General features: G+C 74.1%; 41 protein-coding genes and 2 pseudogenes (1 of these 43 running past the window's edge). 20 read left to right on the top strand and 23 right to left on the bottom strand.

What is annotated here, in order from left to right; genetic code table 11:
* The 5 genes and pseudogenes from OO54_RS04780 to OO54_RS41370 form a co-directional block, all read right to left on the bottom strand.
* A protein-coding gene (locus OO54_RS04780; protein ID WP_033201602.1) for a pectate lyase family protein crosses the window boundary here: on the bottom strand, positions 1 to 693 show its 5' portion. It extends 879 nt beyond the left edge of the window; the window shows 693 of its 1,572 coding nt (coding positions 1-693); it begins with the start codon at positions 691 to 693; the stop codon falls past the left edge of the window.
* A 205-nt stretch (positions 694 to 898) separates the two neighbouring features.
* The gene (locus OO54_RS04775; protein ID WP_033201601.1) at positions 899 to 2,335 is read right to left on the bottom strand and encodes a DEAD/DEAH box helicase; all 1,437 of its coding nucleotides are present in this window, start codon (positions 2,333 to 2,335) and stop codon (positions 899 to 901) included.
* A 213-nt stretch (positions 2,336 to 2,548) separates the two neighbouring features.
* Complete coding sequence (locus OO54_RS04770; protein WP_033201600.1) at positions 2,549 to 2,752, bottom strand: cold-shock protein; 204 nt, start codon at positions 2,750 to 2,752, stop codon at positions 2,549 to 2,551.
* A gap of 226 nt (positions 2,753 to 2,978) precedes the next feature.
* Positions 2,979 to 3,734 carry a DUF817 domain-containing protein gene (locus OO54_RS04765; RefSeq protein WP_051786709.1) on the bottom strand — a complete coding sequence of 252 codons (756 nt, stop codon included), beginning with the start codon at positions 3,732 to 3,734 and terminating at the stop codon, positions 2,979 to 2,981.
* Positions 3,735 to 3,801: 67 nt separating this feature from the next.
* Positions 3,802 to 5,158: pseudogene (locus OO54_RS41370) on the bottom strand (glyceraldehyde-3-phosphate dehydrogenase).
* A 135-nt stretch (positions 5,159 to 5,293) separates the two neighbouring features.
* Between OO54_RS41370 and OO54_RS04755 the strand changes: the two are divergent.
* Positions 5,294 to 8,224 carry an AfsR/SARP family transcriptional regulator gene (locus OO54_RS04755; RefSeq protein ID WP_033201599.1) on the top strand — a complete coding sequence of 977 codons (2,931 nt, stop codon included), beginning with the start codon at positions 5,294 to 5,296 and terminating at the stop codon, positions 8,222 to 8,224.
* 76 nt (positions 8,225 to 8,300) lie between these two features.
* On the opposite strand, the gene OO54_RS04750 is transcribed toward OO54_RS04755, so the two are convergent.
* The 3 genes from OO54_RS04750 to OO54_RS04740 form a co-directional block, all read right to left on the bottom strand.
* On the bottom strand, positions 8,301 to 8,957 hold the full coding sequence (locus tag OO54_RS04750; RefSeq protein WP_033201598.1) for a GNAT family N-acetyltransferase: 657 nt from the start codon (positions 8,955 to 8,957) through the stop codon (positions 8,301 to 8,303).
* Between the two features lie 106 nt (positions 8,958 to 9,063).
* A complete protein-coding gene (locus tag OO54_RS04745; protein ID WP_033201597.1) occupies positions 9,064 to 10,095 on the bottom strand; it encodes a serine hydrolase domain-containing protein in 1,032 nt (343 codons plus the stop codon).
* A 170-nt stretch (positions 10,096 to 10,265) separates the two neighbouring features.
* Positions 10,266 to 12,017, bottom strand: a complete 1,752-nt coding sequence (locus OO54_RS04740) for a VanW family protein (protein WP_078905042.1) — start codon at positions 12,015 to 12,017, stop codon at positions 10,266 to 10,268.
* Between the two features lie 363 nt (positions 12,018 to 12,380).
* Between OO54_RS04740 and OO54_RS04735 the strand changes: the two genes are divergently transcribed.
* The 5 genes from OO54_RS04735 (at position 12,381) to OO54_RS04715 (ending at position 20,078) form a co-directional block, all read left to right on the top strand.
* Positions 12,381 to 13,145 carry an IclR family transcriptional regulator gene (locus OO54_RS04735; protein ID WP_033201596.1) on the top strand — a complete coding sequence of 255 codons (765 nt, stop codon included), beginning with the start codon at positions 12,381 to 12,383 and terminating at the stop codon, positions 13,143 to 13,145.
* A 45-nt stretch (positions 13,146 to 13,190) separates the two neighbouring features.
* Positions 13,191 to 13,520 (top strand): putative quinol monooxygenase, encoded by a 330-nt coding sequence (locus OO54_RS04730; RefSeq protein WP_017242279.1) that lies wholly within the window; start codon positions 13,191 to 13,193, stop codon positions 13,518 to 13,520.
* Positions 13,521 to 13,625: 105 nt separating this feature from the next.
* A complete protein-coding gene (locus OO54_RS04725; RefSeq protein WP_033201595.1) occupies positions 13,626 to 14,660 on the top strand; it encodes a LacI family DNA-binding transcriptional regulator in 1,035 nt (344 codons plus the stop codon).
* 124 nt (positions 14,661 to 14,784) lie between these two features.
* Complete coding sequence (locus OO54_RS04720) at positions 14,785 to 19,296, top strand: aminotransferase class I/II-fold pyridoxal phosphate-dependent enzyme (RefSeq protein ID WP_234439234.1); 4,512 nt, start codon at positions 14,785 to 14,787, stop codon at positions 19,294 to 19,296.
* Positions 19,296 to 20,078: a class I SAM-dependent methyltransferase gene (locus OO54_RS04715; RefSeq protein ID WP_051786708.1), complete on the top strand. Its 783-nt coding sequence runs from the start codon at positions 19,296 to 19,298 to the stop codon at positions 20,076 to 20,078. The genes OO54_RS04720 and OO54_RS04715 overlap by 1 nt, the downstream gene beginning before the upstream one ends.
* Before the next feature lie 52 nt (positions 20,079 to 20,130).
* Here OO54_RS04715 and OO54_RS04710 read toward each other — a convergent pair whose 3' ends face one another.
* The 3 genes from OO54_RS04710 to OO54_RS04695 form a co-directional block, all read right to left on the bottom strand.
* A complete protein-coding gene (locus tag OO54_RS04710; protein WP_033201594.1) occupies positions 20,131 to 21,225 on the bottom strand; it encodes a glycosyltransferase family 4 protein in 1,095 nt (364 codons plus the stop codon).
* Entirely contained in the window at positions 21,225 to 23,270 is a 2,046-nt protein-coding gene (locus OO54_RS04705) for a glycosyltransferase family 4 protein (protein WP_033201593.1), read from the bottom strand. The genes OO54_RS04710 and OO54_RS04705 overlap by 1 nt, the downstream gene beginning before the upstream one ends.
* A gap of 571 nt (positions 23,271 to 23,841) precedes the next feature.
* Positions 23,842 to 24,564: a glycosyltransferase family 2 protein gene (locus OO54_RS04695; protein ID WP_033201859.1), complete on the bottom strand. Its 723-nt coding sequence runs from the start codon at positions 24,562 to 24,564 to the stop codon at positions 23,842 to 23,844.
* A 261-nt stretch (positions 24,565 to 24,825) separates the two neighbouring features.
* Here OO54_RS04695 and OO54_RS04690 point away from each other — a divergent pair, with 261 nt between their 5' ends.
* The 6 genes from OO54_RS04690 (at position 24,826) to OO54_RS04665 (ending at position 32,530) form a co-directional block, all read left to right on the top strand.
* Complete coding sequence (locus OO54_RS04690; protein WP_033201591.1) at positions 24,826 to 26,667, top strand: glycoside hydrolase family 15 protein; 1,842 nt, start codon at positions 24,826 to 24,828, stop codon at positions 26,665 to 26,667.
* 43 nt (positions 26,668 to 26,710) lie between these two features.
* Positions 26,711 to 27,001, top strand: a complete 291-nt coding sequence (locus tag OO54_RS04685) for a hypothetical protein (protein ID WP_033201590.1) — start codon at positions 26,711 to 26,713, stop codon at positions 26,999 to 27,001.
* A gap of 217 nt (positions 27,002 to 27,218) precedes the next feature.
* Positions 27,219 to 28,292 carry a phosphatase PAP2 family protein gene (locus OO54_RS04680; protein WP_033201589.1) on the top strand — a complete coding sequence of 358 codons (1,074 nt, stop codon included), beginning with the start codon at positions 27,219 to 27,221 and terminating at the stop codon, positions 28,290 to 28,292.
* 43 nt (positions 28,293 to 28,335) lie between these two features.
* Positions 28,336 to 30,561 (top strand): NADP-dependent isocitrate dehydrogenase, encoded by a 2,226-nt coding sequence (locus OO54_RS04675; RefSeq protein WP_033201588.1) that lies wholly within the window; start codon positions 28,336 to 28,338, stop codon positions 30,559 to 30,561.
* A gap of 119 nt (positions 30,562 to 30,680) precedes the next feature.
* Positions 30,681 to 30,974 carry a hypothetical protein gene (locus OO54_RS04670; RefSeq protein ID WP_033201587.1) on the top strand — a complete coding sequence of 98 codons (294 nt, stop codon included), beginning with the start codon at positions 30,681 to 30,683 and terminating at the stop codon, positions 30,972 to 30,974.
* A gap of 95 nt (positions 30,975 to 31,069) precedes the next feature.
* A complete protein-coding gene (locus OO54_RS04665) occupies positions 31,070 to 32,530 on the top strand; it encodes a sigma-70 family RNA polymerase sigma factor (protein WP_033201586.1) in 1,461 nt (486 codons plus the stop codon).
* A 16-nt stretch (positions 32,531 to 32,546) separates the two neighbouring features.
* Here OO54_RS04665 and OO54_RS04660 read toward each other — a convergent pair whose 3' ends face one another.
* From OO54_RS04660 to OO54_RS04645, 4 genes are all read right to left on the bottom strand, one after another.
* The gene (locus tag OO54_RS04660) at positions 32,547 to 33,158 is read right to left on the bottom strand and encodes a CAP domain-containing protein (protein ID WP_078905041.1); all 612 of its coding nucleotides are present in this window, start codon (positions 33,156 to 33,158) and stop codon (positions 32,547 to 32,549) included.
* Between the two features lie 137 nt (positions 33,159 to 33,295).
* A complete protein-coding gene (locus tag OO54_RS04655; protein ID WP_033201585.1) occupies positions 33,296 to 34,168 on the bottom strand; it encodes a universal stress protein in 873 nt (290 codons plus the stop codon).
* A 159-nt stretch (positions 34,169 to 34,327) separates the two neighbouring features.
* On the bottom strand, positions 34,328 to 35,764 hold the full coding sequence (locus OO54_RS04650; protein ID WP_033201584.1) for an acyl-CoA dehydrogenase family protein: 1,437 nt from the start codon (positions 35,762 to 35,764) through the stop codon (positions 34,328 to 34,330).
* Between the two features lie 158 nt (positions 35,765 to 35,922).
* Positions 35,923 to 36,378 (bottom strand): RrF2 family transcriptional regulator, encoded by a 456-nt coding sequence (locus OO54_RS04645; protein WP_017242296.1) that lies wholly within the window; start codon positions 36,376 to 36,378, stop codon positions 35,923 to 35,925.
* Positions 36,379 to 37,106: 728 nt separating this feature from the next.
* On the opposite strand from OO54_RS04645, the gene OO54_RS04640 reads away from it, so the two are divergent.
* The gene (locus OO54_RS04640) at positions 37,107 to 37,967 is read left to right on the top strand and encodes a glutathione S-transferase C-terminal domain-containing protein (protein ID WP_033201583.1); all 861 of its coding nucleotides are present in this window, start codon (positions 37,107 to 37,109) and stop codon (positions 37,965 to 37,967) included.
* Between the two features lie 131 nt (positions 37,968 to 38,098).
* On the opposite strand, the gene OO54_RS04635 is transcribed toward OO54_RS04640, so the two are convergent.
* Positions 38,099 to 39,136, bottom strand: a complete 1,038-nt coding sequence (locus tag OO54_RS04635) for an NAD-dependent epimerase/dehydratase family protein (protein WP_033201582.1) — start codon at positions 39,134 to 39,136, stop codon at positions 38,099 to 38,101.
* A gap of 144 nt (positions 39,137 to 39,280) precedes the next feature.
* Here OO54_RS04635 and OO54_RS04630 point away from each other — a divergent pair, with 144 nt between their 5' ends.
* On the top strand, positions 39,281 to 39,517 hold the full coding sequence (locus tag OO54_RS04630) for a DUF5133 domain-containing protein (protein WP_051786707.1): 237 nt from the start codon (positions 39,281 to 39,283) through the stop codon (positions 39,515 to 39,517).
* 376 nt (positions 39,518 to 39,893) lie between these two features.
* Positions 39,894 to 42,066, top strand: a pseudogene (locus OO54_RS41365) (ATP-binding cassette domain-containing protein).
* Positions 42,067 to 42,253: 187 nt separating this feature from the next.
* Here OO54_RS41365 and OO54_RS04620 read toward each other — a convergent pair.
* Complete coding sequence (locus tag OO54_RS04620) at positions 42,254 to 43,468, bottom strand: D-alanyl-D-alanine carboxypeptidase family protein (RefSeq protein WP_033201581.1); 1,215 nt, start codon at positions 43,466 to 43,468, stop codon at positions 42,254 to 42,256.
* Between the two features lie 333 nt (positions 43,469 to 43,801).
* Between OO54_RS04620 and OO54_RS04615 the strand changes: the two genes are divergently transcribed.
* Both OO54_RS04615 and OO54_RS04610 read left to right on the top strand, forming a co-directional pair.
* Positions 43,802 to 45,715: an NAD(P)-binding protein gene (locus tag OO54_RS04615; RefSeq protein ID WP_033201580.1), complete on the top strand. Its 1,914-nt coding sequence runs from the start codon at positions 43,802 to 43,804 to the stop codon at positions 45,713 to 45,715.
* Positions 45,716 to 45,775: 60 nt separating this feature from the next.
* Positions 45,776 to 47,026 carry a cytochrome P450 family protein gene (locus tag OO54_RS04610; RefSeq protein ID WP_234439297.1) on the top strand — a complete coding sequence of 417 codons (1,251 nt, stop codon included), beginning with the start codon at positions 45,776 to 45,778 and terminating at the stop codon, positions 47,024 to 47,026.
* A gap of 162 nt (positions 47,027 to 47,188) precedes the next feature.
* On the opposite strand, the gene OO54_RS04605 is transcribed toward OO54_RS04610, so the two are convergent.
* The 5 genes from OO54_RS04605 to OO54_RS04585 form a co-directional block, all read right to left on the bottom strand.
* On the bottom strand, positions 47,189 to 47,434 hold the full coding sequence (locus OO54_RS04605; protein WP_033201579.1) for a hypothetical protein: 246 nt from the start codon (positions 47,432 to 47,434) through the stop codon (positions 47,189 to 47,191).
* Positions 47,435 to 47,496: 62 nt separating this feature from the next.
* Positions 47,497 to 47,973 (bottom strand): NUDIX hydrolase, encoded by a 477-nt coding sequence (locus OO54_RS04600; RefSeq protein ID WP_033201578.1) that lies wholly within the window; start codon positions 47,971 to 47,973, stop codon positions 47,497 to 47,499.
* Between the two features lie 76 nt (positions 47,974 to 48,049).
* Positions 48,050 to 49,330, bottom strand: a complete 1,281-nt coding sequence (locus OO54_RS04595) for an FAD-dependent oxidoreductase (protein ID WP_033201577.1) — start codon at positions 49,328 to 49,330, stop codon at positions 48,050 to 48,052.
* Positions 49,327 to 50,745: an FAD-dependent oxidoreductase gene (locus tag OO54_RS04590; protein ID WP_033201576.1), complete on the bottom strand. Its 1,419-nt coding sequence runs from the start codon at positions 50,743 to 50,745 to the stop codon at positions 49,327 to 49,329. Before OO54_RS04590 ends, OO54_RS04595 begins: the two co-directional genes overlap by 4 nt.
* Complete coding sequence (locus OO54_RS04585; protein WP_033201575.1) at positions 50,745 to 52,208, bottom strand: FGGY family carbohydrate kinase; 1,464 nt, start codon at positions 52,206 to 52,208, stop codon at positions 50,745 to 50,747. Before OO54_RS04585 ends, OO54_RS04590 begins: the two co-directional genes overlap by 1 nt.
* Positions 52,209 to 52,509: 301 nt before the next feature.
* Here OO54_RS04585 and OO54_RS04580 point away from each other — a divergent pair, with 301 nt between their 5' ends.
* Together OO54_RS04580 and OO54_RS04575 are read left to right on the top strand one after the other, a co-directional pair.
* The gene (locus OO54_RS04580) at positions 52,510 to 53,484 is read left to right on the top strand and encodes a hypothetical protein (RefSeq protein WP_033201574.1); all 975 of its coding nucleotides are present in this window, start codon (positions 52,510 to 52,512) and stop codon (positions 53,482 to 53,484) included.
* Between the two features lie 83 nt (positions 53,485 to 53,567).
* Positions 53,568 to 55,100, top strand: a complete 1,533-nt coding sequence (locus tag OO54_RS04575) for an amino acid permease (protein ID WP_033201573.1) — start codon at positions 53,568 to 53,570, stop codon at positions 55,098 to 55,100.
* 91 nt (positions 55,101 to 55,191) lie between these two features.
* Here the strand turns inward: OO54_RS04575 and OO54_RS04570 are convergent, their stop codons facing one another.
* On the bottom strand, positions 55,192 to 55,953 hold the full coding sequence (locus OO54_RS04570; protein WP_033201855.1) for a GntR family transcriptional regulator: 762 nt from the start codon (positions 55,951 to 55,953) through the stop codon (positions 55,192 to 55,194).
* A gap of 183 nt (positions 55,954 to 56,136) precedes the next feature.
* Here OO54_RS04570 and OO54_RS04565 point away from each other — a divergent pair, with 183 nt between their 5' ends.
* Positions 56,137 to 57,480 (top strand): DUF2252 domain-containing protein, encoded by a 1,344-nt coding sequence (locus tag OO54_RS04565; RefSeq protein WP_033201572.1) that lies wholly within the window; start codon positions 56,137 to 56,139, stop codon positions 57,478 to 57,480.
* The last annotated feature ends 191 nt before the right edge of the window (positions 57,481 to 57,671 follow it).

The raw sequence follows: 57,671 nt of genomic DNA, 5'->3' as shown, positions 1-57,671 counted from the left end.
GGTGACGAAGCTGTTCGACAGGTCGGTCTCACTGGAACCGACGAGGCCTCCGCGGCCTGAATTACGCAGAATGCTGTAGGACAGGGTCACGTACTGGGTGTTGTCCTTCATGTCGAAGAGGCCGTCGAAGCCCTCGGACTCGCCGCCCGACGCCTCGAGGGTGGTGTGGTCGACCCAGACGTTGCGGACGGTGCTCTCCATGCCGATGGCGTCGCCGCCGTTGGACGTGGGCGAGCCCGACTTCTTGACGTTCCGGACGGTGACGTTCTGGATGATGATGTTGCTCGCGTCGCGCAGGTGGATGCCCAGCTGGTCGAAGACGGCGCCGCTGCCGACCCCGACGAGGGTGACGTTGCTGATCTGCTTGAGTTCGATCACGCCGGCGGCGGTGTTGCAGCTGTCGCCCGACACCTTGGCCGTGTTCGCGTGGTTGATCGTCCCTTCCACCTCGATGGTGATCGGCGTGCTGCTGCTGGCCCGGCCGCAGAGGGCCGCGTGGATCGCGGTTCCCGTGGTGGCCCGGACGGTCGTGCCGCCCGCGCCGCCCGTGGTGCCGCCGTTCTGGGTCGCGTAACCGGTGACGCCGCCGGTCGCCGCCGACGCCTCGGGCATCGTCAGCACCACGCCGGTCACGGCCGCCAGGGCCATCGTCGCCAGCGCCGCGTGGAGTCGCAGTGCGACTGGTCGTCTCATCCTCGCCTTCCTTCTCGCGTGCGCCTCCCTGATGGAGAAAGCGCTTTCTGTCGGCGACGATAAGGGTGCCCCTCATGGCTGGCAAGGCTCTGCACCGTGGCGGAATCGTGTCGAAGATCGACACGCCGCCACGGCAACGGGAGCCTCGGGCAAGGGTCTTGGGGGTCGGCGCCGGCCCGCCGGAGCGGGGCGACGCCGTGAGGGGTCAGCCGCCGCGGCGGATGCGGGCGGCCTGGCGGGCCTCGGCGGTCTTGCGGGCCTCGGCGGCGCGACGGGACTCGTTCTTGGCGCGGCCCGGGCGCCCGGGCACGGTGCCGATGCCGCGGAAGGCCGCGCCGCCGCGCTTGGGGCCCTCCTGGGTCGGCGCGGCGCCGTCGACGGGCACGCCCGAGGGGGTGCGGGCGCCGGTGATGCGGCTCAGCTCGGCCTCGCCCGAGCGGACCTGGGTGACCTGCGGACGGATCCCCGCGTCCGCCATGAGGCGGGCCACGTCCCGGCGTTGTTCCGGGGTGACCAGGGTGACGACGAGGCCGGACTCGCCGGCGCGCGCGGTGCGGCCGCCGCGGTGGAGGTAGTCCTTGTGGTCGGCGGGCGGATCGACGTTGACGACGAGGTCGAGCTCGTCGACGTGGATGCCGCGCGCCGCGACGTTGGTGGCGACCAGGACGGGCACCTCGCCGCTCTTGAAGCGCGCCAGGGTGCGGGTCCGCAGCGGCTGCGACTTGTCCCCGTGCAGCGCCGCCGCCCGTACGCCGCTGCCGAGCAGGTGGCGGGCGAAGCGGTCGACGGCGGCCTTGGTGTGCAGGAACATGATCACGCGCCCGTCGCGGGCGGCGATCTCCGTGGCCGTGGCGAACTTGTCGGCGCCGTGCACGTGCAGCACGTGGTGCTCCATGGTGGAGACGGTGGCGGCCGACGGGTCGACGGAGTGGACGACCGGGTCCGTGAGGTAGCGCTCCACGACGAGGTCGACGTTGCGGTCGAGCGTGGCCGAGAACAGCATCCGCTGGCCGTCGGCACCCACCCGGTCGAGGATCTCGGTGACCTGGGGCATGAACCCCATGTCGGCCATCTGGTCGGCCTCGTCCAGGACGGTGACGGTGACCCGCTCCAGGCGGCAGTCCTTGCGCTCCACCAGGTCCATCAGTCGCCCGGGCGTGGCGACCAGGACCTCGGCGCCGTCGCGCAGCGCGGTGGCCTGCCGGCCGATCGACATGCCGCCGACGACGGTGGCCATGCGGAGCTTCAGGGCGCGGGCGTACGGGTCGAGCGCGTCCGTGACCTGCTGGGCCAGCTCGCGGGTGGGGACCAGGACGAGGGCCAGCGGCTTGCGGGCCTCCGCCCGGCGCCCGGCCGTGCGCGTCAGCAGCGGCAGGCCGAACGCGAGCGTCTTGCCGGAGCCGGTCCGCCCGCGCCCGAGCACGTCGCGGCCCGCGAGGGCGTCGGGCAGGGTCGCGGCCTGGATCGGGAACGGCGTCGTGACGCCCTCGCGGGCCAGCACGTCCAGGACCGCGGCCGGCAGGCCGAGGTCGGTGAAGGCGGTGGCGCCGGGGAGCGCCGGGGTGACGGTCGACGGCGCCGTGAATTCGTCCTTCGGCGCGGGACCGCGGCGTGCCCGGTCCGTACGGGGGGTGCTGTTCATGGGGGACCTTCCTCGAAACGGTGCGCTTCGAGGAAATTCGCGACGGGCCATGGCCCGTGAATTACCAGAACGTACCGAACGCCAATTGCGTACGGATCCGGCCACGCCGACGTGGGGAAAGCGGCGTCCGGTCCGTGAGAATGCCGGAAAAGACAACGAGCCGAGGCCCTCACCACGACGGTGAGGGCCCCGGCTGCGTCGGACGTGTCAACGTCAGGCGGGGAGGATGTTCTCCGCCTGCGGGCCCTTCTGGCCCTGCGTGACGTCGAAGGTCACCTTCTGGCCTTCCTGGAGCTCACGGAAGCCGGAGGTGGCGATGTTGGAGTAGTGGGCGAACACGTCCGGGCCGCCACCCTCCTGCTCGATGAAGCCGAAGCCCTTTTCGCTGTTGAACCACTTCACGGTGCCAGTAGCCATGTCAAATCTCCTTCGGGGCGTAACCCGGGAAACCACACCGTGTGGCTCCCGGCGTCGCCGTGATGATTGCCCCGTCGGAAAACTGCACCGAAAACACATAAAGTGCCTGACGATGTATACACCGTCGAAGGCACTCATAAGTTCTTTGGGAACCACAACTGCAACTGCTGTCGACTGTAGCACGTCACCCGCCCCGGTGCACGAACGCCTCGGTGTGCGGAATTGCCTATTCGCGCACCGGGTCCGCGGGGAAGAGATTTCTCGCCCGGTGTGCCGTCAGGACGAAGGTGACCGTGATGAGGAGGGCCCACGCGCCGAACTTCGCGGGGGACACCGGCTGCCAGCCGTCGAGTTGGTCGGGGTAGCTCCACGCGCCGACGTAGGTGGCCGCGTTCTCCGCGACCCACAGGAAGAAGCCGATCAGGACGAAGGACAGGGCCAGCGGCATCCGGAGGTCGTCCGCGCCCACCCGGAACCGCACCCAGGTGCCGGCCGTCGCGGCGAGCAGCAGGGCGGCGAGGACCCATCGGGCGTCGGGCAGCCAGTGGTGGCTGAAGAAGTTCACGTACACGGCGCCGGCGAGGACCGCCGTCACCCGCGGCCGGTAGCCGGTGAGCCGCAGGTCGAACAGGCGCCAGGCCCGGCAGACGTAGCTGCCGAGGGCGGCGTAGAGGAACCCGCCGTACAGGGGGACGCCGCCGAACTTGGTCAGGGCGTCCTCCGGGTAGCTCCACGAGCCCATCCGTACCTTGACCAGCTCGAAGAGCAGGCCGATGGCGTGGCAGCCGGCGATCACGGCGATGTCCCGGCCGGTGTCCCAGCCGAGTCGCCACGCCAGCACGGTGAGCCCGATCCCGTAGAGGAGGAGCAGGTCGTAGCGGGCGACGGGCAGTGCGGGCAGCAGGGTGGAGGCGGCGATGCCCGCGACCAGCGCGACGGCGAAGGCGCAGCAGCGCACCTCCAGGGCCGCGAACCGCAGCAGCTGGCCCGCACCCCCCTGGGACGGGGGGTGCGGCGCGCCGCCGTGCTGGGGTGCCGTGGGGCGGGGATCAGACCGCCGGGACCGGGAAGGTCGGGTACTCCACGCCGGAGACGTGCTGGACGACCCGGATGACCTGGCACGAGTAGCCGAACTCGTTGTCGTGAGACGGCGTCGGGAGCCGTGGTGAAGTCGATCTGGCGCTTCAGCGGCGAGTGCAGCGAGACGTCGCGGAGGTACTCGAGGACCTCTTCGCGGGTGGTCTCGCGGCCCAGGCGCAGGCTCAGGATCGCGATCGAGACGTCCGGGACGGGGACGCGGATCGAGCTGCCGGTGATCGGGGCCTTGAGGTCCGGCAGGGCCTTCGCGACGGCCGAGGCGGCACCGGTCTCGGTGATCACCATGTTGAGCGGCGCGGAACGGCCGCGACGGTCGGCCTTGTGGTAGTTGTCCAGCAGGTTCTGGTCGTTCGTGAACGAGTGGACCGTCTCCACGTGGCCGCGCAGCACGCCGTACTCGTCGTCCATGGCCTTCAGCGGCGGGACGATCGCGTTGGTGGTGCAGGACGCGCAGGAGATGACCTGCTCGTCCGGCTTGATCGTGTCGTGGTTCACGCCGTGCACGATGTTCGGCACGTCGCCCTTGCCGGGCGCGGTGAGGACGACCTTGTCGATGCCGGGGCGCAGGTGCTTGGAGAGGCCCTCGCGGTCCCGCCACTTGCCGGTGTTGTCGATGAGGATGGCGTTCTCGATGCCGTACGCCGTGTAGTCGACCTCGGAGGGGTCGTTGGCGTAGATCACCTTGATCGTGTTGCCGTTGGCGACGATGGTGCTGTTCGCCTCGTCGACCGTGATCGTGCCCTGGAACTGGCCGTGGATGGAGTCGCGGCGCAGCAGCGAGGCGCGCTTCACGAGGTCCTGGTCGCCGCCGCCGCGCACGACGATCGCGCGCAGGCGCAGACCGTTGCCGGAGCCGGCCTTCTCGATGAGGAGGCGGGCGACGAGGCGGCCGATGCGGCCGAAGCCGTAGAGGACGACGTCGCGTCCGTCACGGCGCTCGATCTTGTTCTCGCCCGTGGCGCCGGCGACGGCCTCGGCGGTGAACTCGGCCACGGAGAGCCCGCGGTCGTCGGTCTTGTAGTCAGCGGCCAGCACGCCGATGTCGATCTGGCACGGGCCGAGGTCGAGGGTCGTGAGCGTCTGGAGGAACGGGAGCGTCTCGGTGACCGAGAGCTCCTCGCCGTCGATCTGCCGGGCGAAGCGGTGGGTCTTCAAGATGCTGACCACCGACTTGTTCACCAGGGAGCGGCTGTGGACCAGGACGGTGACGTCCTGCTCCCGGTGCAGCTTCCCGATGATCGGGATCATCGACTCCGCGATCTCCTCGCGGTTCTTCCAACTGGTGAACGAGTCGTCATTGACAGTCACAAGATTATCTTTCGAGCTAGGCGGCGCTCATATGGTAACCCCCGGCCGGTTTGATCAATCAAGGGGTGCCGAACCGTACGATGGGGCCGTCGGGATCCGCCGCTCGCAGGCGGCCCGCCTACCTGATGCGGGGGCATGGTGGTGGTGAAGTTCGGGCTGCTGGGACCGCTCGTCGTCCACGACGGGACGGAGCCACGACCGGTGAGCGGTCCGAAGGTCCGCGTCCTGCTCGCCGCCCTGTTACTCCAGGCGAACCGCACCGTCTCCAGGGACGCCCTCAAGGAGGCCCTCTGGGGCGCGTCCGTGCCCGCCAGCGCCGACGCCGCCCTCGCCAACCACCTCACCCGGCTCCGCAGGGTCCTCTCCGCCGCCGACGGCGGCACCGAGGAGCGCCTGCGGACCGTGGCCCCCGGCTACCGGCTGCTCGTCCACGACGGCGAACTGGACGCCGACGTCTTCGAGGAGCGGGTCGGAGCCGTGCGCGAGGCACACCGCCGCGAGGACTGGGAGGAGGTCCTGCGGCAGACCGCGCTCGCCCTGCCGCTGTGGCGCGGCACACCCCTGGCCGACCTCGCCCCCTTCTCCGAGACCGAGGCGGCCGCCCTCCGGATCCACCGGCTCGCGGAGGCGCGCCTCCAGGCCCTGGAATGGAACTTCGACGCCGAGCTCCACCTCGGCCGGCACGACGAAGCCGTCGGACCGCTCGCCACCCTGGCCGCCGAGCACCCCCTGCGCGAGGAGTTCCACGCGCTGCTCATACGGGCCCTGCACCGCTCCGGCCGCCAGGCGGAGGCCTTCTCCGCCTTCCAGCGCCTGCGCCGCAGCCTGGTCGACGAGCTCGGCACCGAACCCGGCGCCACCGTCCAGCAGGCCCACCGCGAGCTCCTCGCGGGCGAGCCCGCGCCCCGCCCGGCCCCCGCTCCCTCCCCGGCCGCCGCCGCGCCCCGGCCCCCCTTCCAGCTGCCCTACGAGGGCGACGCGTTCACCGGCCGGGAGGCCGAGGTGGCACTCGTACGCTCCCTGCTCGCCGAGGACGCCACGGACCACGGGGCGCCCGGGAGGTGCGGGATCAGACCCGTGGTGATCTCCGGGATGGGCGGCGTGGGCAAGACCGCGCTCGCCGTCCACGTCGCGTACGGGCTCCGCGAGGAGTTCCCGGACGGAGCGCTCTACGCCGACCTGCGCGGGTACTGCTCCCACGGCGCGCGCACGGCCCACGAACTGCTCGCCCGCTTCCTGTCCGACCTGGGCGTGCACCACGAGGCGCTGCCCGACGACACCGACGACCGGGCCCTGCTGCTCCAGGCGGCCCTCGCCGAGCGCCGCGTCCTCCTGGTCCTCGACAACGCGCGCGACGCCGCCCACGTGGCGCCCCTCCTCCCGGCGGGCGGACGGAGCGCCGCCCTGATCACCAGCCGGCAGCTCCTGGCCGACCTGCCGGGATCCGCCGGCGTCCCGCTGGCACCGCTGTCCCCGGCCGACCAGCACGCGCTGCTCGCCAGGCTCGCCGGAGCCGACCGCGTACGGAGCGAGCCCGAGGCCCTCGCCGACATCCTGGCCGCCTGCGGAGGCCTGCCGCTCGCCCTGCACATCGTCGGCGGCCGGCTGGCCTCCCGGCCCCACTGGCCCCTCGCACTCCTCGCCCGCCGGCTGACGCCCCACCAGGGCCGCCTGGAGACCCTCTCGATGGGCACCTTCGACGTCCAGCGGACCTTCGCCATGAGCTACGTGGCCATGCGCGACAGCCACCGTCCCCTGGAACGCGAGGCCGCCCGCGCCTTCCGGACCCTGGGCCGGGTGTGGTCGGCGCACCCGGTCACCCCGCAGTCCGCCGCGGCCCTGCTCGACCTCACCGAGGCCCGGGCCGCCGCCGTCCTCGACGTACTGGCCGACGCCCACCTCGTCCTCAACCCCGAACCCGACCGGTACGTGCTCCACGACCTCCTCGGCGAGTACGCGGCGCAGCGGGGCGACGAGGAGGACCCGGAGGAGCGGCACACCGCGGCGGCCCTGCGGATCGTCACCTGGTACGTCGCGGCCCTGTCGGAGGCGACGCGCACCGCCACCCGGGAGACGCAGTCCCCGCCGCCGCTCGACCCCGAGGCCGGAACGTCCCTGTCGCTGCCCGCGTTCGCCGACGACGACGAGGCGATCCGCTGGTCCGCCAAGGAACTCCCGGCCGTCCGCGACGCCCTCGAACGGGCCGGGGAGCTCGGCCGCTCCGACATGGCGTGGCGACTGGCCGTGGGGCTCTTCGGCTACGCCGGCACGCACTGGTGGACGGGGGAGTGGGACACCTGCCTCGCCCAGGCGATGGACATCGCCCGTGCCCACGACGACACGCTCGGCCAGGCCTGGCTGCACCGGCGGATGGCCGTCGCCCACGGCATGGCCTTCCGCAACGAGGCCTGCCTGGAGCACCTCCGCATCGCCCTGGAGCTCTTCACCGCGCGCGGCGACACGGCGGCCCGGGCCTCCATCCTCGGCAACCTGTCGGCGCTGTACATCCAGATCGGCGACGCCGAGGAGGCGCTCGTCCACGCCGAGGTCTCCCGCGACCTCCACCACAGCCTGGGGAACAGCCGCGGGGAGGCGCTGCTCCTCAGCCGGATCGCGGACATCCGCCACCTGCGCGGCGAACCCGACCTGGCGGCCGCCGACTACCGGCGGGTCGTCGACCTCCTGCGGGGCGCCGGCCAGGGGGTCTTCCTGGCCACCGCCCTGACGAACCAGGCGGACAACCTGCGCGTCCTCGGGCGCCGCGACGAGGCGTTCACCGCCCTCGCCGAGGCACTCGACATCCGGCACCGCATGAACGACCTCGGCGGTACGGCCGACTGCCTCGTCATCACCGCCCGGACCCACCACCACTTCGGCGAGTGGGCCGCCGCCCGCGACACCTGGGAGACCTGCCTGGAGCTCGCGCGCGAACACCGGCTGCCCACCCGGATCGAGGAGTGCCTGGAAGGCCTCGCCGCCCTCCCCGATCCCACCCCCGCCCTCCGCACCCCCGCCACATCGCCCCTGCCCTGCCCGTCCGGTTCTTGGGCTGGACGGCGCCGCTAAGGGTGTCCGACCCAGGGCCTGTCCGGCGCCGGGCGACGCGTGAGCCCGCCTCGCCCGGCACCCGGCACGCGGACGGTCAGGCCCGGCCGGGGGCGGTCGCGGCCGTGCGGCGTTCGTGGAGGGCGGCGAGGCGGTGTTCCAGGGCGGCGCGGCGGGCGGGCCATTCCTCGGTGATGATCGAGAAGACGGCGGAGTCGCGGAGGCGGCCGTCCTCGCCGGGGGCCCAGGAGCGGGCGGAGTTGCGCAGGACGCCCTCGAAGGTGGCGCCGACGCTCTCGATGGCGGCCCGGGAGCGGGAGTTGCGAGAGTCGGTCTTGAGGTCGACGCGGGCCACGCCCCAGGTCTCGAAGGCGTGGCGGAACAGCAGGTACTTGGCCTCGGTGTTGATGCCGGTGCCCTGGGCGGAGGCCGCGAGCCAGGTGAAGCCGACCTCGATCGCGCAGAGTCCCTCCCCGGACGGCCAGGGGCGCGGCTCCCAGAAGGAGGTGGCGCCGACGATCCGGCCGGTCGCCGCGTCCACCTGGACGTAGGGGGCGAGCCTGCCGTCCGCGGCGCGGCCCAGCTGCGTGTCGACGTACGCCGGGACCTCCTCCCGGCGCGGCACCCAGGTGAAGCCGTACGAGTCCCGTTCCTCCTCGGCCGCGTCGGCGAGGCCGGTGGCGTGGTGGTGCCCCAGCGGCTCCAGACGCACGAACGCGCCTTCCAGAACCGGCCCTTCCAGCGTGAAACCCATGAATCCGCACTCCGTACGCGTCGAACCCGGCGAAGATCGTCCGGCTGGTGTGCAGCGTGGCAGAGCCCGTACGAGGGAGCACCCGATTTCCTCGGGGAAGGAGCCGTCACGGAAAGGCGAGGGCCCGGAAGACGTCCCGGACCCGGGCCAGCGGGCCGGGGTCGCGGGTGAAGTAGAGCCGGTTGGTGAGCAGGACGGCCCAGCGGCCGCGCGTCGGCGAGACCCACAGGGCCGTGCCGGTGAAGCCGAAGTGCGCCCAGACGTCGTCCGGCGGCTCCGTGCCCGGCGCCGGATGCCAGAACAGTCCGCGCGGCGGGACGAGCGGGCCGGTGCGGACGCGGAGCGAGGCCGCCGTCCAGTCCGCGGAGAAGACGCCGGGCACCGGGGCGAGCAGATGGCGCAGGAACCGGCCGATGTCGGCGGTGGTGGTGAAGACCCCGGCGATCCCGCAGGCGCCGCCGAGGAGCCGGGCCGAGAAGTCGTGGACGGTGCCCCTCAGACGGGTGCCGCTCTCCTCGTCGTACTCGGTGGGCGCGCACCGCTCCCGTGTCGCGGCGTCCAGCGGCCCGTACCGGGTCTCCGTCATGGCGAGGGGGTCCCAGACGCGTTCCCCGGCGAGCCGGGGGAGGGGCTGCCGTGTGAGGTGCTCGGCGAGGTAGCCGAGGATCAGCGCGGCCCGGTCGGTGTACGCGACGGCCTCGCCCGGCCGGTGCCGCAGCGGTTCGGCGAGGACGCCGTCCCGGACGTCCTGCGGATCGGAGCCGTACAGATGGCGGAGGTTGGCGCGGAGCGGGAGGCCCGCGGTGTGCGTGAGCAGGTCGTGCGCGGTCGCTCCGGACAGCGGCCGCCCTGCCGCCTCCGGCCAGTACGAGCCGAGCGGAGCGGTCAGATCCAGTTTCCCGGCGTCGACGAGGGCGCCGGTGACGGCCCACACCGCGAGGATCTTCGTCAGGCTGGCGACGTCGAAGAGGGTGTCGGCGCGCACCGGTTCACCGGGGCGCGCCGGGTCGAGCAGCCCCGCCGCCCCGGACGACAGGGTGGTGCGGGCGTCGCCCACGGCCCAGGCCGCGCCGGGGGTGACGCCCGCGCACACGGCGTCGTCGAGGATCCGCTCGAAGGGGTCGCTGCGCTGTGCCAAGGCTGCCTCCGACGGGTCGCACGGGGCGGGTCCGTCGGAAGGGGCTGACGGGCCGCTCCGAAGTGATGCCCCGGCCGTACGGGAAGACACCCTTCCGGCGGCGCGGGTCCCGCCCGGACGGCGTCCCCGTCGCGGTGTCACCCGCGCGTGACCCGGGCGTCCCCGGGCCGTCAGTCCGCGGTCGTCTCGCAGGTGACCTCGTCGCGCGGGGTGTAGTGGGTCTTGAAGGTCTCCCGCTTCACCTCGGCGCCGCCGTTCTTGAAGACCCGGTCCACCGAGATGTCGAACCCTTCGAGGGGCGGCTGCGGCACGCAGGCCTCGCCGGTGCCCTCGCGCTTCGTGGGCTTCGTGAGGTCGGTGCGGGGTCCCTCGACCGCCTCCACGGAGTCGTACTTCTTCGTCCCGAGGAAGCTCACGGTCACCGAGGAGTCCGTCGCGGACGCCTTGATGTAGATCGGCTTGCCGGTGTCGTTGCGGAACTTCAGGTCCAGGCTGCCCCAGGCGACGGTGGCCTCGCGGCCGGCCGGGTAGCGCTCGATGTAGAAGGAGTGGGCGCCGTACTCGACGGGCTTCACGCCGGCGAAGAACATGGCGTTGAACACGGTCGTGGCCATGGCCGACACACCGCCGCCGGGGGCCGACCGGTACTGGCCGTCGAGGATCATCGTGCCGTCGACGAAGCCGTTGTCCGGAGTGCGCTCACCGACGGTCCTGTTGAAGCTCCAGACCTCGCCGGGCTGCACGAGCGAGCCGTTGATGAGCTCCGCCGCCCGGCCGATGTTCGTCGTCCGGTACGGGGCGGTGGGGAAGTCCACCGTGAACGTCGACATCTGCTCGGTGATCCCGAGGCGGGCCAGCGAGCCGGCGGTCAGCCGGGGCTGGGTGACCGTCGTGGCCACCGGAGCCGTACGGGCCGCCGCGCCGGTCTTCGTGAGCAGCGGGCGCACGGCGTCGCCGAGCGCCTTCGCGGTCACCTCGTGGCCCGGACGGCCCTCCGACTCGACCACGACCCTGCCGTCCCGCACGCCGAGGGAAGCCTCCACCGGCGCGCCGGTGAGCGCGGAGACCGGTCGCGCCACGTCGGGGTCGCGCAGCAGCGCCTCGGGGTCGAGGTCGGCCGTGAGCCGCCCGTCCTCGTTCTTCACGGTGAGGTGGTCGCCGAGCGTGGCGGGGGAGATGCGGAGCGGCTCGCTCCCCGTGGTGAGGGTCACAGGACCGGACACGGCGGGCTTCGCGTACGCGTCGAGGAAGCGCGACACCTCGGCGGCGGGCAGTTTCGGCTCGGTCACGGCGACGGGGAGGCGCACCGCGGAGGCGCCCGACGCGGCGGGGTAGGCCGCCCGCAGGGTCTCCACGGCACGGCCGGCGTCCAGCTTCTGGCCCGTGACCGGCTGGGTCGCCACGGCCTTGCCGTCGCGGAAGGCGACGGATCCCTCGCGGACCGCGCGGTCGTTCTCCTTGGCGAGTCCGGCCACGGCGGCCTTCGCCTTGCCCTCGTCGTACGCGAGCACCGGACGGATCTCCCGCTCGCCGGAGGAGAAGAGCCGGCCGATCACGGTGATCGGGTCGCGGGCCGGGTCGGCGGCCAGGTCGGCGGTCTTCGCCACGTCCACGGTCAGTCCCGCCTCGGCGGGGGCGACGGTGGTCGAGCGGTCGCCGACCTGGACGGGTATCGGCGCGGTCCACGAGGCGGGGGCCTCGGCCGCCAGCCTGGCCCGCGCCTCCGCGCGGCTCATCCCGCCGATGTCGATGCCGCCGACCCGGGTGCCGGCCGATATGTCGTCCCCGGCGGCCACGAGCCCCGCCACGTACAGGCCGCCCGCGGCGACGGCGACCACGCCCGTCGCGATCGCGGCCGTCCGGAGGCGCGGACTGCGCCCCTGGCGGGGCGTCGGGGCATGGTCGGTCCTGGAGCGGGGCACACGCTCTCCCGTGGCGTCGAGGATGGGGGATCCACACGACGGTACGCCGAAAGAGTGTCTTATGCACATAAGGACCTTTTGACCTGCGGTGATACGAAGCGCACCGAAACGGCGACGGAACGTGCCCGAAGGGCCCTCCGCGAGCATCGCCGCGAGGTCGTCGTGACCGTTCGGCGTCCTCCGCGCCGTGCCCCCGCCGTACGGTTCCGGCCGCCTCCGTGAAGTCGCCCCCGTGAAGCGCCCCCGTGAAGCGCCCCGTGAAGCGCCCCCGTGAAGTCGCCTCCGTGAGGTCATCCTTCACCGCCCCGACGGCATCCCGTCCGTTTCGCGAACCCGCAGAGGCCTTCCGCCTAAGCTGGAGCGATGTCCGTCACGCCGAGCTCCAGCCCCGGGCCCCAGTCCGTCGACCGGGCCCTCGCCGTCCTCGACGCGGTGGCGGACGCGGACCGGCCCGTGGCGGCGAAGGCGCTGGCGCGACGGCTGGGGTGCGCGCTGTCGACCGTCTACCACCTGACCGGGCCGCTGCTCGCGCGCGGCTACCTCGTGCGCACCGCCGAGGGGTACGCGCCCGGGCCCCGGGTCCCGGCCCTCCACCGCTCCCACCAGCGGCATCACGGCCTCGGCGCGGGGACCGGCGAGCTGCTCGGCCGGCTGCGGCGCGCCACGGGAGCGGAGGCGTACCACACGGCCTACCGCGACGGGCGGATCACGGTCGTCGACACCACCGCGCCGGTGACCGACGCGGCCCACCCCTTCGTGCCGGGCCCCGAGGACCGGGCGCACGCCACCGCCCACGGCAAGGCGCTGCTCGCCGCACTGCCGCGGCCGCTGCGCCGCCGCTACCTGGCGGAGCACGGCATGGCCCGCTTCACCGAGCGGACGATCACCAGCGCCGAACGCTTCGAGGCGGAGGCCGCCCGGGTCCGCGACCAGGGCTTCGCCGTGTCGGTGGGGGAGGCGGACCCGGCGTACACCTGTCTCGCCGTGGCGCTGCCGGAACGCGGCGACGGGATCGTGCACGCGCTGTCGGTCTCCCTGCCCACCGCCGACTTCGCCCGCCGGCAGGGCGACCTCAGGGTCGCGCTCGTGCGGGCCGTCCCCGACTTTCCGGCCCTGCCGGAATTCTGACCGGTCGGGGGCGCACCGACCGGCGGGCGGTCGCAGAGTGGACGCATGATCTTCATCGCCGTGCGATTCACCGCCCGCCCCGATCACGCCGACCGCTGGCTCGACCTGGTCGCCGACTTCACCCGCGCCACCCGCGAGGAGCCCGGCAACCTCTTCTTCGACTGGTCCCGCAGCGTCGACGACCCGAACGTCTTCGTCCTCCTGGAGGCCTTCGCCGACGCCGAGGCCGGCGCCGCCCACGTCGCCTCCGCGCACTTCACGGCCGGCCTCGCCGCCATGGCCGGAGCCATCGCCACCACCCCCGAGATCATCAACGTCGAGGTGCCGCAGCAGGGCTGGGGCGCCATGGCCGAGCTCGCGCCGACCGGCGCCTGAGGCGGGTCCGCGGCCCCGCCGCACACGCCCCCGGAGTACGCCGTCCCGCCTGATAGGTTCGCGTGAAACGCAGGCGGGGCGGCGGCCCGAGGGGAGAAGCGGCACATGGCGGCGAGCGGACGGCAGACCGGCAGGCCCACCCTCGAGGAGGTCGCGGCCAGGGCCGGCGTCGGCCGCGGAACGGTCTCCCGGGTCATCAACGGCTCTCCCAAGGTGAGCGAACAGGCCAAGGCCGCCGTCGAGCGGGCCGTCGCCGAACTCGGCTACGTCCCCAACCGGGCCGCCCGCGCACTCGCCGGCAGCCGGACCGACGCCGTCGCCCTCGTCATCCCCGAGACCGAGGCCCGGCTGTTCGCGGAGCCGTACTTCCTCGACATCATCCGCGGTGTCAGCAGCGAACTCGCCGACGCCGACAAGCAGTTGCTGCTCACCCTGATCCGCAGCGAACAGGAGCGGCAGCGCTTCGAGCAGTACCTCGCCGCGCAGCGCGTCGACGGCGTCCTCCTCGTCTCCGTGCACGGCGCCGACCCGCTGCCCGACCAGGTCAGGGCACTCGGCCTGCCCGCCGTCCTCAACGGGCGCCGGACCGAGGACGAGCGCGTCGCCTTCGTCGACTCCGACAACACCGGCGCGGGCCGGACCGCCGTCGCCCACCTCGCCGCCCGCGGCCGGCGCTCCATCGCCACCATCACCGGACCGCTCGACATGTACGTGGCCCGCTGCCGGCTCGACGGCTACCGCGAGGGCCTGGCCGAGGCGGGGCTCACCCCCGACACGGACCTCGTCGCCACCGGCGACTTCACCGAGGAGGGCGGACGCCGCGCCATGCGGCAACTCCTGGACCGCAGGCCCGATGTGGACGCCGTCTTCGCCGCCTCCGACGTGATGGCCGCCGGCGCGCGGGGCGTCCTGCGCGAGGCGGGCCGCCGCGTCCCCGAGGACGTCGCCCTCGTCGGCGTCGACGACTCCGCCGTCGCCCGGCACATGGACCCGCCCCTGACCAGCGTCCGCCAGCCCATCGAGGAGATGGGCCGCGCCATGGCCCGCGTACTCCTCCAGGAGATCGCCGACCCCAGCGACCCCGACGACCAGCCCCGCCGGATGCTCCCCACCGAACTCGTCGTCCGCGCGTCCTCCTGACGGACGCCCAACGGCGCCGAGATGCAGCCGTTCCGGCGGCCCCGGAGAATGGACACCGTACGGGGTCCGTATCCGCGACCAGGGCGCTCCCGACGCGTCCGACCCGACAAGGGGGCGGTCGAAGATGCCGCTGGGTCAGCCCGACCGGTCGCTCACCATGACCGGGGCACTGCGCAGATGGACCCTGCTGTACCTACTGGCCGTGACGCTCCTCACCGTCGCCTACCTGCTCTTCCCCGCCCGGCACACCGTCCTGTGGGCCCTCATCGGGCTGAGCGGCGTCGCGGCGATCCTCGTCGGGGTCCATCTGCACCGGCCCGTCCGGCGCTGGCCATGGCTGGTCCTCGCCGCCGCCAACCTGGCCTTCGTGGGCGGTGACACCACCTACAACGCCCTGGAGGCGTTCTTCGGCCAGACCAGACCCTTCCCGTCCATCGCCGACGCGCTGTACCTGGTCACCTACCCGCTTTTCGCCGTCGGCCTGTTCGGCTTCATCCGCTACCGGGCGGTCGGGCGCGACCTCGGCGTCGTCCTCGACGCGCTGATCCTCACCTCCGGCCTCGCACTGCTGTCCTGGGTCAACCTCATCACCCCGCTGGCCAGGAGCGAGGACATGAGCTGGACCGAGAAGGCGATCTCCATCGCCTATCCCCTCGGCGACGTGCTGATGCTCGCGATGCTCGCCCGGCTCCTCGTACCCGGCGGCCTGCGCTCCCGATCCGTACAGCTCCTCACCCTCGGCACCTGTGGCATCCTCGCCTCCGACGTCATCTACGGCACCCTCCAGCTCAAGGGCACCTGGCAGGTCGGCACCGCCTGGGACCTGGGCTGGGTCGTCTTCTTCACCGCCTGGGGCCTCGCCGCCCTCCACCCCTCGATGACCGGCCTCACCGAGCGCGCCCCGGAACCGGCCCCGAAGATGGCGGAGCGACGGCTCGCGCTGCTCGCCGGGGCCTCCCTCGTCGCCCCCGCCCTGCTCCTCCTCCAGTCGCTGCGCCACGACCGGGACCAGGACATCGCCGTCATCGCGATCTTCTCGGCGCTGATGTTCCTGCTGGTCCTCGCCCGGCTCTGGGGCATGATGAACGACCACGACCGGGCCGAGGCACGCGAACGCAGCCTCAGGACCGCAGCCGCGTCCCTCGTCGCCGCCCTGAGCCCCCGCGAGGTCGCCGGAGCCGTGGAGACGGCGTCCGCGACGCTCTTCGGCCAGGACGCCGACCACCGGGTCCTGCTCTTCACCCGGGACCGCGCGGGCGGCCTCAACGCCGTGGCCACCGTCAACCACCCCTGGAGCTGCCGGACCGAGGTGCTGACCCGGCACCCCGACACGCCCTGGCCGCAGATCGTCGCCGAAGGCGCCCGGCTCCTGCCCGTCCTGCGGCTCGACCCCGCCGTCGCCGCCGAGGTGGCGGGCGAGACCCACGCCCTGCTCTGCCCCCTGGAGCTCCAGACCCCCGCGGGGCGCGATTCGCTGCTCGGCGTGCTGCTGCTCGCCGGACCCGAGAAGAAACTCGCCGAGATCGCGGCCCCCGCCCAGTCCCTCGCCTCACAGGCCGCGCTCGCCCTCGAACGATTCGGGCTCAGCGAGGAGGTCAACCGCCGCACCAGCGAGGCCTACTTCCGCACCCTCGTGCACAACACCTCGGACGTCATCCTCATCGTCGACGACGACGACACCGTCCGGTACGCCAGCCCCTCCGCCGAGTCCATGTTCGGCCACTCGCTCCTCCCCGGCACCCCGCTCACCGACCTGATCGCCCCCGCCGACGCCGCCAGCGCCCTGCGCGTCCTCGCGGACGCCCGCGGCCGCGAGGCCGTCGACGCCCGCGACGACTGGAAACTCCTCCACGGCGACGCCTCCGACCTGGAGGTCGAGGTCCGGTGCAGCAACCTGCGCAACGAACGCACCGTGCACGGCCTCGTCCTCACCCTGCGGGACGTCACCGAGCAGCGGAAACTGGAACGGGAGCTGACCCACCGGGCGTTCCACGACTCCCTCACCGGCCTCCCCAACCGGGTCCTGCTCCTCGAACGGATCGAGCGCGCCCTGCTCCGCGGCCGCCGCGAGTCCACCCTGACCTGCATGCTCTTCGTCGACCTCGACGACTTCAAGGTCGTCAACGACACCATGGGACACTCCGTCGGCGACGAACTCCTCGTCGCCGTCGCCCGCCGCCTCACCGCCGTCCTGCGGCTGACCGACACCGCCGCCCGTCTCGGCGGCGACGAGTTCGCCGTCCTCATCGAGGGCGCCCGGGAACCCCGCGACGCCGAGGCCCTGGCGGCCGAGATCGTGCACACCCTGAGCCAGCCCTTCCACCTCACCGACGGAGCCGTCTCCGTCTCCACGAGCGTCGGCATCGCGACCGTCCTCGACAGCGCCCACGCCGAGGAGCTCCTCGGCCACGCCGACCTCGCCCTGTACGCGGCCAAGGCGGCCGGCAAGAAGCGCTGGCGGCTCTTCCACCCCGAGCTCCACTCCCGGCTCGTCGCCCGCCACGAGCTCCAGGCGGGCATGGACACCGCCATCGCCGACCACGCCTTCGCCCTGCGCTACCAGCCCATCGTCGAGGTGGACACGGGCGCCCCGGCCGGCCTCGAAGCACTCATCCGGTGGCCGCACGCCCGGCGCGGAATGGTGCCCCCCGACCAGTTCATCACCCTCGCGGAGGAGAGCGGCCACATCATGCCGCTGGGCGCCTGGGTCCTCGAACACGCGGCGCTCGACATCGCCCGCTGGCAGCGCGCCCACCCCCGCACCACCCCGCTGTACGCCAACGTCAACGTCTCCGCCCGCCAGTTCCGCGACCCGGGCCTCCTGGAAGAGGTACGGCGCACCCTCCACTCGTCGGGACTCGCACCCGGCTCCCTCGTCCTGGAACTCACCGAGACCGTCCTCATGCGACAGGACGCCCAGATCCGCACGACGATGTCCGCCCTCAAGGACATGGGCGTCTCCATCGCCATCGACGACTTCGGCACCGGGTTCTCCTCGCTCAGCTACCTCCGCGAGTTCCCCATCGACGTCCTGAAGGTCGACAAGTCCTTCATCGACGACATCACCACCGACCCGCAGCAGGTGGCGCTCGTCGAGGGCATCGTGCGCATCGCCGACGTCCTCGGCCTCCAGGTCGTCGCCGAGGGCATCGAGCACGAGGAACAACGGGCACTCCTCGCCGACATGGGCTGCCGGTTCGGGCAGGGCTACCTCTTCGCCCGCCCCATGACCGCGCACCAGGCGGAGTCGTACCTGCACCGCGCCCCGCACGCCGCGGACCGGCCGGCCGTCAAGCTCGCCGAGCGCCCCCTCCCCGGCCCGGCCGCCCGCATCGCCGGACACACCGCCGTCCACGACGTGACGTCCGCGACCGGACGGCCCCCGCGGCCGTCCCGCTGGCGGGACCTGGAACACCTCCAGCGGACCAGCCGCATGTGCGACGCCGTCATCGACGAGATCGACGGCCGACGCATCCGGGTCGGCGACGACTGGCTCGTCGACTTCGCCTCCTGCAACTACCTCGGCCTCGACCTCGACCCCACCGTCATCGAAGCGATCGAACCGCAGGTGAGACGGTGGGGCACGCACCCGAGCTGGTCCCGGCTCATCGGCAGCCCCCGGCTCTACCCCCGGATCGAGGAGCGGCTCACCGAACTCCTCGGCGCCTCGGACACCCTCCTCCTGCCCACCATCACCCTCATCCACCAGTCGGTCATCCCGCTGCTCGCCGGCACCGGCCAGGTCTTCGTCGAGGCGCAGGCGCACCGCACGGTGTACGACGGCTGCGTCGCCGCCCGCGGCCAGGGCGCCGAGATCCACCGCTTCCGCTCCGAACGGCCCGAGGAGCTGGAAACCCTGCTGCGCGGCGCGCCCGCCGACGCCGGCCGGCTCGTCTGCATGGACGGCGTCAACAGCATGACCGGCAACTTCCCCGACCTGCCCGCCCTGGCCAGGATCTGCCGGGAGAACGGCGCCCTGCTGTACGTCGACGACGCCCACGGCTTCGGCGTCATCGGGGAACGCGTCCCAGGCGAGAGCAGCCCGTACGGCTCGCGCGGCAACAGCATCGTCCGCCACCTCGGCGAGAGCTACGACGACCTCGTCCTCGTCGGCGGCTTCTCCAAGGCGTTCTCCTCGCTGCTCGCCTTCCTCGCCGTACCGAAGTGGCTCAAGGACCACCTCAAGGTCGCGGCGGCCCCCTACCTCTACTCGGGGCCCTCGCCGACGGCCTCGCTCGCCACCGCCCTCGCCGGACTCGACGTCAACGACGAGCGCGGGGACGAGATCCGCGCCGACCTGTACCGCAAGACGGCCCGCGTCCTCGCCCACGTCCGCGGCCTCGGGATCGCCACCCCCAACACCGACGGGCTGCCGATCATCGAGATCCCCCTCGGCGACGCCGGCGACCTCGACGCCGTCGCGCTCTTCCTCTGGGAACACGGCATCTACGTGACCCTCGCCTCCTACCCGCTCGTCCCGCGCGACCGGGTGGGCTTCCGCATCCAGGTCACCGCCGCCAACACCGACCAGGAGATCGACGAACTCTGCGCGGCCCTCACCGAACTCGCCGGCCGCTTCCCCCTCCAGCCCGCCGCCAACGGTCCCGTCGCGGCCCTCCGGCCGCCGGAGCAGTGATGGACCGGACCGGGCCGCGCCCGAGGGCGGAGCGCCGGGCGCGCCGCAACCGCGACGCCGACTGGAACGCCTGGCCCGTCGTCGACTACCTCGCCGAGAACTACCGCCGACTGCACCCGTGCGACGTCGGCGTCATCCACCACCACTCCGCCGTCTACCGGAGCTACGCCCCCGCCGCACTGGACCGCACGCTGGAACTGGGCGCCGGGCCCAACCTGTACCCGTTGATGCTGGCGGGCGCCGCCAGCCGCCGCGTCGACGCACTCGAACCCAGTGCCGCCAACGTCCGCTACCTCCGCCACCAGCTCGTCCACGGGGCCGACGAGAGCTGGCAGCCCTTCTACGCGCTCTGCCGCTCGCTCGACCCCGCCCTCCCGGAGAGCTGCGCCGACGCGCTCTCCCGGGTACGGGTCGTGCCCGGCACGGCGGACGATCTGACCCCGGGCCGCTACGACCTGGCGTCCATGAACTTCGTCGCCGAGAGCGTCACCGAGGACTTCGACGAGTTCACCGCCCTGTGCACGGCCTTCGTCCGGGCCGTCCGCCCCGGCGGCCGCCTCCTCGCCTCCTTCATGGAACGGATGCCGAGCTACCGCATCGGCACCGGACCGGTCTGGCCCGCCTGCCCGGTCGACGAGGAGGCCCTGCGGGGCGTGTTCGCGCCCCGCACCACCGGCCTGCGGATCGTCCGGCTGGCCAAGGACCGCACGCTGCCCGAGTACGGGGACACCGGCGTGCTCCTCCTGACGGCGGAGCGCCCCGAGGACCTGGCCGGAAAGTAGCGTCGTCCGCCCGGAGAGCCAGGCGTGACTCTCCGGACAGGACCCAGGACCCTCAGGACAGCAACTCCCGGTAGAGGGCCGCGTACCGGGCGGCGAACCGCTCGGGGCCGAAGTGGTCCTCGACCAGCGCCCGCCCCCGGTCGGCGAGCATGTCCCACGACCGCGGCTGGTCGAGCAGCCACGCCAACTGCTGGCCCGTGCGCCGCGCGTCACCGGCGGGGGCCCGCAGCACGGCGTGGCCGAAGTCGGCGAACTGGGGCAGGTCGCTGAGGACGGCCGGCCGGCCCGAGGCCAGGGCCTCCATCACCGTGAACGGGATGTCCGCCTTGCGGCCGAGGGAGACAGGCGGGAACAGCAGCACGTGGACGGAGGCCAGGAGGGCATGCATGTCCTCGACGTACCCGCGCACCTCCACGTCCACGAGACCCGCCGCACCGGCCCGCTCCCGCAGCGCCTCGTTCAGCGCCTCCAGATCCTGGCCCGGCCGGCCGCGCATCGCCAGCACGAGCCGGAACTCGCTGCCCGCCCGCCGGGCCTCCGCCGCCGCGTCGATGGACACCTCCGCGCCGCCGTGCGGGTCGTGGTGGCCGGCGAACAGGACGGTGGGGAAGCCCTCGGGACGCGGCAGGTACGGCCAGTCCTCCAGGGCGATCATGGGCGGGACGACCCGTACGTCACCGAAGTGGGCGGCCCGCAGCCGGCGCCCCATCGACTCGGACAGGGCCACCGTCGTCCCCAGCGGCCGGACGCGCGCCAGGATCCGGGGGTCCACCACGCAGGGCACCGTGTGGAGGACCGGCCGCCCGCCGAGCAGCAGCGGCCTCAGCCACGAGAACACCGGGAAGGCCCGACCGACCGTCAGGACGGCGTGCACCAGGTCGACCCGGCGCGCGAACGCCGCCGCGGCCAGCGTCGCCTGCACGCGTTCGGAGACGTGCGGCCTCTCGCCGCGGGAGAGGACGCGGACGGGGCGCCCGCGCCCCGGCCCGGCCCGGCCCGGATGCGGCCACTGGGTGAGCCAGAGGAAGTCCACGTCGGGCAGCGCGTCGAGGACGGACCGGGCGAGGCGCACGTCACTGCCCCCGTCCCCGTCCAGCGGGCCGCTGGTCAGGAGGAGCACCCGGGGACGCCGCTCGGCGACGGCCATCACGCACCTCCACCGGTGCGGCCCCTCCGCCGGCGGTGCGGGGCGCCGGACGCGGAAGCGGAATCCGTCGGCGGGTCGGCTGCCGTGACGCCCCCTCTCGTCCGCGGCCGCCGGGGGAAGGCGGGGGCGTCCAGGAGCCGGTGGGCGAGGGCCAGATAGCGGCCCGTCGTCTCGTCCCACGTGCAGTGCCGTGCGGCCAGCCCCGCGCGGCGCCCGAGACGGCGGCGGAGTGCCGCGTCGCCCGCCAGCTCGGCCATGCGCTCCCCGAAGGCCGCCACGTCGAACGGCCGCACGGCCACGCTCCCGCCGTCGCGCATCCAGCGCAGCGCGGGCAGGTCGAAGTGGAGAACGGGCTTGCCGTACGCCATGCCTTCGAGGGCCGTCAGGCCGAAGGTCTCGTGGCGGGACGGCAGCACGAGGAAGGCGCTGTCGCGCAGGAGTTGGAGTCTGCGGTCGTCCTCGGCGGGCCCCACCCAGTGGATCCGCGGCTCCGTCCCGTGGGGCCGCGCGGCGAGGAGGTCGGCGAGCCGGCGTTCCTCGTCCGGGGTGCCGCTCCCCGCGAGCAGCAGGTCCAGCGGCGGCCGCACCCGGTCGTACGCGTCGAGCAGCAGGTCGAGGCCCCCGGCCCAACTGTCGATCCGGCCCAGGAAGAGGATGAACTGCCCGGTCCCGAGCCGCGTCTCGTCGAGGCCCCGCTGCTCGACGCCGCCGGTGATCACCTGCACGTCGGCCCGGGGGCTGAGCCGCCGCACCGCCGCGCCGTCCGCCGTGTTCGTCACCACGATGTGCCGGTAGCAGCGCAGCCCCAGCCGCTCCACCAGGAAGAACGGGATGCGGTAGCGCCGCCACAGCGCCTCCGCGCGGCGGCCCTGGTCGATGCCGACGACGGGGGCGGCCGTGGTCAGCGGCAGGAAGCTCGTCGAGAACGGGGGCGTGAAGCTCTCCAGCCACAGGTCGTGCCGGATGCGGCGGGACACGAGCGGAAGCAGCGCCAGGAACAGCAGCCGACCGGCGCGCGGCCCGGCCCTGCACACCGGCAGCCGCACGTACCGGATGCCGTCGCGCTCCTCCGTGCCCCCGTGCCGCCCCGCCGTCACGACCGTGACCCGGAAGTCCTCGGCGAGCCGCCGGGCCACCTTCGCGGCCACCAGCGCTCCGCCGCCCCGGTGGCCGGGCAGGTCGTCGCCGTCGTAGACGGACACCACGATGTGCCGCCGCCGCGTGCCGTCGCGCGGGTCCCGCACGGGGTTTCGCGCGGGAACGGCCCGAGCCCGCTCGACGGTCTGCTCCCGTTGCCGGGCGTGGGCCTGAGCGTGCAGGACCGCCTGCTCCCGTTCCGGTTCCTGTTCCAGGGCGTGGACCCGAGCCTGTTCGGTGGCCCGCTCCCGTTCCCGTATCGCGTCGACGATCCGCTCCACGGCCGCGCCCGCGACCAGGGACGGGGCCCGCTCGCCGTCGAGCCGGGCGATCCGCGGCAGTCGGCGCGACCAGTCGCGGTAGCGGGCCCAGGAGGGGGCGGGGTGACCGGCGGCGTCCGCCCGGTCGCGGCCGCGGGGCCTGTCCGGGCCGGTGTCCACGAGGAGCGTCAGGTGGTAGCGACCGGCGATCCGGCGGAAGGCTCCCGCCGCGCCGGAGGCGGCCGGCGGATCGAACGTCACCAGGCCGTCCAGCGGCCCCCGTTCGGTCACGACCACCGCCCGTCCGCCACGCGTCCGCGCCTTTTTCCGCGCCACCGTCCCGGCCACCGCGATCCGGGCGGCGAGCCCGGCCGCCTCCAGGAACGCGTGGACACGGCGCGGCGCGGATCCCCGGCGCTCGGGATCCGTCGCGCGTCGTGCCCACCCGTCCCCACCCGGTTCCCCCGCGTCCCTCACGCGTGTGCGAACCGGGAGCCGACGGCACAGGAGACAGCCGTGACCTCGTACGACGACCACGGCCAGGCCGCGTTCGCGGAGCAGCGCCGCGAGCCTGCCGACCAGCGCGGACCGGTCGGCGTCGGCGGGCCCCGACACGGCGACCAGGAGGGGACCTCGTGCGGCGGTCACGGCACCCGCCTCCGAGGTCCACCGGTCCGCGGGATCCCGTCGGGGTACGCCCGGGCGCGTGTTCGGGGGTACGGCGACGGGACGTGGATGACGCGGGTGATGCCTGGGCCCGCAGCGGGGCCGTCAGGGCCGTCTGATCGACCCGGCCCGTCCGATGCGCCTGATCCGCCGGAGTCGCGGCGCCGTGCGGCCTTCGCGCGCACCGTGCGGGCGCGCCGGCGCCGGGCCGCGCCGCGCGGCCTGCACGCCCGGCTGACGGACGGCGCGGCGGCGGCGTGGATCCGGTCGGAGATCCGGCGTGCCGGGTGGGCGGTCGGGCGGTGCGGGGTGGGGCAGAGCCGACGGCGCCGGGCCTCGGACAGGGGCCAGTCGGTCACCCGCCGCAGGGGATGCGGTGCGGATGCCGCCGGCGTTCGGCTGATGGGGAGGAAGGTCACGACGAGCCTCTTCCGGCAACCGACCCTTCCGAGGGCCTGATGAGTGCTGAGCTGATTCGTCCTGAAACGTCTGTCCTATGGCGCTTGTCTTGAAATCGCGCTGTATCCAGCCTTAGCTTCCCCGGGGTGATTCGTCAACCGGAGGAGCCGCGGAAGGGACCGTGAGCCAGGCGCGACAGCGCGTTGTGCGGCCGTTCGTCGAGGAGCGTGCCGAGGATACGGGCGCCGTCACGGACGGTGCGCAGGCGCGACGCCCCGTGGCGGCACGGCAGTTCGCGGCTCGGCACCTCGGCCACGCGCAGCCCGTAGTGCAGCGCGTGGGCGACCAGTTCCGCCCCGAGTTCCACCCCGTCCTCGCGGAGGTCGAGGAGATCGACGAAAGAGCGCCGGAAAGCGCAGAACCCGTACCAGAGATCGGTGAGGCGCTGGCCGTACAGCCTGCGTGCCACGCGCAGCAACGCGCGATGTCCCAGGCGCCTTGCCAGCGAAGAGGCGGCGACGTCCCCGCCCGCGATGAAACGCGATCCCTTGACGAAGTCGTAGCCGTTCTCCAGATAGTGCAGGAAATGCGGGATCTCGTGCGGGGACATGCTTCCGTCGGCGTTCATCAGCACGATCAGGTCGCCGGTGGCCGCGAGCAGACCCGCGTGCGGGGTGTCGCCCTTCTCGAAGTCCCAGGCCCCCACGCTCCGCACCGTCAGATCCGGGCGCGCCGCGCCGCCGTCGGCGCCCCCGGCACCTTTCGGCGCCCCGACCAGCACCACTTCCCGCACGCTCGCCGGCACCTGTCCGAGCAGGGCGTCGAGGTCGGGCCCCGGGTCCCCGTGGCCCGGGCGGATCGTGAGGACGAGGCTCACCGTCCGCACGCCCGACTCGGACGCCCGGTCGGTCGACCGGCGCAGGGGGTGCCCATCACTACTCATCGGTACGGCCTTCCGCGCTGCGGACCCGCGTCTTCCAGAATCCTGCGTGAAGGCCGAACGCGTCAAGAAATGCGGAAGGATATGCCGTTGTTCGCGAAGGAATACCAGAAGGAAACGCCCGTGAGGCGTTGATCGTCGACCGTGGAATTCCTGGTCGTTTATGCAACGACCCTCCGCCGGGCATACAATCCCGTCATGGCAGGGCGAATTGAAGACTACGCCCTCGTCGGTGACCTGGAGACGGCAGCGCTCATCGGGACCGACGGGTCCGTCGACTGGTGGTGCGTACCCCGATTCGACTCGCCGGCTTGTCTCGCCGCCCTCCTGGGGGGCCCCGAGCACGGCCGGTGGCTCCTGGCCCCCGTCGGCGCGTCCCGTTGCACGCGCAGGAGTTACCGCGGTGACACGCTCGTCCTCGACACCGTCTGGGAATCCGTCTCGGGCACGGTCCGGGTCACCGACTTCATGCCTCCGCGCGACCTCGGGGAAGACGCCCCGACGATCGTGCGCGTGGTCGAGGGGATCGCCGGACGAGTAGTGATGCACGGCGAGTGGACGGTCCGCTTCCACCACGGCAGCATCGTGCCCTGGACCCGATCCGTGGACCGCCGCACCGTCGCCTCCATCGCCGGACCCGACGCCGCCTACCTCTCCTGCGGCCCCGGCGTCGACCCCGTCGTCACCCCGGACGGAACCACCGTCGACTTCACCGTCACGGCCGGCCGCCGCATCGCCTTCACCCTCGGCTGGCGCCCCTCGCACGCCGCCGCGCCCGCCGCCTCCACACCCGCCGGGATCGACGGCGCCCTCACCCGCACCCTCGCCTTCTGGAACGACTGGGCCGCCGCGCTCCGTTACGACGGCCCCGCCAGGGAGGCCGTCATCCGCTCCCTGCTCACCCTCAAGGCGCTCACGTACGCCCCCACCGGCGGCGTCGTCGCGGCGGCCACCGCCTCGCTCCCGGAATCCATCGGCGGCGAGCGCAACTGGGACTACCGCTTCTGCTGGCTGCGCGACTCCACCTTCACGCTCTCCTGCCTGCTGCGCGGCGGCTATCGCAGGGAGGCCCTCGCCTGGACGGAGTGGCTGCTCCGCGCCGTCGCGGGCGCCCCGGCCGACCTCCAGCCGCTGTACGGGGTCGAGGGGCAGCGCCGCCTCCCGGAGACGAACGCCGAATGGCTCCCCGGCTACGAGGGTTCACGGCCCGTCAGGTTCGGCAACGCCGCCGTCGACCAGTTCCAGCTCGACATCTACGGCGAGGTCCTCAACACCGTCTACTCGGCCGTCCGGGCCGGCGTCGTCCTCGACCCCCCGACCTGGGCCCTGGTCGCCGCGCTCCTGGAGTACCTCGGCGAACGCTGGCAGGAACCCGACGAGGGCATCTGGGAAGTCCGCGGCTCGCGCCGCCACTTCGTCCACTCCAAGGTCATGGCGTGGGTCGCCGCCGACCGGGCCGTCCGCCTCGCCCGCGTCGCCGGACTCCGCGGCTCCGTACACCGCTGGCAGGCCCTGCGCCACGACCTGCACGCGGAGATCTGCGCCCGGGGCTGGAGCGCCGAGCAGGGCTCCTTCACCCAGTCCTACGGAAGCCACCAGGTCGACGCCACCGCCCTGTTGATCCCCCGGCTCGGCTTCCTCCCGGTCGGCGACCCGCGCGTGCTCGGCACCGTGCGCGCGATGGAACGGCTCGACGACCACGGGTTCCTGCGCCGGTACGGGGACGTACGGGACGGCGGCACCCACGCCCTCGACGACCTCGGCGGCACCGAAGGCGCCTTCGTCGCCTGCACGCTCTGGTACGCCGACGCCCTCGCCATGACGGGCCGTCCCGACGAGGCCCGCGCCGTCTTCGAGCGCGTCCTCGACGTCCGCAACGACGTCGGCCTCCTCGCCGAGGAATGGGACCCGGTCGCCGCCCGCCAGCTCGGCAACATGCCCCAGGCCCTCAGTCATGTCGCCCTGGTGAACACGGCGTTCACCCTCTACGGCACCCGCCGTCACGACCGCGACGGCTCCAGTCACCTTGCTGTGGCATGATCGCGCCGACTCCGGCAGCGGGCCGGGGACCAGGGGGTCGGACATGGACCGGCACGTCGTCGTCCCGGGCGCTCTCGCGCTCCTCTTCGCCATCGGCGGCGTCGCCGCGATCCGCACCGGCTGGGTCTGGCCCTGGCTGCGTACCCGGGTCTTCCGGACGGGCCTCTACGGCGGGGGCCAGCTGCTGATGGCCGCCGCCTTCGCCGTCCAGGCGATCGCCCCCTTCGCCGACGACCGGGCCGTACGCGCCGGCCTCGGCGTGGCGAGCGTGCTCACCCTGCTGACGGGCCTCGTCCTCCTGGTCCTCGGCCAGCGCCCGTCCCGCGGACACTGACCACACGGGGTGCCTCCCGCGGGGCGCCCCACGGCCGGGCCCAGGCCCCGTCCTGAAGGGCCCGCCCGGCTCGCGGCGCCCGGCCGCACGCCCTCCCGCCGAGGGCCGCCCCGGGCCGGATCTCCGTCCGCCCCACCGCGGGGCGTCCGTCCGTGCCCGCGTGTCGTTCGGGTGCGTCCAGCGGGCGGGGTGGCCGCGCGTGGGTTCGAATCGGGGCATGGCTTCCTACGACAGGCTCCGCGCCGGCGGCTCCCCGAGGCCGCTGGAGACCGGTGACACCTGGTGGTACGCCGCCGTGGCGGGCGAGACCGCCGGCTCCTTCAGCACCCGGGTCCGCACCCGGACACGGCGTGCCTGCCTCGGGGCGGTCCTCCTCCTCACGGTCGTCTACGCGGGCCTCGTGCTCACGGCGACCGGACGCCGCTGGGGCGACGCCGCCGTGACCGGCCGCCGCGCGGACTCCACCGCCGTCACCCTGCTGCGCGAGCACCCCTCCGTCACCGGCCTGACCACCTTCTCGCTGGCCGCGGGATGCGTGCTCCTCCTCGCCGTGGGCCTGATACGCAAGCGGTACGCGCTCACCGGGGCCGCGGCGGGCACGCTGGTCACGGCCCTCGCCGTCACCGGACTGCTCCAGCGGTACGCGCCCCGCCCCCGCCTCCTCGACACCGCGGGCGCCGTCGTCCCCAGCGGCTTCCCCAGCGCCCAGACCACGCTGGCCCTGGGCGTCGCGTTCGGTCTCGTCCTGGTCGTCCCCTACCGGCTCAGGGCCCTCGCCGTCGGCGCCGGCGCCCTCTGGGCCGTCGCCGTCGGCGCGTACACCGTCGCCTCGGGCCGGCACCGGCCCGGCGACGTCATCGCCGCCGCCCTCGTCGTCCTCGCGGTCGACTGCGGGCTGATCGCCTTCCTCGCCCGCAAGGGCAAGGTCCGCCCGGGAGCCCGGCGCGGGCCGTTCCTGCCGGGCCTCCCGGTGACCGTCCCGCTCGCCCTGCTCACCGTGGCCGGACTCGGCGCCGGCCTCTGGCTGCTCGGCGACACCCTCGCCCTGCCCGCCACCGCCCCCTACGACCCCGCGGAGCTCCGGCTCGCCCACCGCTGCGGCCAGGCCCTCGCCGCCGGCGTGACGGCCGCCGCCGGACTCGTCCTGCTCGGACTGCTCCGCCGCGTCGACGTGGACGGTGCCCCCGCCCCGTACCGGCTCGGCGGCCCCTTCGTGGAGGCCGCCGGGGTGCGGTGCGAGGACGAGCTCATGGGGCCCTTTACCGAGGACCGCGATCACGAGATATCTTGATGTCGAGCAATCTCGCATACGCAGACGTGGAGCGGAGCACCCGGTGACTGACTCGACCATCATCTACACCCACACTGACGAGGCGCCCGCCCTGGCGACGTACTCGTTCCTGCCCGTGATCCAGGCGTATGCCTCGCAGGCCGGCGTCACGGTCGAGACGCGGGACATCTCGCTCGCGGGCCGCATCATCGCCGTCTTCCCGGAGTTCCTGGAGGAGGGCCAGCGCATCGCCGACGCCCTCTCCGAGCTCGGTGAGCTGGCCAAGACGCCCGGCGCCAACATCATCAAGCTGCCGAACGTCTCGGCGTCCATCCCGCAGCTCAAGGCCGCGATCGCCGAGCTCCAGGCGCAGGGCTACGCCCTCCCGGACTACCCGGACGACCCGCAGACGGACCAGGACAAGGACGTCCGCGCCCGCTACGACAAGATCAAGGGCTCGGCCGTCAACCCGGTCCTGCGCGAGGGCAACTCCGACCGCCGCGCGCCCGGCTCGGTCAAGAACTACGCCAAGAACCACCCGCACCGCATGGGCGCCTGGACCCCCGAGTCCAAGACGAACGTCGCCACCATGAGCGAGAACGACTTCGCCTCCACGGAGAAGTCCGTCGTCATCGCGAAGGACGACACCCTCCGCTTCGAGTTCACCACCGCCGACGGCACCACCAGTGAGCTCCGCGCCCCGCTGAAGGTCATCGCCGGCGAGGTCGTCGACGCCGCCGTCATGCGCGCCGCCGCGCTCCGCACCTTCCTGAGCGAGCAGGTCGCCCGCGCCAAGGCCGAGGACGTGCTCTTCTCCGTGCACCTCAAGGCCACGATGATGAAGGTCTCCGACCCGATCGTCTTCGGTCACGTCGTGCGCGCCTTCTTCCCGAACACCTTCGCCAAGTACGGCGAGGTGCTCACCGCCGCCGGCCTGTCCCCGAACGACGGCCTCGGCACCGTCCTGGGCGGCCTCGACGCCATCCCGCACGGCCTCGGCGCCGAGATCAAGGCCTCCTTCGAGGCCGAGCTGGCCGAGGGCCCGGCCCTCGCCATGGTCGACTCCGACAAGGGCATCACCAACCTGCACGTGCCGTCCGACGTCATCGTCGACGCCTCGATGCCGGCCATGATCCGCACCTCCGGCCACATGTGGGGCCCGGACGGCCAGGAGGCCGACACCCTCGCGGTCCTCCCGGACCACAGCTACTCCGGCGTGTACCAGGCCGTCATCGAGGACTGCCGCGTCCACGGCGCCTTCGACCCGTCGACGATGGGCTCCGTCCCGAACGTCGGCCTCATGGCGCAGAAGGCCGAGGAGTACGGCTCCCACGACAAGACCTTCGAGGTCGCCGAGGCCGGCACCGTCCGCCTCGTCGACTCCGAGGGCAACGTCGTCCTGGAGCAGGAGGTCACCGAGGGTGACATCTTCCGCGCCTGCCAGACCAAGGACCTGCCCATCCAGGACTGGGTCAAGCTCGCCGTCACCCGCGCCCGCGCCACCGGCGCCCCGGCCGTCTTCTGGCTGGACGAGAACCGCGCCCACGACGCGCAGCTCATCGCCAAGGTGAAGCAGTACCTGCCGGAGCACGACACCGAGGGCCTGGACATCAAGATCCTGTCCCCGGTCGAGGCCACCAAGTTCTCGCTGGAGCGCATCCGCCGCGGCGAGGACACCATCTCGGTCACCGGCAACGTGCTGCGCGACTACCTGACCGACCTCTTCCCGATCCTGGAGCTGGGCACCAGCGCCAAGATGCTGTCGGTCGTCCCGCTGATGGCGGGCGGCGGCCTCTTCGAGACCGGCGCCGGCGGCTCCGCCCCGAAGCACGTCCAGCAGCTCGTCAAGGAGAATTACCTCCGCTGGGACAGCCTCGGCGAGTTCTTCGCCCTGGCCGCCTCCTTCGAGCACCTCGCGACCAGCACGGGCAACGCCCGCGCCCAGGTCCTCGCCGACACCCTCGACCGCGCCACCGGCACCTTCCTCAACGAGGACAAGTCGCCGACCCGTCGCCTCGGTGGTATCGACAACCGCGGCAGCCACTTCTACCTGGCCTTCTACTGGGCCCAGGAGCTGGCCGCCCAGACCGAGGACGCGGACCTGGCCAAGGCCTTCGCCCCGCTCGCCGAGACGCTGGCCGCCAACGAGCAGAAGATCGTCGACGAGCTCGTCGCGGTCCAGGGCTCCCCGGCCGAGATCGGCGGCTACTACCAGCCCGACCCGGCCAAGGCCGCGGCCGTGATGCGCCCGTCCGCCACGTTCAACGAGGCCGTCGCGTCCCTCGCCTGAACCGGCGCGGCACGCGTCGCCCGCACCGGCGCGTGACCGTCACCGCCCCGGCCGGAACTCCTCCGGCCGGGGCGGTCCCGTCGGTGGCGCATCTCACGTCCTGGTGTGAACCTGGATGGATGAGTTGGGCATCTTGGACGACCGCCGGTGTGTACACCGGGCGAGGTGGGGTGCTGACCGACGAGGCCGGAGTCGTCACGGGCGATCTGACCGTGCACACGACCTTTGCCGATCGAGAGGCACGCGTGGCCGTGCAGTACAGCGGCGCGTCCGACTGGTTCACCATGTCGGGCAGTCCCGTTCCGTGTGCGACGGAGGAGGAGAGCCGCGACCTGCACGACGCCGTCGTGGCAGCCGTCCGGGAGGGCAAAGGGGCCACGGTCCCGACCCTGCCCGCGGCGCCACCGGTGTAAGGTCCCCAGGCACCACCGGAAGAAGTGTTATCCCTCCCGCGCCCACGGGTCTCCGAACTACGGGGGACTCGGACCAGGGATGAGGGAGCAGATCCATGCACAGCGACGAGGCCCGCACCACCGCACTGGTGGAGGCGGCCAGGGCCGGTGACGCGCACGCCAGGGACGCCTTGGTGCGCGCGTACCTGCCCCTCGTCCACAACGTCGTCGGCCGCGCCCTCGACGGCCACGCCGACACCGACGACATCGTCCAGGAGACGATGGTCCGCGCCCTCGACGGCCTCACCGGCCTCCGCGACCCCGACCGCTTCCGCTCCTGGCTCGTCGCCATCGCCATGAACGGGATACGGCGCCGCTGGCGCGAACGCCAGCAGGCGCCCCTACCCGGCCTCGACCGGGCGGCGGACCTCGCCGACCCGGCCGGCGACTTCACCGAGCTCACCATCCTCCGCCTCGGCCTCTCCGGGCAGCGCCGCGACGTCGCCCGCGCCACCCGCTGGCTCGACGAGGACGACCGCGAACTCCTCTCCCTGTGGTGGCTGGAGGCCGCCGGCGAGCTGACCCGCGCCGACGTGGCCGAGGGCCTCGGCCTCTCCCCGCAGCACGCCGCCGTCCGGATCCAGCGCATGAAGGAACGCCTGGAGACCGGCCGGGCCGTGGTCCGCGCCCTGGACGCGGTACCGCGGTGCCCCGAACTCGCGGAGACCGTCACGACCTGGGACGGGCGCCCCTCCCCGCTCTGGCGCAAACGCGTCGCCCGCCACCTGCGCCCCTGCGCCGCCTGCACCGGACGCGTGACCGGCCGCCGCGGACTCGCCCCGGTCGAGGGCCTGCTCGTCGGCATCGGCCTGGTGCCCCCGCTCGCCGCCGCCGGGGTGCTGCGCGGCGCGGAGTCCCTCGCCACCGAGCCCGTCGCCTTCGAGACCGTGTCCCGGTGGACGCCGGCCCGGCGCGCGTACGTCGCCGCGGCCGCGGCCGTCGCCGTCCTCGGGGCCGCCGCACTCCTCGCACCCCGGCAGCCCGACACCCGGCCGGTGCCCGCCAGGCCCGTCGCCGCGCCCCCGCCCGCCACCACCACCCCGCCCCCGGCACCCGCTGCGACCGTCGCCGTCCCCGCACCGACCACCCGGCCGCCCCGACCCCCCAGGACGACGCCCCCGGCGCCCCGGCCCACCGCCGAGGAACGGGTGACCGCGAAGGTCAACCGGCTGCGGGCGGCTGCGGGTTGCGGCCCGCTGCACACCGACGCGCGACTGGTCGCCGCGGCCCGCGCCTACGCCCGGGACATGGCGGCGCGCGGCTACTACGGGCACAGCAGCCCGGAGGGCGACTTCGCGGACGCGCGGATCACCGCCGCCGGATACGACTGGAGCGCCTGGGCCGAGAACCTGGCCCGCGGTTCGTCCGACCCCGCGGACGTCGTCGACGACTGGACCGACGGCGCGATGCACGAGGAGAACATGCTGGACTGCCGCTACCGGGACACCGGCGTGGCGTCGGTGCCGGGGCCGGGCGGCACGATCTGGGTGCAGAAGCTGGCCGCCCCCGCGTCCTGACGCCGCCGCTCCGGGATCAGCGTCTGGCGCCGAAGTCCTGCACCCACCAGGGGCCGTTGGAGGTCAGGGTCACGCCGACGCCGATGTCCCTGAAGGCGCAGTTGAGGATGTTCGCCCGGTGGCCGGGACTGTTCATCCAGTCCTCCATCGCGTGGGCCGGGGTCCTGGGCCCGCGGTGGATGTTCTCGCCCCAGGTCGACCACGCGTACCCGGCGCCGGTGATCCGGTCGCCCGCGTCGCGGCCCTCCGGGGTGTGGTGCTCGTAGTAGTCGCGGGCCGCCATGTCGTCGGCGTGGCCCTGGGCCGCGGTCCGCAGGCGGTTCTCGGAGCGCAGCGGTCCGCAACCCGCCCTCTCCCGCTCGGTGTTGGCGAGCTCGACGACCTCCTCGACGAACTGCCGGGCCTCGCCGCCGGCCGCCGCCGGGGCGACCGCCGCGGAGACGGCCGGGGCCGGCGCCGCCACGTACATTCCCGTCACCACCGCGAGCAGGGCGGCGGCCCCGGTCAGCGCGACGGTGGCACGGAAGGAGGGGTGGGACGCCCGGCGGCGCGCCCCGCCGCTCCCGCGGTGCCGGCCGCGCGCGGGCGCGGGATGGTCGTGGTGGCCGGGACGATCGTTGTGCCGCATGGAGCTCCGCTCTCTCGCCGAGGTCGCCGGAGGTCCGGTGCCGGGAGAGCCACCGGGGCGACGGCGGTAACACTGTCCGCCCCGGGCCGCCCCGACACTCTCCGTCAACCCGACGCGTCAACCCGCGTCCGAGCCTTTCAGCCCTGCGGGATCACCGCCACCGGGCAGGGCGCGAGATGGAGCGCCGCGTGCGCCACGGAACCGATCCGCGGTCCGATCGCGCCGCGCCGGGCCCGGCGGCCGACCACCAGGAGCCGGGCGGATCCCGAGGACGAGAGCAGCACCTGCCCCGCGCTGCCCAGTTCGACGTGCTCGGTCACCGGAACGTCCGGGTACCGCTCACGCCAGGGGGCCAGTGCCTCGCGCAGCGCCTTCTCCTCGTACGGCACGAGCCCGCCGGCCTCGTCGGCGAGTCGCATCGAGGCCGGGCTGTACGCGTACAGGGGCGGCAGGCTCCAGGCGCGGACGGCCCGCACCGACGCCCCGCGCGCGGCGGCGGTCGCGAAGGCGAAGCCCAGGGCGGCGGCGCTGTCCTCGGGGTCGCCGTGCTGCCCGACCAGGACGTGTCCGGCGGGCGGTTCGGTCTGCTCGCCGTCGCGGGAGCGGACGGCCACCACGGGGCGGGTGGCGGCGGCGATGATCTGCTGGCCGTGCGAGCCGAGCAGGAATCCGGCCACGGCGCCGTGGCCGCGCGAACCGATGACGAGCATCTCGGCCCGCTCCTCGGTGCCGAGCAGCGCGGCCACCGGCGTGTCGGGGAGCACCTCGGACGTGAGCGTGAGGTCCGGGTGGCGTGCCGCGATGGTGGCCTCGGCCTCGCGCAGGACGGTGAACGCCGCGCGCTGCTGGGTCTCGGGGTCCTGGACCAGCGGGATGTCGAGGGGCTCCCAGCGCCAGGCGTGGGCGAGCCGCAGTGGAAGCCCCCGGTGGAGGGCCTCGCGGGCGGCCCAGTCGGCCGCCGCGAGGCTCTCGGGGGAGCCGTCCACTCCGGCGACGATCTCACGACTCATCAGGCTGCCTCCGTCGGCGCGGTGACGGGCCCGCCAGGCGGCCGGGCCCTGTTGTCTCCAGCTTGGGCCCATCGGCCGCTTGACGGGAGGGCCGGACGTCCCGACATGCCGGACCGTCCGTCCCTTCGTACGCCGTTCCGGCCGCGCGGGGCGGCGCGCTCAGGCCCGGAGGGTGAGTCGCGCGTGGGTGCCGTTGAGGTAGTGGTCCCCGATGTCCCGGAGCCGGTGGGCCGCCTGCGTGGGGGCGGTGAGGGCGCGGGCGTTGCGCCAGAAGCGGTCGAAGCCCGGTCCGCCGCCCCGGGGGTCGGGACCCGTCCCGGTGTCGACGAGTTCCAGGATGCGGGTGGTGATGTGGACGGCCGCCCGGCCGGTGACGGTCTCGGCCGCCGCCACGAGGACGGCGATGTCGGCGCGTTCCTCCGGGCCGAGCGACCGCCCGGCGAGCAGCCCGCGCGCCAGGGCGTCCGTCGCCCGCTCGACCACGGCGGCGGCGGCGTGCGCGGCGGTCGCCAGCTCCCCGTACGCGAGGAGGAGGTACGGGTCGTCCCCGACACCGCCCGTCGCGGACCCGTCCGCGACGATCGTGCCGTCCGCGAGGTCGGCCGGTGCCGGACCCGCTTGCCCCGCGCGGCTGATGTCCCGGGCCTCGGCGAGCGCGCCCTCGGCTATGCCGAGTCCGACCTGGACGAGCAGCAGTCGCAGGGCGAGCGGCGCGAGGGTGGCGAACGGGGCGACGGCGTGCTCGTCGTGGGGGAGTGCGCCGAGGACGTGCTCGGGTGCCACCGGCACGTGGTCGAAGGTGACGGTCCCCGCGCCGGCGAGCCTCTGCCCGACCCGGTCCGTTCCCGCGTCCGTGAACACCCCGGGGTGGGCCGGGTCCACCAGGACGACCAGCAGATCGCCGGTGCCGCCGGGCCGGACGCCGACGACCAGCCGGTCGGCCACCGTCACGCCGGAGGCGAACGAGCGCCGGCCGTCGAGGACCCAGCCGTCGCCTGCGGCGGGCGTGAGCGTGAGTCCCGGTTCGGCCTCGCCCCGCGCCGGCTCGATGCCGCCGGCGAGCAGCCAGCGCTCCTCGGCCGTACAGACGTCGAGGGCGAGAGGGGGCCGTGCGGTGTGCGGTGCGCCCGCCGTCCGCCCGGTGCCCGGCGTGAGCGTCTCCGCCGGCGTCGTCGGGTCGCCGCCGTCCTCGTCCGGGGCCGATCCGGGCGGGTGCTCCTCCGCCGCTGCCGGGCCGAAGAAGCGGCTGCTCCAGGACAGCGCGTAGTGGTGGGCGAGGAGTTCGCCCACCGAGCTGTCGGCGGCGGCGATCTCGCGCACCACGGCGCACGCGGCGCGCCAGTCGGCGCCGCGCCGGGCCGGTCCCGGGGCCGTGAGGAGGGCGGGGAGCCCGGCTTCCTGGAGGCGGGCGACCTCGTCGAACGGTGCCTTGCCCGCACGGTCCCTGGCGAGGGCGTCGACGGCGAGGTCGTCGGCGAGTTCGCGGGTGACGCGGCGCCAGATCTCGTCGTCGGCGGGCCGGTCGACGGGGTGGACGACCGGTGCGGAGGTGGTGCGCGGGGCGGGTCTCTTCGGCGATTTCCTCGGCGTGCTCACGTCACCTCACCTGATCTCTCGTATTCCCACTGGAATAGTAGGGATAGTGGCAGACGTGAGGCGCCCACCCCAAGAGGCGTCCACGGCTTGGACAGGGGTGTCTTGATCAGTGGGATGACGTCAAGTCGACGCGGCTCGGCGGAGGTTCGATCCGCGGGTCAGGGGTTGGTCCAGGCCTCCGGGTCGTCCGCGAGTGCGACGACCCCGGCCGGCAGCTTGGCCGCCGCCACCTCGGCGAGCGACACCCCGAGCACCTCGCGGACGCCGGCCCGCAGGGCGATCCAGAGCGTCAGCAGCGACTCGGCCGGGCCGGTGTAGGACAGGTCCGGCGGGCGCTCCCCGCGGACGGAGACCAGCGGCCCGTCCACGCAGCGGATGACGTCCGCCACCGAGATCGTCTCCGCGGGCCTGGCCAGCCAGTAGCCGCCGTTGCCGCCCCGCTGGCTCTGCACGAGACCGCCCTTGCGCATGTCGCCGAGGATCCCCTCCAGGAACTTGTGCGAGATGCCCTGGCCCTCGGCGATGGCCTCGGCCTTCAGCGGCCCCGAATCCTGGGAGGCCGCGAGCTGGAGGGCTGCCCGCACCGCGTAGTCGGCCCTGGCTGAAATGCGCATGCGCGCATTATTCCGTACGGGCGCGACGACATGCCCGCACACCGCCGGGCGAGCTGCGGCCCAGGGGAGGCCCACGACGCCGACCGGCCGGATCGCCGCCCGACAGCCGGGCCGTACCGCACCCTTGACGCCGCCGGTGGCCCGCCGGACACTCATGGACGGGAAATCCGAGCGAACAGGTAGGCAACCATGGGACGCAGCGGCCGGCGGGACACGTCACACGCCGCGCCCCTCCCGCGCTCCCTGCCCCTCACGTCCCGCCGCCACATCGATCTGCTGCGGGTCTGCAGCGCCGCCTAGGGCCTGTCCGGCGGGTCCGGGCCGAACAGGACCCGGATCCCCCACCCGGCCTCCGCCCCACCGCCCCGCCCGTAGTCCTCCGGGCGGACCGGATCCGGCGCCGCCGGGCCGTCCGCTGGTCAAGGTGCCCGCCCCTGCCCGGTCCGCCGGGTGGGCGACGCGCCCGAACCGGCCGTGGGTCCAGCTGCCCGAGCCTGCCCGGTCCGTCCGGTGGGTCATCGTGCCCGGTTCCGCCCGGTCCGCCTGGTGGGTCATCGTGCCCGAGTCCGCCCGGTCCGTCCGGTGGGGCAACGCGCCCGGGTCCGCCCGCACTTCCTTCCCGTACCTCTGCCCCCCGGCCGGCGTGCCGGTGCCGTTCGTCGTGCCTCCGCGACCGGCACCGCGTGGAGTCGGCCGGACCCGGCACCGAGCACCCTCAAGGGAGAAGCATGTCCGTCGTCCCGTCCTCGCTCCTGCCCGCCTCCGCCGTGCCCGCCTTCCGGGGCCGGATCGGCCGCGACGCGGCCAGCGGCCACTACGCCGTCCCGTACCGCTACCGCCTCCACGTGGCACCGTCGACACCCGGCTGTCTGAGGATCGCCGTCACCCACGCCCTGCTCGGCCTCGACGACACGCTCCCGCTCACCGTGCTGCCCGAGACCCCCGACACGCCCGACGGCGGATACGCCGTCCTCCGCCCGCTGTACGAGGCGAGCGCCCACCTCTACGACGGCCCGGCCGCCGCGCCCGTCCTGAGTGACGGCTGGACCGGACGGATCGTGAGCACCCACGTCCCCGACATCCTCCGCGACCTCGCCCTCCGCTTCCGCGGCGACGGCCCCGACCTGCTGCCGAGCGCGCGGCGCCGTGAGATCGACGCGATCGCGGACCTGTGCGAGCGGAGCGTGAACCGGGCCGCCCAGCGGGCAGGTGAACTCGGCATCGACGGCGAGGCCGCCCACCGCGACCCGCTGACCGTCCTCTTCTCCGCGCTCGGCCGCCTGGAACGCCGGCTCGCCCGCGGGCCGTACGTGCTCGGTGACGCGCCGACCGCCGCCGACGTGCACGTCTGGGTCACCCTCGTCCAGCTCGACACCGTCCACCGCTGGCACCTGGACGCCGCCGCCATGGACCGCGTCGCCGGACACCCGGCGCTCTGGGCCTACGCCCAACGTCTGGCCGCCCGGCCCGAGTTCGCCCGCAACCTCGACATCGACGCCGTCCTGCGCCACCACCGCGCCCACTGCCGTGGCCGCGAGGCGGCGGGCGCGGCCATCCGCATCGTCGACTGGTCGGCCGGCCCGAGCTGACGGCCCCCGGCGAGGCGGCGCGCAGGGCACGACACGTCCGACGGCCCGAGCCTCACGGGCCCGGGCCCGGGCCCGGCCGACGGCGCACGGACCCGGACTCGGCCGGCGTTCCACGCCTCACGGGCCCGGGCTCAGCCGATCCGGTGGCCGGCCAGCGGGGCGGTGTCGTCGCCGGTGCCCGCCCTCACGCCGCGCAGGAACGCCGACAGGGCCTCCTCCGCGGTCGCCGACGGCTCCCATCCCAGCTCCCGCCGCGCCCGCTCGGTGGCGAGCAGCGGCAGGTGCCGGAGTGCCTCGAAGAGGCCGGGGGAGGCCGGGACGAGCCGGAGGCGCCAGGCCGCCGACAGGGCGCCGCGCACCGCGCCGGCCGGTACCTTCACGGGCTTGGCGTTCAGCAGCCGGCCGAGCGTCGCGGCGTCGAGGACCGGCTCGGCGGCGAGGTTGAACGCGCCGCGGACGTCCTGCAGGAGCGCCCTCCGGTAGGCGTCCGCGGCGTCGTCGGTGTGCAGGACCTGGAACCGCAGTCCTTCGAACTCCGGGAGCAGCGGCAGCAGTTCGGGCCTCATCAGCTGGCCGGGGAAGAACCGCCCCGCGAAGATCCGCCGCTGCCCGCTCGCCGACTCCTCCTTGAAGAGGAACGCCGGACGCATCCGTACCACCCGGATCTGCGGATGGTCGCGCTCGAAGGTGTCGAGGACCCGCTCCAGATAGGCCTTCTCCCGGGTGTACGCGGCGCCCGGCCAGCCGTGCGTCGGCCACGCCTCGGACACCGGGGCGCCGCCCTCGGGGCCGGGGGAGTACGCGCCCACGGAGGAGGCGTGCACGAGCACCGGCACCCGCGCGGCCGCGACCGCGTCGAAGACGCGCACCGCGCCGAGCACGTTGGTCCGCCAGGTCTCCACCGGGTCGTGCGTCGGACCGAACCGCCAGGCCAGGTGGACCACCGCGTCCGCGTCCGCGACGTACTGCGCGAGCCGCGGTTCGTCGCCGTCCCGGGAGAGGTCCACCTCGGCCCACTCCACGCCCGGCAACTCCAGTCCCGGCCGTCGCCGGGCCAGGCCCAGGACCGATTCGACCCGCGGTTCGGCCGCCAGGATCCGTACCAGACTCGTCCCCACATTGCCGGTGGCGCCGGTGACGACCACCCGCTGAATCGTGCTCGGGTTCATGTCCTCGACCCTCCGTCATGGGCGGCGGGAGCGCACCCGGAGCGCCCCGCCGGGGGTGCCTCGTCACTCAACGTGCCCGTGCCGGTCGCGAGGGTGGCCGATGGCCGGGAATATGGAGCGACGCAGGAGACAGGAGAAAACGTCATGCTGCTGCCCGACAGGAACACGGTCGACCGGCTGCTCCGGCACTACCGCACCCAGGAGCGGACCGTGCTGGCCAGTCCGTGCGACCTGTCGGCCCGCCGGCGCTTCGAGGACACGGTGTACACCCTGTGCGTCCTGATGGGAGAGCGCACCGCACACGAGGCCGTGCACGCCGCCGAGCGCTATGTGACCGACGCCCTGCCCACGCCGCCCCGGTATCCCTGGCGGAGCGGGTGACCGGACCGGCCGGCCGTCGGCAAGCGCGTCCCCCGGACCGCGGTTAGCGTGGCGGGGTGCGTCGCGCGCCCCCCGGTGCCGGGTGCGGCGGTACGTGACCGCTCACGTTCCGGCCCGCCCGGCGGAGGGAGACACGATGGCCAAGGCCCGCAGGACGGACACCGCGAGGACGGGCACCGCAGGGACGGGTACCGGCAGGGCCGCCGCCGCGAAGTCCGGCGCGGCGAGGACGGGCACCGGCGGGGCCGCCGCGAAGTCCGGCGCCGCGAAGGCGGGGACCGCGAAGTCCGGCGCCGCGCGGGCGGGTACCGCGAAGTCCGGCGCCGCGAGGGCGGCCACGGGGGAGGCCGCACCGCACGCCGCCGACCGGCAGAACCTGATCCGCGTGCACGGGGCGCGGGTGAACAACCTCAAGGACGTCAGCATCGAGATCCCGAAGCGCCGGCTGACCGTCTTCACCGGCGTCTCCGGCTCGGGCAAGAGCTCCCTGGTGTTCGACACGATCGCCGCCGAGTCGCAGCGGCTGATCAACGAGACGTACAGCGCGTTCGTGCAGGGTTTCATGCCGACGCTCGCGCGTCCCGAGGTCGACGTGCTCGAAGGCCTGACCACCGCGATCATCGTCGACCAGCAGCGCCTCGGCGCCGACCCCCGGTCCACCGTCGGCACCGCCACCGACGCCAACGCGATGCTCCGCATCCTCTTCAGCCGCCTCGGCCGGCCGCACATCGGCCCGCCCGGCGCCTATGCCTTCAACGTCCCGTCCGTGCGGGCCAGCGGCGCGATCACCGTCGAACGCGGCGCCCAGAAGGCCGTCAAGGCGACGTTCAGCCGCACCGGCGGCATGTGCCCGCGCTGCGAGGGCCGCGGCACGGTCTCCGACATCGACCTCGGCCGGCTCTACGACGACGCCAAGTCGCTCGACGACGGCGCGCTCACCATCCCCGGCTACGCCCCGGGCGGCTGGAACCACCGGCTCTACAGCGAGTCGGGCTTCGTCGACCCGGGCAAGCCCATCCGCAGGTACACCAAGCGGGAACTGTCCGACTTCCTCCACCACGAACCGGTCAGGATGAAGATCGCGGGCATCAACATGACCTACGAAGGGCTGATCCCGCGGATCCAGAAGTCGTTCCTGGCCAAGGACAAGGAGGGGATGCAGCCGCACATCCGGGCGTTCGTGGAGCGGGCCGTCACCTTCACCACCTGCCCCGAGTGCGACGGCACCCGCCTCGCCGAGGGCGCCCGGTCGTCGAAGATCAAGCGGAAGAGCATCGCCGACGTCTGCGCGATGCAGATCAGCGACCTCGCCGAGTGGGTGCGCGGCCTCGACGAGCCTTCGGTGGCCCCGCTCCTCACCGCACTCCGCGAGACCCTCGACTCGTTCGTCGAGATCGGCCTCGGCTACCTCTCCCTCGACCGGCCCGCGGGCACGCTCTCGGGCGGCGAGGCCCAGCGCGTCAAGATGATCCGCCACCTGGGCTCCTCACTCACCGACGTCACCTACGTCTTCGACGAGCCCACCACCGGCCTGCACCCCCACGACATCAACCGCATGAACGACCTGCTGCTGCGCCTGCGCGACAAGGGCAACACGGTGCTCGTCGTCGAGCACAAGCCGCAGACCATCGCGATCGCCGACCACGTCGTCGACCTCGGTCCCGGTGCCGGCACCGCGGGCGGCTCCGTCTGCTTCGAGGGCACCGTCGAGGGGCTGCGGGCCGGCGACACGGTCACCGGCCGCCACTTCGGCGACCGCGCCGCGCTGAAGGAGACCGTGCGCGAGCCCTCCGGCGCCCTGCGGATCCGGGGCGCGACGGCCCACAACCTGCGGAAGGTCGACGTCGACGTCCCGCTCGGCGTGCTCTGCGTGGTCACCGGCGTCGCCGGCTCGCGTGAAGCCGGCGCTGTTCAGCGCCAACTCCGAGGGCGCCTGCCCCACCTGCAACGGCGCCGGCGTCATCTACACCGACCTGGCGATGATGGCCGGCGTCGCGACCACCTGCGAGGACTGCGAGGGCAAGCGGTTCCAGGCCTCGGTGCTCGAATACCACCTGGGTGGCCGGGACATCAGCGAGGTCCTCGCGATGCCGGTCGACGAGGCCGAGGACTTCTTCGGCGCCGGCGAGGCCCGCACCCCGGCCGCGCAGCGCGTCCTGGAACGGCTCTCCGACGTCGGACTCGGCTACCTCTCCCTCGGACAGCCGCTCACCACCCTGTCCGGCGGCGAACGGCAGCGCCTCAAGCTGGCCACGCACATGGCGGAGAAGGGCGGCGTCTACGTCCTGGACGAGCCGACCACCGGCCTCCACCTCGCCGACGTCGAACAGCTCCTCGGCCTGCTCGACCGCCTCGTCGACTCCGGCAAGTCCGTCATCGTCGTCGAACACCACCCGGCGGTCATGGCGCACGCCGACTGGATCATCGACCTCGGCCCCGGCGCCGGACACGACGGCGGCCGCATCGTCTACCAGGGCCCGCCCGCCGACCTCGTCGCCCGCCGCACGACCCTCACCGGCGAGCACCTGGCACAGTACGTCGGCGCCTGACCGGGGTCGTACCCCGGCGCCGGGGTACGACCCCGGGGGCCGTACCTCCGCTTCACGACCGCGAGCCGCCGGTACGCGCGCGGGCCTGGTCCGTCCGGAAAGCAGAGCCGCCAGGCGGGACTTTCCGGACAGGCCCCTGGCCCCCGGCTACCGGATCAGGCGTCACCGGCGGACCGCACCCGCCGGATCAGCTCCGGTGGGCGGCCCTGCGCCGCCACCCCCACAGGGCGATCGCCGCCGCGCAGGCCGAGGCCACCAGGGCCAGCGGCAGGCCGGCCGACACGCCCGACGGGGCGTCCTCCCGCTCGGGCGCAGCCACCGCGCCGGGACCGTGCGCCGGGCCGGCGGCCGGTGCCGCGCGGCCGGACACCGCGACGGCCCGGGCGTCCGGCCGGGCGGCCGCCTTCGTCCGCACCGGCAGCAGCGAACCCACCGGCCGGACCCGGCCCGCCGCCTCGAAGCCCCAGTCGAGCAGCGAGCGGGCCTCCTCGTAGACGGCGAGTCCGCCGCCCTCCTGCGGGTTCATCACCGACACGACCAGCGTCCGGTCGCCCCGCCTGGCCGCGGAGATCAGCGTGTTGCCCGCGTTACTCGTGTAGCCGTTCTTGATCCCCAGGAGTCCGGGGTAGCGGTCCACGCCGTCCGCGCCGGTCAGGAGCCGGTTGGTGTTGGCGATGCCGTACGACCAGGTACCCGCCGGGAAGTCCGCGTACCGCGTCGAGCAGTACCGGACGAACTCCGGGTCCTGGAGCCCGGCCCGGCCGAAGACCGCCAGGTCGAACGCGGAGGACACCTGGTCGGGGGCGTCGTAGCCGTCGGGGGAGACCACATGGGTGTCCCGGGCGCCGAGCGCCCTGGCCTTGTCCTGCATCTGGCGGGTCATCGACTCCCAGCCGCCGTTCATCGCGGCCAGCACGTGCACGGCGTCGTTGCCCGAGCTGAGGAAGACCCCGTTCCACAGGTCCGAGACCTTGTACGTGTACCCCTCCTTCACGCCGACCAGACTGCTGCCCGCCCCGATCCCGGTCAGCTCGGCGTCCGCCACGGTGTGCTGCTCGGAGGGTTCGTGGTGAGGGAGCGCGGTGAGGGCGAACAGCGCTTTGAGCGTGCTGGCCGGCGGCAGCCTCCGGTGCGCGTTCCGCGCGGCGAGCACCTCGCCCGTGGCGGCGTCCGCCACCACCCAGGAGAGCGCCGACACCGAGGGCACCCGGGGCGCGCCCGGCAGCCGCTGCACCTGCGTGCCCTGCCGGTCGAGCCGGGCGGGATCGACGTACTGCCGTACGGGCGGTGCGGGTTCCCCGACCGAGGCTCCGGAGGAGGCGGTGGCCGCCGGAACCGGCAGGGCGAACAGCAGCGCCGCGGTACCGGCGGCAATATGACGGACAGCTGACGTGACGATCATTCGGTCACCGTAGGAAGGCCCCGCCGAACACGCAGACCGGAGTGCGCCGACCGGCGTAGCGAACGTGCCGGACGGCGGCGCGTCGTGCGCCCGCCCGGGTGGTGGACGGCCGCCCGGCCCGCTGTCGGTGGCGCAGGGCATCCTTGTGACGTGCCCTCACACCCTCAGCCCGACAACGCCGTTCCGGTCGGCGGCGACGGAACCGGCCCTCCGGCCACGGCCGCCCCTGCCCTGCCCGGCCCCGCCCGGCCACCCGCCGCGGCCGCCGCGGGGCCCTTCGGCGCGCCCGCCTTCCGGACGGACCGTCAGCCCCGCACGCCCCCGGCCGGGCACATGGTCGTGTGCGGCGACGACGCCCTCGCCCACCGCCTCGCGCGCGAACTGCACGAGGTGTACGGGGAGCGGGTCACCCTCCTGGTGCCGGCGCCGCCCGAGGCGCCCCGGGCTCCCGTGGCCCGGACCGGCCGGGCGCTCGCCCTGTTCGGCCGGGTGACCGCCGCCGTCACCCGCACCACCGGGTCCGGCGCGGCGCCCGCGGCCTCCGGCGACGGCGGCGAACCCGGCGGCGCCCTACGGGTCGTCGAGTCGGCCGAGGCGGACGACCGGGCCCTGGTCGACGCCGGGATCGAGCGGGCCGCCGCGCTCGCCCTCGTCCACGAGGACGACGAGACCAACCTCCGGGCAGCGCTCACCGCCCGCCGCCTCAACCCCCGACTGCGCCTGGTCATCCGGCTGTACAACCGGAAGCTCGGCCAGCACCTCGAAACCCTCCTCGACCAGGCGGCCGCCGTCGCGGAACCGGGCCTCGACCCCGAGAAGCTCGACGCCGCCACCACGGTCCTGTCCGACGTCGACACCGCGGCCCCCGGACTCGCCGCGGCAGCCGTCGCGGGCACCAGCAAGGTCGTCCAGGCCGGCGGACTGCTGTTCCACGCGGTCGACCGGCCGCCCCGCGAGGGCGAGCCGCCCGATCCCGGCCTCTGCACGCTCGCGCTGCTCTCGGCCACGGCCGGCGACCCGGCGGGCTGCGAGGGATCCGAGCGCAGCGGAGACGACGGCCCGCGGCTCCTCCCCGACGACCGCACGGTGGCCGCGGCGACCGGCCGTGCCGCCGTCACCCTCGAAGCGGTCACGGCGGCGGGCCCGGACCTCCCGGCGAACCGCCTCGCCGCCTCCGCCCTGCCCGTCGCCTCCCTCTTCTCCCGCCGGCTGCGCTGGTCGCTCGCCGGTGCGGTCGGCGCCGTCCTCGCCCTCGCCTCCACCTTCACCACCGGCGACCACCCCCTGCACGCCGCCTATCTGACGCTGCTCGACATCTTCGCCATCGGCGACCCGGCCGTCGGCGAGCCGACCAGCCGTCAGCTGCTCCAGATCCTCGCCGGGTTCGTCGGGCTGCTCCTGCTGCCGGTGATCGTCGCCGCCCTGCTCGAAGGCCTCGGCACCTTCCGCACGGCGACCACCCTGCGCAGGCCGTCCCGCGGCCTCTCCGGCCATGTGGTCCTCCTCGGTCTCGGCAAGGTCGGCACCCGGGTCCTGGCCCGCCTCCGGAAGCTCGGCATCCCGGTGGTCTGCGTCGAGTCCGACCCGGAGGCCCGCGGCATCGCCGTCGCCCGCCGGCTCCGCGTCCCCACCGTCATCGGCGACGTCACGGAGGAAGGCGTCCTGGAGGCCGCCCGGATCCACCGCGCCCACGCCCTCCTCGCCCTGACCAGCGTCGACATCACCAACCTCGAAGCCGCGCTGTCCGCCCGTGCCGTCACCCCCGACCTGCGGGTCGTCCTGCGCCTGTACGACGACGACTTCGCCACCGCCGTCTTCCGCACCCTGCGCACCGCCCACCCCACGGCCGTCACCCGCAGCCGCAGCGTCTCCCACCTCGCCGCGCCCGCGTTCGCCGGCGCCATGATGGGGCGCCGGATCCTGGGCGCCGTGCCCGTCGAGCGCCGGGTGCTGCTCTTCGCCTCCGTGGACGTCGCCGCGCATCCCCTCCTGGACGGCAGGAAGGTCGCCGACGCCTTCGTCCCGGGAGCATGGCGGGTCATCGCCCTCGACGGCGCCGCGGCGGGCCGGGCCGACCACGCGAGGGGCTGGCGCCTCCACCCCGACCGGCTCCTCGTCCCGGGGGACCGGGTCGTCGTGGCCGCCACCCGCCGCGGCCTGGCCGAACTCCTCGGCCGGGGCGGCCGGAGCGGCCCGGCGGGCGAAGGCGGCGTGCCGGACAACTCCGTACGAACGGAGGCGGGTTGACCGTAGGATCTGACCGCTCACGGTCGAAACGGCCCGCATCCGCAGTCAGGAGTGCCTTCCTTGAACACACCGCACAGCACCCCCCACGGCCGGACCCCGTACCGCATGGACACGGCGGGTGGATGCCCGCACGCGGCGAACGCGAGGCTGCTCGCCGAGGGCGCCGTGACCCCGGTGATCCTGCCCGGTGAGATCGAGGGCATGGCGGTGCTCGGCCATGACGCCCTGCGGGACTTCCTCACCCACCCCGACGTCGCCAAGGCGCCCCACCACTTCACCGCGCTCGCCGAAGGCCGCATACCCGAGGGCTGGCCGCTGCTGACCTTCGCCACCGTGCCCGGCATGACCACCGCCGACGGGGCCGACCACCGCAGGCTGCGGACCCTCGTGAGCAGCGCCTTCACCGCCCGCCGGGTCGAGGAGCTCCGCCCGCGCGTGGAGGCGGTGACCGCCGGACTGCTCGACGGACTCGCCGAGGCCGCCCGCGCCGGTGACGGCGTCGCCGATCTGCGCCGCCACTACGCGCTTCCGCTGCCGCTCGGCGTCATCTGCGAACTCCTCGGCGTCGACCCGGTCCACCAGGACCGGCTGCACCACCTCTCCAGCCTCGTCGTCGCCACCGACACCGAGCCCGCCCAGGCCGTCGCCACCAACCGAGAACTCGCCGAGCTCCTGGGCTCCATCGCCGCCGCCAAGGCCGCCGCCCCCGGCGACGACCTCATCGGCGCGCTCATCGCCGCCCGGGACGAGGGCGGCGACCGGCTCAGCCAGTCCGAGCTCATCGGCACCCTGGTCCTGATGATCATCGCGGGCCACGAGACCACCCTGAACCTCGTCACCAACGCGGTCCGGGCGCTCTGCGCCCACCGCGACCAGCTCGCCCTCGTCGTCGAGGGACGCGCCGACTGGGCGGACGTGGTGGAGGAGACGCTCCGCTGGGACAGCCCGGTCAGTTCCTTCCCGTTCCGCTACCCCACCCGCGACCTCACGGTCGACGGCACGGTCATCCCCCGGGGCACCCCGGTCCTCGCCGGGTACTCGGCGGCCGGCCGCGACGCGAAGGCCCACGGCCCGGACGCCGACCGCTTCGACATCACCCGCACGCCGGCCGCGAAGCACCTCTCGCTCGGTCACGGCCCCCACTACTGCCTGGGCGCCCCGCTCGCCCGGATGGAGGCCGCGATCGCCCTGGAGGCGCTCTTCACCCGCTTCCCCGACCTGGACCTGGCCCTCCCGGAGAGCGAGCTGACCCGCCACGCGGGCTTCGTCGGCAACAGCGTCCGCGCCCTCCCGGTCCGCCCGGTCGCCTGACGACCCACAGGCTCACCCGCATCACCCCCCGGAGCCGTGCGTCCGACGGTCGACAGGCTCACCCCTTCGGCCCGAGCCGGGGGGCGGTCGACAGGCTCACCCCTTCGGCTCCGAGCCGGGCGTCCGACGGCGGCCCGCCACGTGGGGCGCGGGCGTGTCGGTTCAGCCGGCGCGCCCCCACGCGGTGGCGGGGGAGGCCCGCAGGGAGGAGACGAGGCGCAGCAGGCGGTCCTCGTTCCCGGAGAGGCCGGCGGCGCGGAGCGCCTCGTCCGCCTCCGCCATCGGGTGGCGGAGCATCAACCCCGCGTAGGGGGCGAGCTGCGGATCGGTCAGCACGGCCTGGGTGGACTCGAGGAGACGCAGGTACGCCTGGGCCGCCGCGCGCTCGGTTGCGGTGAACGTGGTCATGTCGGGCTCCCTCTCGACAGTTCGGCGCTCACCACCCTCTCGCACGGGTCTGACAATCGGGCTCAGCCCCGTCCGTCGAGGTGTGCGCGCAGGCGCTCCAGGAAGACCCGCTGCCCCGTCACCAGCAGCGGAGCCGCCGTCTCCGGGGCGAACCAGCCCACCCGGTCGATCTCGGGGAACTCCGCCGTGACGCCCGAACGGGGCGGCCACTCCATGGTGAAGGTGCCCGGCACCACCCGTGTCGGGTCGAGGTCGCCCTCGACGGCCCAGATGGTGACGATCTTTCCGTTGCGCTGCCGGGCCTCCCCGAGCGGGAACCACTCGCCGTCCGGCGCCGCGAGCCCCAGCTCCTCCTGGAACTCCCGCCGCGCCGCGTCCTCGGCGGTCTCGTCCGGCTCGTACTGGCCCTTGGGGAACGACCAGGCCTCCTCCTCCCTGGACTCCCAGAAAGGCCCGCCCATGTGCCCGATGAGTACCTCGACGCCCTCGCCGCCCGTACGACGGAAGACCAGGAGACCCGCGCTGCGTTTGTCCGACATGGGCCCCAGTGTGGCCGAAACACTCCCGCCCACGCAGCCCGCCCGCCGGCCCGGCACCAGCGGACCGCACCCGGCCTCATTCCTCTGCGGCGACCACCACAGGACCGCCCGCGCCGTCGACGCCGTCGGTCCACCAGGGCCCGAGCCGCACCGAACGCCAAGGGACCAGCGTCGCGGCCAGCCGTTCCCGCCCGAGCAGCACGTCCCCCTGGCGGACGGTAAGCACCGGCCGTACGAGCCGCCGCTCCGGCCGGACGAGCAGCGGGACCGGCGGCGCCGGTACGGGCGGGGGGAGGGACACCGCCTCGGACGTGCCCGGTACGGGAGCGGGTCCCAGCAGCCCGGGCGTCACCCATCGCAGCGGACCCTCCGTCGCCACCGGCACCCCGCCGGCCGGCCAGGGACGGCCGGCGAGCCGGGCGAGGACGGCGCCGACCACCGCACGCCCTTCGGCGGCGGCCCGCCGCGCCGGCTCCCCGCCGTGGAGGAGGTTGCCGACGGCGAACACCCCGGGTTCGGCGGTACGGAAGTCGCCGTCGGTCACGGGGCCACGGGTGCCCGGTGCGAGCGGCACTCCGAGGAGCCGGACCAGCTCGTGGTCGGGGATCCAGTCGCCGGTGAACACCACGGTGTCGCAGCGGAGTACGGCCGTCCGTCCGTCGCCCGCCCGGACCGCGACGCCGGTCAGCCGGCCGCGCCCGGTCAGCTCCGTCACGACCGTGCCGGAGAGCACCGGCACCGGGGTCGCGAACGCGCCGCCGACTCCGAGGGCGGTGGCGGTCCCCGGCCGTTCGCAGACGACGGCCGCCACCACGGCGCCCGCCTCCCGCAGCGTACGCACCGCGTGCCGGGCGACCGGGTCGCCGCCGACGACCACCGCCCGCCGCCCGGCGAGCCCGGCCCGGGCGCCGAACCGGGCGACCGTCCGCTGGAGCTCGCCGGTGGTCAGCACCCCGGCGGGCCGGGAGCCCGGCACCAGACGGGCGCTGCGCGGCCGCTCGCGGGCCCCCGTGGCCAGGACGACCGCGCGGGCCCGGATCCTTTCGAGCCCGGTCGGGGCGGTGACGTCCAGGGTCAGCGGTGCGGCCCAGCCGGTGGCGGAGACCCCGGTGCGGACGGTGGCGCCGGCCCGTGAGGCGGCCCGCACCGCGCGCCGCGCGTACGCCGGTCCGTCCAGGGGTCGGCCGAGCGCGTCCGAGCCGAACCCCGGCCGGACGCAGTGACGCGGGACCCCGCCCGCGTCCGTCTCCCGCTCCAGGACCTCGACGCGGCCCGCACCGGCCGCGGCGAGACCGGCGGCCGCGGCCAGCCCGGCTGGCCCGGCGCCCACCACGAGCACGTCGACCGTACGCGTCACCGGGTCCCTTCCCCGTACTCCTCGCTCAGTGCCCGCAGCTCCGCGCCGCAGAAGTGGCCCTGGCAGCGTCCGCCGCGGGCCCGGGTCCTGCGGCGCAGCCCGTCCGGTCCGGCCGGTGGGATCGTCGACGTGAACGCGGCCCGGATCTCGCCGCGGGTCACCCGCTCGCAGTGGCACACGATCGCGCCGAACTCCGCATTGCGGGCGATGAGTCCGGCGTCGCGGTACGGCCGGGGGAAGCTCTCGCCGAGGTTCGGCATGCGGACCGGCGCGAGGGGCCGCTCGGGGCCCGGGTCGAGTCCGCAGTCGGCGAGGAGCCCGAGCACGTGGTCGGCGATGGCCAGGGAGGCGGTGAGCCCGGTGGAGCGGATGCCGCCCACGGTCACGTACCGCAGGGCGGGATGGGCGGCGATCCGGTAGTCCTCCTGACCGGTGGCGGCCCGCAGCCCGGCGTAGACGGCGGTGACCTCCTCGTCGAGGAGGGCCGGGAGGATCCGGCCGCCCTGCTCGCGCAGCCCGGCGAGCCCCTCGGCCGTCGTGCCGGTCGCGGTCTTGTCGTCCAGGTCCTCGGCGGTGGGCCCCAGCATCACGTTGCCGTACACGGTCGGCGAGACGAGCACGCCCTTGCCGAGCGGCCCGGGGACGGGCAGCAGGATGTGCCGGACGAGGTCGCGGGCGAACTTGTCGAAGACGACGAGCTGGCCCCTGCGCGGGGTGACGGTGAAGTCCGCGCGCCCGAGCAGCGCGTCGAAGCCGTCGGCGTGCAGCCCGCAGGCGTTGACCAGGTGGCGGGCCCCGAGCACCCCGCGCCGGGTGACGAGCCGGTGGTACGGATCGCCCGGACGCACCTCCTCCACCCGGCAGCTCAGATGCAGGTCCACCCCCGAGCGGACGGCCTGCGTCGCGTACGCCAGGGTCGTCGTCCACGGGCAGATGACGGACTCGCCCGGCACCTCGAGCGCGGCCAGCGCACCGGCGCCCAGGTGCGGTTCCCGGAGGGCGAGTTCCGGCGCCGACAGCAGGCGTGTCGTGCGGTGTCCGTTGCGCTCCGCCTTCTGCGCGAGGCGGGGGAGCGCGGCCCGCTGCTGCTCGTCCCAGGCGACGAGCAGCGCGCCCAGCGGCTCCACCGGGATGCCCGTCTGCCGCGCGTACGCGTCGAGCAGTCGGTGTCCCTCGCGGACGAGCCGTGCCTCCAGGGTGCCGGGGACCGCGTCGAATCCGGTGTGCAGGATGGCGGTGTTGGCCTTCGACGTACCGTCCCCGACGTCGTCCGCCGCGTCCACGAGCGCGACCCGCAGCGGGTGGCGGGCGAGCGCGCGGGCGATGGCGGCGCCGACGACTCCGGCGCCGACGACCACGACGTCGTACGCCGGGTCCCCGTCGCCCGGGAGGGGGCCCCTCCGCGTGACGCCCATCAGGCCGCACCCGGGGCGTCGCCGCCCCCGGAGCGGTCGACCAGCGCCGCCACCTCGGCACGGAACCGGGCCAGCCGCGAGGCCGCCTCGTCCCCCGAGATCCGCGGCTGGTACACGGCCGCGGGCTTCCACTCGGGCGCGGCCTCGCGGAGGGTGAGCCCCGGGTGGCGCCCGAGCCGGGCCACCGCACCGACCCCGAGGGCCGTGGCGTCGGGTGACGAGGAGACCTCGACGGGCAGTTGCAGCAGGTCGGCCTGGGTCTGCATGAGCAGCGCGGACCGGGTCAGGCCCCCGTCGGCGCGCAGCGCGGACGGCGGCGCGCCCCGGTCCGTCGCGGTCGCCGAGGCCAGCTCCACGACCTGGGCGGCGATCCCTTCGCAGAGGGCCCTGACCAGGTGGCCCGGGCCGGTGTCCAGGCCGAGTCCGGTGAGCGAGCCGCGCACGTCGCCCCGCCACCAGGGCGCGGCGAGCCCCGCGAACGCGGGCACGAACGTGACGCCGCCGGAGTCCGGCACGGCGCCGCCGACCGCGTCGAGCTCCCCGGCCCCGGCGATCACGCCGAGGTCGGTGAGCCAGCGGACGGCCGAGGCGACCGTGTACACCTGTCCGTCCAGGCAGTGGGTCACGTGTCCGCCGAGCCGCCAGGCGACGCAGCTCACCAGGCCCGAGGCGGCCCGGCGGGGCTCGGGGCCGGTCTGCGCGAGGAGGAAGGCCCCGGTCCCGTAGGTGCACTTGACGGCGGCCGGGTCGTCGGCGCTCTGGGCGAGCAGGGCCGCCTGCTGGTCCACCAGGAGGCCGGTGAGCGGCAGCGGCGGACCGAAAGCGGTCGTGGTGCCCACCGGGGTGTCGCAGTCCACCACCCGGGGCAGTCGCTCGCCGCCGAGCCCGTACAGGTCGAGGGCGGTGTCCGACCAGGCGACCGTGTCCAGGTCGAGGAGTCCGGTCCGTCCGGCCGTCGCCGCGTCGGTGACGAACGCGCCCGTCAGCCGGTGGACGAGCCACGCGTCGCTGGTGGTGACCACCCCGGCGCCGGTGGCGTGGCGGCGGATCCAGGCCATCTTCGGCGCGGCGAAGTACGGGTCGACCGGGAGGCCCGTCAGGTGCCGGAGGCGCTCGGCGTCCGCGTCGAGTCCGGCGCAGACGGCGGCCGCCCTGCGGTCCTGCCACACCAGGGCGTCGGTGAGGGGATCGCCGGTGGCCGGGTCCCAGGCGAGCACGGTCTCGCCCTGGTTCGCGAGGCCCACCGCCTCGACGGCGGTGCCCGCCTCGGCGAGCGCCGCCCGCCCGGCGGCGACCACGGAGTCGTACAGCTCACGCGGGTCGACCTCGACGAGCCCGCCCGGCAGGTAGCGGGGCCGGACCGGGGCGGTGCCGCTGCCGACGACCCCGCGCTCCGGACAGAGGACGAGGGCCTTCGTGCCCGAGGTGCCCTGGTCGACGGCGAGTACCGGGCGGCCTGTCATCGTGCTGCTCCCGTCCCTGGACCGACGGTGATCATCCGATCACCGAAAGGGGTCAGGGTGCCGTCGCGGCGGACCGCCGTCAAGCCTCGGCGGCTGATCCCGTCAAGTCCGCAGATCTACCTGACAGTAAGTCAAATTCGGTCGTTGGCCTGATAGTTGCTGTCGCATAAGAATGTGGACCGGTCGCGTCCATCGCCCTCTATAGTGATCGCCGATCAACGGCCGGGACGCCCGCCGGGGGACTGACCACCCCCTCCATCCACCGAGGACCCATGTCATCCACACCACGCCCCACCCCCTGATGGCCGCGCACGGCTTCCGGCCCGTCTACCACCCCGCGGGCCACGACCACGCCCTGCGGAACGCCGTCCAGGACTTACGCACCGGCCGCTGGGTGGCCATGGCGCGGTTGCTCGACGAGACGGCGGGTTGGGACGGCTGGACCCGGCGCACCCAGGTCCTCGCCGCCGTCGCCGCCGGCACCGACGTCGTCCACACCTGGCGCGCCGAGCAGCCCGAAAGCCCCGCCGCCGCCGTGATGCACAGCCGCGTCGCCGTCGAGCGGGCCGTACGCGCCCACCGCGCCGGCCACGCCCGCACCCGCGAGCTCTGGCAGGAGGCCTGGACCGCCTGCCGCGAGGCCGCCGAACGGTCCCCCGCCGACCCGGTCCCCTGGGTGTGCCTCATCGCCCTCGCCGCCCTCGACGACCGCCAGCACATGGCCGAGCACCGGCTCACCCCGCCCGCCCCCATGCTGCCGCCCGGCCCCTGGGGCCTGCTCGCCGAGGCCGAGAAGCGCGACCCGTACAACCGCGAAGCGCACCACCGCATGCTCCAGTTCGTCTACACCCGCCGCCCGGGACCGCTCTCCGAAGCCGTCAACTACTCCTACTGGGCCGCCTCGTCGGCCCCCGTCGGCTCCGCCCTGCACGCGCTCCCGCTCTACGTCCGCGTCGAGCGCTACCGCCGCGAACGAGGCCACGAGCGCGCCCTCGACCTCCACTGGGTCGCCGAGGACGCCGTACGCGACGCCCGCCGCGCACTCGACGACTGGTTCCTCTTCTGCGCCACCGACGAGGCCTCGCTGCTCGACCTCAACCACCTCGCGCACGCCCTGTTCGGCGCCCTCCGCTTCCCCGACGCGGCCCGGGTCTTCGAGGCGCTCGGCCCCTACTACACGACGCTGCCCTGGGCCTACCGGACGGCCCGCCCGGACGACCGCGACCTGGCCGAAGAGGTCTTCCTGCGCGCCCGCGCCCGCTGTCTCGGCGGCTGAATCCCCGCCGGGTCCCCGCGCACGCCTTCACCCCCGCTCACGCCTTCACCCCCGCTCACCGCCCGTCCCCCCGGAGGTAACCCATGTCCCGCACCGCGGCCCCCGCCGACGCGATACGCAAGCCACCCGGCGCCCACGACGAGGAGGCGCGGCTGAGAGAGCTCGGCTACCAGCCGGTCCTCGCCCGCCGCATGGGCGGCTTCGGCAACTTCGCGATCAGCTTCTCCGTCATCTCCGTCCTCTCCGGCTGCATGACCCTCTACGGCTTCGGCATGGGCACCGGCGGCCCCGCCGTGATGCTCTGGGGATGGGCCGGCGTCGGCCTCTTCGTGCTGTGCGTGGGCCTCGCCCTCGCCGAGGTGACCAGCGCCTACCCGACCTCCGGCGCGCTCTACTACATGGCGGACCGGCTCGGCGGCCGCCGCTGGGGCTGGTACACCGGCTGGCTGAACCTGCTCGGCCTGCTCGGCGCCATCGCCGGCATCGACTACGGTGCCGCCCTCTTCACCGGTGCCTTCCTCAACCTGCAATGGGGCTTCGAACCCACCGCCGGCTCCACCTTCCTCATCTTCCTCGCGATCCTGCTGCTGCACGCCGTCCTGAACCTGTTCGGCGTCCGCCTCGTCAGCGTGCTCAACTCGATCAGCGTCTGGTGGCACCTGGCCGGGGTGGCGCTCATCGTCGGTGCCCTCGCCTTCGTCCCCGACCGCCACCGGTCCGTCGGCTTCGTCTTCACCGAGTTCGTCAACGACACCGGCTGGGCCAACCCCTTCTACGTCGCCGCCGTCGGCCTGCTCCTCGCCCAGTACACGTTCTCCGGCTACGACGCCTCCGCCCACCTCTCCGAGGAGACCTCCAACGCCTCCGTCACCGCCGCCAAGGGCATCGTGCGGGCCATCTGGGTCTCCTGGGTCGCCGGCTTCGCCCTCCTCGCCGGACTGAGCTTCGCCATCCAGGACTACGCCGCCACGCAGAACAGCGCCACCGGCGTCCCGCCCGCCCAGATCTTCCTCGACGCCCTCGGCTCCGGCGGCGCCACCGCCCTGCTGCTCGTCGTCATCGTCGCCCAGCTCTTCTGCGGCAACGCCGAGGTCGCCGCCGCGAGCCGCATGGTCTTCGCCTTCAGCCGCGACAACGCCCTCCCCGGCTCCGCCCTCTGGCGGAAGGTCAGCACCCGCACCCAGACCCCCGTCCCGGCCGTCTGGCTCGCGGTCGCCGTGGCCGCGCTGCTCGCCGTGCCCTCGCTCTACTCCGCCACCGCGTACGGCGCCGTCACCGCGATCAACGTCATCGGCATCACGCCCGCCTACGCCATCCCGATCTATCTGCGACTGCGTGCCGGCGACCGGTTCGTCCCCGGCCCCTGGTCCCTGGGCCGCTGGAGCAAGCCGATCGGCTGGACCGCCGTCGTCTGGGTCGCCTTCGTGACCGTCCTCTTCTGCCTGCCGCAGAAGTCCCCGGTCACCGTCGACACCATGAACTACGCCGTGATCGCGCTCGCCGTCGTCCTCGTCCTGGCCAGCGTCTGGTGGTACGTCGCCCGCCGCTCGTACGGCACCCCGACGGCGTACGGGACGGCCCGCGAGGAGGCGGAGATCGCGGAGGGCATCGTCTAGGTCCTGTCCTGCCGATCAGGCCGGGCTCGACCCGCCGACGAGAACGGCCGCCCCGTGCCCCGCGAGTGCCGGGCACGGGGCGGCCTGTGGTTCAGGCGCTGAACTCGTAGGTCCAGGGCGCCGACTGGGCCGCGAAGTCGATGTCCGTGATCTCCAGGGCATGCCCGTGCTGGTCGCTGACCACCCGGTGGACGAGCAGCCGGGCCGCGCCGCCGGCCGTCGTCGCGGTGGGAGCCGGCGGCACGCCGACCGACTCCCGGTGGGTGACGCGCAGCCCCGCCTGGTGCATCCAGTGGTACAGCAGGCGCAGGTCGGGCTGCCGGTGGCAGTCCTTGCCCCTCCGGTAGCGGGCCAGTTGGGGGATCTCGGTGACGGCCCGCCGCGAGAACCACGACACCGCGCGCTGGAGCGCGGCTCCGTGCGGCCCGAGCACCACGTGCCGGTGGACGAGCGTCGGCTCGCCGGGGGCGAGGAGCAGGCGGGGCGTCAGCGGGGTGGGCGGTGGCTCCCAGGTCAACGAGGCCCGCACCAGCGCCTCGGCGGCACGGGGGCCGCCGGGGAACGTCGGCCGACGGGCCGTCAGGGCGGGGGCGACCGGCTCGGTATATGCCGTGCCGCCGGTGCCGGCGGCGAACGTCCCGCGCCGGTCGGTGACCACGAGCCGCTCGTCCCGGAGGAGCTGGAGCGCGCTGCGCACGGTCTGCCGGTTGACGTGGTAGCGCTGCGCCAGGGAACGTTCCGACGGGAGCCGGCTGCCCGGGGCGATGCGCGCTTCGGCGAGGTCCTCGCGCAGGGCGGCGGCGACCCGGAGATAGAGCGGCGGTTCCGCCACCTCGGAATCGGGCTCGGCCATGATCAACCCTCTCTTCGCTCAGCGTGACCACATGGGTCGGGTGGGTGATCAATTCCTATCATTGGTCTAAACCATTTTGCTAGAGCGGCCCGGCAGAGTGGCCGAAACGAGCACCGCGCCTTGTAATGGGGAAGCAGGTGACGGGCACGAGACCGCGACTGCGGAAGAGGAGGGTGGGGCCGGATGACGACACCGTCGGAGCGCGCCGCACAGGGCAAGGCCGCCCGCAAGCACGCGTCCCGCTCCTCCCACGGCCGCTGGATACCCAGCTCCCAGCGCCCCGACGCGCTGCACATCCTGGAAGCGGAGTCCGCCGGCCGGCTGCCGGGCCTCGCCCCCATCAGGTACGGCAGAATGGCGGCCTCCCCCTTCGCCTTCCTCCGCGGCGCCGCCTCCGTCATGGCCGCCGACCTCGGAGCCCAGAAGCACACCGGACTCACCGTCCAGCTCTGCGGCGACGCCCATCTGCTGAACTTCGGTGTCTACGCCTCACCCGAACGGACGCTCCTCTTCGACGTGAACGACTTCGACGAGACGATGCCCGGCCCCTTCGAATGGGACGTCAAGAGGCTCGCCGCCAGCGTCACCGTCGCCGCCCTCCAGAACGGCAGCGCCAAGGCGAAGGCCCACCGCGCCGCCCTCGTGGCCGTCGAGTCCTACCGGACGAACATGCGCCGCCTGGCCGGCCTCGGCGAGCTCGCCGTCTGGTACGAGCGGATCGCCATCGACGACGACGTGCTGCCGCTGGTCCGCCGCGGCGGACGCGCCCGCTTCGCCCACGGGGTCGCCCGCGCCCGCCGCCGCACCAGCCTCCAGGCCCTCGGCAAGCTCACCGAGACCGACGCCTCCGGCACCCGCCGCTTCATCGACGACCCGCCGCTGCTCGAACGGGTCACCGACGTCGACCGGGTCACCCTCGGCAAGATCTTCAGCGACTACCGCAGCTCGCTCTCCGAGGAGCGGCGCGTCCTGCTCGACCGCTACCGCTACGTCGACGCCGCCCGCAAGGTCGTCGGAGTCGGCAGCGTCGGCACCCGCTGCTTCGTCCTCCTCCTCGAAGGACGCGACGCCACCGACCCGCTCTTCCTCCAGATCAAGGAAGCGGGCCCCTCCGTCCTGGAGCCCTACCTCACGCCCTCCGCGTACGCCCACCAGGGCCGACGCGTCGTGTCCGGCCAGCGCCTCACCCAGGCGGCCAGCGACATCTTCCTCGGCTGGATGACCGGACCCCAGGAACGCCACTTCTACTGGCGACAGCTGCGCGACATGAAGGGCTCCGCCGAGGTCGAGACCATGTCCCCGGCCACCCTGCGGGACTACGCGCGGCTCTGCGGCCGGGCACTGGCCCGCGCCCACGCCCGCTCCGGCGACCGGATCGCCATCGCCGCCTACCTCGGGGCCACCGACGTCTTCGACCGCGCCGTCGCCGACTTCGCCCTCGCCTACGCCGGCCAGAACGCCGACGACTACGCGGCCCTCGGCGGGGCCATCGCCGCCGGCATGGTCACGGCGGCCCCGGACGCCTGACCCGGCACCCCGGGCCCCTCACCCGAACGGCCCTGAGGAGTGTCCTGCCGATCAGGCCCCGCGAGCGCGGGGCCTGATCGGCAGGACACCCTCTAGACGAGTAAGTCCGAAGTGCTGGTCAGTGGTCGTAGGCGATCAATGACCTGGTCAGTGATGTTCCGTTGGCCCGGTTGTGCCAGATGGCTGCGGTG

Source organism: Streptomyces wedmorensis (assembly GCF_000716445.1).
GTDB lineage: Bacteria > Actinomycetota > Actinomycetes > Streptomycetales > Streptomycetaceae > Streptomyces > Streptomyces wedmorensis.
This window is presented reverse-complemented; position numbering and strand designations above follow the sequence as displayed.

Excerpts from the sequence above, each read along its gene's own strand:
- OO54_RS04775 (WP_033201601.1), bottom strand. The coding sequence starts at position 2,335 with ATGAACAGCACCCCCCGTACGGACCGGGCACGCCGCGGTCCCGCGCCG.
- OO54_RS04770 (WP_033201600.1), bottom strand. The coding sequence starts at position 2,752 with ATGGCTACTGGCACCGTGAAGTGGTTCAACAGCGAAAAGGGCTTCGGC.
- OO54_RS04755 (WP_033201599.1), top strand. The coding sequence starts at position 5,294 with ATGGTGGTGGTGAAGTTCGGGCTGCTGGGACCGCTCGTCGTCCACGAC.
- OO54_RS04750 (WP_033201598.1), bottom strand. The coding sequence starts at position 8,957 with ATGGGTTTCACGCTGGAAGGGCCGGTTCTGGAAGGCGCGTTCGTGCGT.
- OO54_RS04735 (WP_033201596.1), top strand. The coding sequence starts at position 12,381 with ATGTCCGTCACGCCGAGCTCCAGCCCCGGGCCCCAGTCCGTCGACCGG.
- OO54_RS04730 (WP_017242279.1), top strand. The coding sequence starts at position 13,191 with ATGATCTTCATCGCCGTGCGATTCACCGCCCGCCCCGATCACGCCGAC.
- OO54_RS04725 (WP_033201595.1), top strand. The coding sequence starts at position 13,626 with ATGGCGGCGAGCGGACGGCAGACCGGCAGGCCCACCCTCGAGGAGGTC.
- OO54_RS04720 (WP_234439234.1), top strand. The coding sequence starts at position 14,785 with ATGCCGCTGGGTCAGCCCGACCGGTCGCTCACCATGACCGGGGCACTG.
- OO54_RS04715 (WP_051786708.1), top strand. The coding sequence starts at position 19,296 with ATGGACCGGACCGGGCCGCGCCCGAGGGCGGAGCGCCGGGCGCGCCGC.
- OO54_RS04710 (WP_033201594.1), bottom strand. The coding sequence starts at position 21,225 with ATGGCCGTCGCCGAGCGGCGTCCCCGGGTGCTCCTCCTGACCAGCGGC.
- OO54_RS04690 (WP_033201591.1), top strand. The coding sequence starts at position 24,826 with ATGGCAGGGCGAATTGAAGACTACGCCCTCGTCGGTGACCTGGAGACG.
- OO54_RS04685 (WP_033201590.1), top strand. The coding sequence starts at position 26,711 with ATGGACCGGCACGTCGTCGTCCCGGGCGCTCTCGCGCTCCTCTTCGCC.
- OO54_RS04680 (WP_033201589.1), top strand. The coding sequence starts at position 27,219 with ATGGCTTCCTACGACAGGCTCCGCGCCGGCGGCTCCCCGAGGCCGCTG.
- OO54_RS04670 (WP_033201587.1), top strand. The coding sequence starts at position 30,681 with ATGAGTTGGGCATCTTGGACGACCGCCGGTGTGTACACCGGGCGAGGT.
- OO54_RS04665 (WP_033201586.1), top strand. The coding sequence starts at position 31,070 with ATGCACAGCGACGAGGCCCGCACCACCGCACTGGTGGAGGCGGCCAGG.
- OO54_RS04660 (WP_078905041.1), bottom strand. The coding sequence starts at position 33,158 with ATGCGGCACAACGATCGTCCCGGCCACCACGACCATCCCGCGCCCGCG.
- OO54_RS04655 (WP_033201585.1), bottom strand. The coding sequence starts at position 34,168 with ATGAGTCGTGAGATCGTCGCCGGAGTGGACGGCTCCCCCGAGAGCCTC.
- OO54_RS04645 (WP_017242296.1), bottom strand. The coding sequence starts at position 36,378 with ATGCGCATTTCAGCCAGGGCCGACTACGCGGTGCGGGCAGCCCTCCAG.
- OO54_RS04640 (WP_033201583.1), top strand. The coding sequence starts at position 37,107 with ATGTCCGTCGTCCCGTCCTCGCTCCTGCCCGCCTCCGCCGTGCCCGCC.
- OO54_RS04635 (WP_033201582.1), bottom strand. The coding sequence starts at position 39,136 with ATGAACCCGAGCACGATTCAGCGGGTGGTCGTCACCGGCGCCACCGGC.
- OO54_RS04630 (WP_051786707.1), top strand. The coding sequence starts at position 39,281 with ATGCTGCTGCCCGACAGGAACACGGTCGACCGGCTGCTCCGGCACTAC.
- OO54_RS04620 (WP_033201581.1), bottom strand. The coding sequence starts at position 43,468 with ATGATCGTCACGTCAGCTGTCCGTCATATTGCCGCCGGTACCGCGGCG.
- OO54_RS04615 (WP_033201580.1), top strand. The coding sequence starts at position 43,802 with ATGGTCGTGTGCGGCGACGACGCCCTCGCCCACCGCCTCGCGCGCGAA.
- OO54_RS04605 (WP_033201579.1), bottom strand. The coding sequence starts at position 47,434 with ATGACCACGTTCACCGCAACCGAGCGCGCGGCGGCCCAGGCGTACCTG.
- OO54_RS04600 (WP_033201578.1), bottom strand. The coding sequence starts at position 47,973 with ATGTCGGACAAACGCAGCGCGGGTCTCCTGGTCTTCCGTCGTACGGGC.
- OO54_RS04590 (WP_033201576.1), bottom strand. The coding sequence starts at position 50,745 with ATGGGCGTCACGCGGAGGGGCCCCCTCCCGGGCGACGGGGACCCGGCG.
- OO54_RS04585 (WP_033201575.1), bottom strand. The coding sequence starts at position 52,208 with ATGACAGGCCGCCCGGTACTCGCCGTCGACCAGGGCACCTCGGGCACG.
- OO54_RS04580 (WP_033201574.1), top strand. The coding sequence starts at position 52,510 with ATGGCCGCGCACGGCTTCCGGCCCGTCTACCACCCCGCGGGCCACGAC.
- OO54_RS04575 (WP_033201573.1), top strand. The coding sequence starts at position 53,568 with ATGTCCCGCACCGCGGCCCCCGCCGACGCGATACGCAAGCCACCCGGC.
- OO54_RS04570 (WP_033201855.1), bottom strand. The coding sequence starts at position 55,953 with ATGGCCGAGCCCGATTCCGAGGTGGCGGAACCGCCGCTCTATCTCCGG.
- OO54_RS04565 (WP_033201572.1), top strand. The coding sequence starts at position 56,137 with ATGACGACACCGTCGGAGCGCGCCGCACAGGGCAAGGCCGCCCGCAAG.